Source organism: Noviherbaspirillum sp. (assembly GCF_035627455.1).
GTDB lineage: Bacteria > Pseudomonadota > Gammaproteobacteria > Burkholderiales > Burkholderiaceae_D > Noviherbaspirillum.
The window spans coordinates 1-57671 of sequence record NZ_DASPLS010000084.1 but is presented as its reverse complement, the minus strand read 5'-3'; the positions used below and the strand labels follow the sequence as shown (position 1 = coordinate 57671).

Here is a 57671-nt window from a genome sequence, read left to right as displayed (position 1 = left end):
CGCGCTATCCGGAACTGAACCTCCCGGTAGACATCCTGTTCGGACGCCAGGACCGCATTCTCGACTGGAAGACGCATGGCCAGGGTCTGGCCGACAAGGCCAAGGGCGCGCGACTCAGACTGGTCGACGGCGGCCACATGCTTCCGGTGACGCATCCCGACCTGACCGCACGCTTCATCGGCGATGCCGCGCGCCGCGCGGGCCTTGCACGCCGCGCCAGCGCGCCGGCGCCGGTGGTCCAAAACTGACGCCGCCCGCTGCGCGGCGTCGCGGCCGGTTCCGACGCCCGCGCAGCGCGCTGCTCATGCCCAGGGCCGGCTTTCCAGGGGGCGGATCTCCGGCGTATCCGCCCACGCGCCGCGCTCCTTGTCATACGCCCACTTGCGGATCTCCTGCATCGGAATCAGCTGCTCGATCGCGAGCGTCCGGCTGTGCGAAGCGAAGGACTTCCCTTTCTGCTGCGCCCCGAGCAGGCTCGGCTCCGTTCCAACCGGTTGTCCGTTCAACACAATGACATAAGCGTCCACAATTCCTCCCTCGGCATATCGTTGGCAAAAATTCTACTGCAGTTGCCAACGAGACGCCGCGAACATACGCCTTCCATTGCCTGCTCGGCAAGTCGGCCTCGGCGCGCGCAGCGGCGAGTGCGGAAAACCCTACTTGACACGAATCAATAAGGATTCAAGAATTGTCCGGAATTATTGGACAAAGAATGAATAGCCTCGGTCTGCCTGTCATCTACTCTCGTACGCATGCAGACAAAGTCTTCGCAATATTGCTTGTCGGACTAACTCCGGCAGTCGCCGGTGTGGCATGGCTGACAGCCACCGGCGGTCTTCCTGCCCCGGTCTGCCGCAGCGGTCTGGCCGCGCAGGCAGCGCCCGGCAGCTGGCTGATTGCCTTTGCCCTCGCCGCGCTTGTCGCCCTGGGATCCGCGCTGATCTTGCGGCGCTGGCCGGGACAAGCGGCAGGCGGGATTTATAACGCGGCCGCCTCGGTCGTCATTTCCGCGCTCCTCGTGCATTTCAGCGGCGGCTCGCCGGATGCGCACATCCTGCTGTTCATTCTCACGTCGCTGCTCCTGTACTACCGCGCGCGCTGGCCGGTCGCGCTTGCCGGCGGGATCTTCGTCTCGTACCATCTCGGCTTTTACACCCTGCAGGAAGCCGGCGCGCCGGTGTTCCTGTTCGCCTGTCCCGAATCCCATGTGCTGCTCATTCACCTTGCCGCCGGCATCGGCCAGTACACCCTGCTCGGCTACATCGCGGCGCGCATGGAGCGCAAGGATGCCTACCTGCGCCTCGCCGCCGCGCAGCAGGAGCTTGCGGCAAGCGTGTTCCACAACGCGATCGAGGGCATCGTGATCACCGACGCCAAAGGCAGGATCGTGTCGGTCAACCCCGCGTTCACCGAGATCACCGGCTACACCGCCGAGGAGGCGATCGGCGAGACGCCGCGGCTGCTGAAGTCGAACCGGCACGACGAACAGTTCTACCGGGAGATGTGGGCCACCATCGAATCGGCCGGACAGTGGAAGGGCAAGATCTGGAACCGGCGCAAGTGCGGCGAAGTATTCCTGGAATCGCAGACCATCCGGCGCCTGCGCGGCGAGGACGGCGTGATCCGCTACGTCGCCGTATTCAACGACATCACCGAACAATGGCGCAAGGACCAGCGGATCGAGCACCTCGCGTTCTACGACTCGCTGACCGGACTGGCGAACCGCTCCCTGCTCAACGACCGCATCCAGCACTCGATCGCGCTGGCCGAACGCTCCGGAAGCGGGCTGGCGGTGCTCGTGCTCGATCTCGACCGATTCAAGAACATCAACGATACGCTCGGCCATGACCAGGGCGACAAGCTGCTGCAGATCGTCAGCGAGCGACTGCGCAAGGTCGCGCGCGAAACCGATACCGTCGCCAGGCTCGGCGGCGACGAGTTCGTGCTCCTGCTGGAAAACCCGGGCAGGCCGGAGGAAATCGGCGCCGTCGCGGCCCGCGTGGTCGAATGCATCGCCGAGCCGATGGTGCTGGGCGGCGTGACGCTGTGTGTCGAAGGATCGCTTGGCGTTGCAATCTACCCGATCGACGGAGAGGACGCCGCCAGCCTGATGAAGAATGCGGACACCGCAATGTACGATGCGAAGGCCAGCGGGAAGAACACCTACCGCTTCTTCAGCTCGTCGATGACGGACCGCGCGAAAAAACGGCTCCATCTCGAGATGGACCTGCGCCGCGCGCTGGAGCAGCAAGAGTTCGAACTGCACTATCAGCCCAAGGTATGCCTTGCCACCGGCGCACCGACCGGCGCGGAAGCGCTGATCCGCTGGCGGCACCCGGAGCGCGGGCTGGTTTCGCCGATGGAGTTCATTCCGCTTGCCGAAGAGACCGGGCTGATCGAACCGATGGGCGAGTGGGTGCTGGAGGAGGCATGCAGGCAGCTGTGCGTCTGGCGCACCACCGGAGCCGGCATCGCGAACCTGGCAGTCAACGTGTCGGCCATCCAGATCCAGCGCGGCAGGCTGGCGGAGCATATTCGCGCCCTTCTTGGCAGGTACGGGCTGCCCGGCTCCATGCTGGAGATCGAGCTCACCGAATCGACGCTGATGGACGACCCCGAGCGCGCAATCGAAGTCATGAATGCGGTGCGCAGCGCCGGCGTGAAGATTGCGATCGACGATTTCGGCACCGGCTATTCGAGTCTTGCCTACCTGAGCCGCCTGCCGATCGACACGCTGAAGATCGACCGATCCTTCGTGAACGCGGCCGACAGGAGCGCCAACGGCCGCGTGGTCTGCGACACGATCATCGGGCTGGGCCGCAACCTGCACCTGCAGGTGGTCGCCGAAGGGATCGAAACACCCGAGCAACTGGCCTACCTGCGGCAGCAGGGATGCTATGCGGGGCAAGGCTATCATTTCTGCCGCCCGTTGCCGGAAGACGAATTCAGCCGCTGGCTCGGCGGCTGGCGCGCCAACCTTGATATCGTTGTTCAACCGCCTGCGCCAGCCTTCCCGGCTGCCGCGCATGAGGTCTCACCGCCCGGAGGTATGCAAGGGATTGCCCTCAACTGATTTCTCGAAACCGGTCCGCGCGGACCGGCAGCGCCGCAAAGCCGGCAGCATCTATTCAACATTGCATCACTTTGGAAGTAAGACATGAAATTCTCCTTTCGCACCAAGCTCTTTGCGCCGCTCGCGATCTGCTGGATCAGCCTGTGGGCGATCACGGGAGCAGACATCTACCACAACAAGGTACGCCGCCTGGAAGAGCGGCAGCTGTCGCTGAAATATGCGGCCGAGGTCGGGGTATCGATCACGAAGGACTATGCGGAAATGGCCGCCGCCGGCACGCTGCCGGTGGACGAGGCGAAAAAACAGGCACTGGCGCGGATAAAGGCCATGCGCTTCGGCACGGATGGCTACCTGACGGTCATCTCCTCCGAGCCGCGCATGCTGATGCACCCGATGAAGCCGGAAATGGATGGCAAGGAACTCGGCGACTTCAAGGACGCCGAGGGCAACTACCTGTTCCGCGACATGGCCGCGGTCGGCAAGAGCTCGGGTGAAGGCTGGGTGGAATATGTGTGGCAGAAGCCCGGGCATCCGGACCAGTCCAAGGTATTCCCGAAAGGCTCCTACGTGCTGACCTACAAGCCCTGGGACTGGAACTTCGTGACCGGCGTCTACCTGGACGACCTGACCGATGCGATGATCCGGGACTTCTGGGAGTCGTTCCTTGCGCTGACCGTGGTCGGCATCTTCCTGAATGGCGCGGTACTGCTGGTGATCCGCAGCCTGAACAGGGCCGTCGGCGGCGACCCGGAAGATGCGGCCGAGGTGGCGCGCAGGATCGCTTCCGGCGACCTGTCCGAACCGGTCAAGGTCAAGGCCGGTGACCAGACCAGTCTGCTGTTTGCAATGAAGACGATGCAGGAAAGCCTGCTCGGCATCGTCACCAAGGTGCGCCAGGGCACCGATTCGATCACCGACGCGACGAATGAAATGGCGGCCGGCAACCTTGATCTTTCCGCCCGCACCGAGCAGCAGGCCGCGTCGCTGGAAGAAACAGCATCCTCGATGGACGAGCTGACTTCCACCGTGAAGCAGAACGCCGACAATGCGCGGCAGGCCAACCAGATGGCGGTGGAGGCATCGGAAGTGGCCGGCAAGGGCGGCGCAGTGGTGGCGGAAGTGGTGAAAACCATGGCCGCGATCAACGATTCGTCCAGGAAGATCGTGGATATCATCGGCGTCATTGACGGCATCGCCTTCCAGACCAACATTCTCGCCCTGAATGCAGCCGTCGAGGCGGCACGCGCCGGCGAGCAGGGCCGCGGCTTCGCGGTGGTCGCCGGCGAGGTGCGCACCCTGGCGCAACGTTCGGCTGCGGCCGCCAAGGAAATCAAGGTCCTGATCGGCGACTCGGTGGACAAGGTGCATACCGGCACCGCGCTGGTCGACCAGGCCGGCGCGACCATGCAGGAGGTGGTCACCAGCGTCAAGCGCGTGGCCGACCTGATCGGCGATATCGCCTCGGCCAGCCAGGAGCAGAACAACGGCATCGAGCACGTCAACCAGGCGATTGCGCAGATGGACCAGGTGACGCAGCAGAACGCCGCGCTGGTGGAAGAAGCGGCCGCCGCTGCCGATGCGATGCACAAGCAGGCAGAAGAGCTGCACCAGGCGGTACAGGTATTCAAGCTCGATGCGGGGCAGGCTGCCGCGGCACCGGCACCAGTACCCGCACCGCGCGCGCAGGCCGCGGTCGCGAAAGAAGCGCGCCCCGCCGCCAAGGCAATCGCGACCCGCGCCGCGCGCACCCCGGCCGCCGTACGCCGCCCCAGCGCATTGCCGGCGACGACCAGCGCGGACGGCTGGGAGGAGTTCTGACGCAAGCCGCAATGCGGCACCTGCAATCGCAGGCCGGGTGTCATTCGCCAGCACGACGACACCCGGCACATCCCCGGCGGCCGGCTTCGGCCGCGGCGCTTCACCCCGCAAGCGGACCCCTTGGCGGCCCCTCAGCTACCCCTCAGCTACCCCTCGGCGGCCCGTCCGCGCCTCGAGCACATCCCATCAGGCCCTCGTAACCGCTGCTGCGCCGGGGCGTCGTCTTTCGGGACACGCCTATACCTCTTGCTACGCACTCCACAAGCCGTCCGTGCATCGCCTGCATTGCCGGCAATGAGGCGACGCTTGTTGTGAGCAATCGCAAGGCCCTGCACGATCACGTGGGCAGCATACAAGGCTGCGCCATCGTCGCCCGCTTGCAGCTACATAGGGAGGGCATGGTTCGCAAGGCGCGAACCGGCAGATCCGGTTCCTGGCCCACCACAAAAAGGAGACGACATGTTACGCAAGGCACTGGCCGCCCTCTTCGTTCTCATCCTGTTGCTTGCCGGTTACCTGACCTTCGCGCCGGTGCCGATTGCGCCGCAGGCATGGAACGCGCCGGTTGACGCCGGTTACGCAGGCCCCTTTGCGGTGAACCACCGGCTGGCGGAACTGCGCTACATTTCGCTCGGCGCCGAAAGCGGCCCGGAACATGTGGCCCCCGGTCCAGACGGCTTGCTTTACGCGGCGGTTGCCGGCGGCAAGATCCTGCGGATGCAGGCCGACGGCAGCGCGCTGGAAGTCTGGGCGCAGACCGGCGGCCGTGTCCTCGGCTTCGACTTCGACCGTCGCGGCAATGTCGTGGCCGCCGATTCGATCAAGGGATTGCTGCTGATTGAAGCGCCGGCGGGCGCGGCAACCGCGGCAAGGATTACGGTGCTCGCGGACAAGGTGCGGGTCGACGGCATTGACGATCCGATCCGCTTTGCCGACGCGGTGACGGTCGCGCAGGACGGCCGCATCTATTTCACGGATGCGTCGCGCCGCTTTGGCGCCGCGCAATGGGGCGAATTCGACGCCAGCATTCTCGACATCATGGAGCACTCCGCAACCGGACGGGTGCTGGTATACGACCCGCAGCGGCAGACCGTCGAAGTCGTCGCGCACGGACTGTCGTTCGCCAACGGCATTGCACTGTCGGCCGACGAAAAAGCGCTGTTCGTGGCTGAAACCGGCGCATACCGGATATGGAAAGTGGCAGCGTCGGCGCGCAACCTGGACTTGAAGGCGGGCAGTGGCAATGGCACGCAGGCAAGCGTCCTCCTAGCCAACCTGCCGGGATACCCGGACAACCTGCTGCGCGGCAGGGACGGGCGCATCTGGGCAGGGCTGGCCAAGCCGCGCAGCGCGGTCGCCGACAAGCTGGCCGCGCATCCTTTCCTGCGCAGCATGGCGGCGCGCCTGCCGAAAGCCTTGTGGCCGCTGCCGCCGTCTTACGGCCATGTGTTTGCCTTTGATGAAACCGGGCGGGTGACCGCCGATCTCCAGGACCCGGGCGGCAAGTATCCCGAAACCACAGGCGTCACCGAAACCGCGGACCGCCTGTACATCCAGAGCCTGCACGCGCCGCGGCTCGGCTGGTTGCCGAAAGAGGGCCGCGGACTCTGAGCCCTTGGGCGGTCTCGCCTATTTCATCTGGGGAAACGCGAACTCCGGCCCCGCCGACGCGGTATTCGGCCAGCGCTGCATCACCGCCTTGTGCCGGGTGTAGAAACGCACGCCTTCCGGCCCGTAGACGTGGTGGTCGCCGAACAGGCTGCGCTTCCAGCCGCCGAAGCTGCCGAAGGCCATCGGCACCGGCAGCGGCACATTGACGCCGACCATGCCCGCCTTGATCTGCGCAACGAATTCCCGCGCCACGCCGCCGTCGCGGGTGAACACCGCCACGCCGTTGCCGTACTCATGGTGGTTGATCAGCCTGACCGCGGTCGCCACGTCGGGCGCGCGCAGCACGCACAACACGGGGCCGAAGATTTCTTCCTTGTAGATCGTCATGCCGGGGGTGACATGGTCGAACAGGGTGCCGCCCACGAAGAAGCCCTCTTCCCGTCCCGGCACCACGTAGTTGCGGCCGTCGACCACCAGCGTCGCGCCCTCCTCCACCCCGGTGCCGATGAGGCGTTCGATGCGTTCCTTCGCGGCCTGCGTGACGATTGGCCCCATTTCCGCATCCGGCTCCATCCCGTCATTGATCTTCAGTTCGCGGGTACGCTCGGCGAGCGCGGCAACCAGCTTGTCGCCGGCATCGCCGACCGCGACCGCCACCGAGATCGCCATGCAGCGCTCACCCGCCGAGCCGTAGGCGGCGCCGACGAGCGCGTCGACCGCCATCTGCATGTCGGCGTCCGGCATGACCACCATATGATTCTTCGCGCCGCCAAGGGCCTGCACGCGCTTGCCGTTCGCGCAGCCGCGCCCGTAGATGTATTCCGCGATCGGGGTGGAGCCGACGAAGCTGACGGCCTGCACTTCCGGATGGTCGAGCAAGGCGTCGACTGCAAGCTTGTCGCCCTGCACCACGTTGAACACGCCGGCGGGCAGGCCGGCTTCCTGCAGCAGCTCGGCATGCATCAGCGATACGCTCGGGTCGCGCTCGGACGGCTTGAGCACGAAGGTGTTGCCGCAGGCAAGCGCGATCGGGAACATCCACATCGGCACCATCACCGGGAAATTGAACGGCGTGATGCCGGCGACCACGCCCAGCGGCTGGCGCATCGCCCAGGCATCGATGCCGCGCGCGACGTCGCCGGTGTATTCGCCCTTGAGCAGGTGCGGAATGCCGACCGCGAACTCCACCACTTCGATGCCGCGCGCCACTTCCCCTTTCGCGTCGGCGAAGGTCTTGCCGTGCTCGCGCGTGATCGCGGCGGCGAACGCGTCCGCATGCTTCTGCATCAGGTTCAGGTATTTGAACAGCACGCGGGCGCGCGCCAGCGGCGGCGTGCCGGCCCAGCCCGGGAAAGCGCCGGCGGCGGCTTCGACCGCGGCATTGACTTCGTCCGCGGTGCCGAGCGCGACACGCGCCACCGGCTTGCCGAGCGCCGGGTTGAAGATGTCGGCGTAGCGGCCGCTTTCGGTGTCGATCCGGCGGCCATTGATGTAGTGGGTAACGGTTTCCATGGTGCGTGACTTGTTTTCTTCGGTTGCGTATTCGGGATTGCGGGCGGCACGCGAAAGTGGCGCGCCGCCGGTGTTAATCGAGGGTCTTGAGAATCGCGGCCAGCTTGCCGAACAGCTCGTCGATGTGTTTCTTCTCGAGCACCAGCGGCGGCGACAGCGCGATGATGTCGCCGGTGACGCGGATCAGGATGCCGTCCGCGAACGCGCGCTTGAATGCGGTCATCGCGCGCAGGCCCGGCTTGCCGGGAATCGGTTCGAGTTCGATGCCGGCGATCAGGCCGATATTGCGCAGGTCGATCACATGCGGCAGTCCCTTGATCGAATGCACCGCATCTTCCCAGTAGCCGGTCAGCTTCCGCGCATGCGCCAGCACGTCCTGCTCCGCGAACACGTCGAGGGTTGCCAGCGCGGCGGCGCAGGCCAGCGGATGGCCGGAATAGGTATAACCATGGAACAGCTCGATGCCCGGCGGGCTGGCCATCAGCGTGTCGTGGATCGCCTGCTTGACGAAGACCGCGCCCATCGGCACCACGCCGTTGGTCAGGCCCTTGGCGGTGGTCACCATGTCCGGCTCGACGTCGAAGTAGTCGAAGGCGAACGGCGTGGTCAGGCGGCCGAAGCCGGTGATGACTTCATCGAAGATGAGCAGGATGCCGTGCTTGGTGCAGATCTCGCGCAGCCGCTTCAGGTAGCCCTTGGGCGGGATCAGCACGCCGGTGGAGCCGGCGACCGGCTCGACGATGACGGCGGCGATGGTCGACGCATCGTGGAGCGCGACGATGCGCTCGAGTTCGTCGGCCAGGTGCGCGCCCCAGGCAGGCTCGCCGCGGGTGAATGCGTTTTCCTGCAGGTTGTGGGTATGCGGCAGGTGGTCGACGCCGGACAGCAGCGGGCCGAAGGCCTTGCGGTTGCCGGCGATGCCGCCGACCGACATGCCGCCGAAGCCGACGCCATGATAGCCGCGCTCGCGGCCGATCAGGCGGGTACGGCTGCCCTCGCCGCGCGCGCGGTGGTAGGCCAGCGCGATCTTGAGCGCGGAGTCGACCGACTCGGAACCGGAATTGGTATAGAAACTGTGGCTGAAGCGGCCGCCCGTGTACTGCTTCAGGCGCGCCGCCAGCTCGAACGCCGCCGGATGTCCCATCTGGAACGAGGGCGCGTAATCGAGGGTCGCGACCATGTCCTGCACCGCCTTGATGATCTTCGGCTGCGCATGGCCGAGCGGCACGCACCACAGGCCGGCAGTGCCGTCCAGCACCGCGTTGCCCGCGGCGTCGCGGTAGTACATGCCTTGCGCGGAAACCAGCAGGCGCGGGTTCGCCTTGAAATCGCGGTTCGCGGTAAACGGCATCCAATAGGCGGAAAGATCCTGGTCATGCGGGTTCTGGCTCATCGCGGCATTCCGTTCGGTGGTTGATGGTAGCTTGCATTATTCCAGCTACAATCCGCGTTGTTGGATACACTTTCCATTTACTTGGAAAACTGTACTGCCCAATTTTACGAACTGTATTGGCAGCGATACCTCATCAGGGAGACATCATGGCGCGCGAGCGGCAAGACGCATTCCAGCTGCAGCTGGTGCCGGATTCCGGCCAGAGCCTGGTGGACCAGGTGGCAGCGAAGCTGGCGCAGCGGATCGAGGCGGGCGTACTGCGCGCCGGCGAGCGGCTGCCGTCGGTGCGGCAGTTCGCCGCCATGCACGGCATCAGCGTATCGACCACGGTGGACGCCTATGAGCGGCTGGTGGCGACCGGGCTGCTGTTTGCACGGCGCGGCGCCGGATTCTTCGTGCACCGGCGCGACGGCACCCGCGACAGCGGCCGGCCGCTCATCCCGCACAATCCGGAGATCGATTCCGCCTGGCTGCTGTCGGAAGTGTTTGCCGACGACCGGGTGCCGATCAAGGCGGGCTGCGGCTGGCTGCCGCAGCGCCTGCTGGATGCCGAGGGACTGCACATGGCGGAGCGGCGGGTGTTGCGCGCGCCGGCCGCGCAGCAGGTCGGCTACGGTCACCCTTACGGTTACGTGCCGCTGCGGCAGACGATCGCGCAGTCGCTCGGCCGCTGGTCGCTGGACGTGTCGGTCGACCAGGTGGTGACGACGCACGGCGCGACGCAGGCGCTCGACCTGATCGTGCGCACCATGGTCAAGCGCGGCGATACCGTCTTCATGGAAGATCCCGGCTACTGCAACCTGATGGCGATCCTCAGGCTGGCGGAAGTGCGGGTGGTCGGCGTGCCGCGCACGCCGAACGGCGTCGACCTCGAGGCGCTGGAGCGGCTGGCCAGGGAACACCAGCCCCGGCTGTTCTTCACCAATCCGGTGCTGCAGAACCCGACCGGGACGTCGTACACGCCGGCCTGCGCGATGCGCGTGCTGCAGATTGCCGATCGTTACAACTTCTGGGTGGTGGAAGACGACCTGTACCGGGAACTCGCGCAGCCGACCGATCCGATGCTCGCGGCGCTCGACGGCCTGCAACGCGTGATCTACGTCGGCGGATTCTCCAAGACGATCGCGCCGTCGCTGCGCATGGGCTTTGCCGCCTGCCAGCCGGAACTGGCGCGCGAACTGGCACGGACCAAGATGGCGCTGACGCTGACCAGCTCGGAGATCACGGAACGCCTGGTGCATGCGGTGCTGACCGAGGGCCATCACCGCAAGCACGTGGAACGCCTGTCGGCATCGCTGCTCCATGCGCAGTCCCGCATTGCCGCCCGGCTGGAAGAGGCGGGCCTGATCCCGTTCGCGGCGCCGCGCGGCGGGATGTTCTACTGGGCCCGGCTCGACCGTCCGGGAATGCGCGCGCGCGAGATCGCCGACCGTGCGCTGAAGAAGGGAATCTGGCTCGCGCCCGGCGAATTCTTCCAGCTGTCGCAGTCGGACTGCCCCTGGTTCCGGTTCAACGTAGCGTATTCGGATGCGCCGGAGCTGCTGGAGTTCTTCCGGACAATTTGAGACAGGCGCAGCGCCAGGAATGGCAATAGCGGCCAAGGTTCCCGGTTTTGACGCCGGTCTGCTCTCCGTTCCGATGCAGGCGCGCATTTGAGCCGTCACAAAACGGCACGCAGATCGCGCGGGCAGCATCTCCCCTCATGACTTGCCCCGAGTGTCGTGCAACCTGCGGATGAAGCGGACCACCCTGCCTGTCGCCGTGATCGCGAGGCGTGACACGCCTCGTGCCGCATGCCGCCCTGGTCCGTGGCCGCAGCCCGTCCCGGGGGCCGGCTCCGTGCATTTCACTTCGCGGCGTGCCGCCGGCACCAGGGCCCCGCACCGGATGATCAAGCCGCTGCCCGGGCCGGCCGCACGACTCCCGTCCGGACGGCCCGCTCACTACCGCCACCCGGCCACCGACCGCTCCTGCTTGCTCCGCAGTATAGAAAGCAATGTCGAGGTATTCCCCAACCCAACCTTCGGAGGATGACCGCATGTTCCAGAAAAAGAAATTGCTGCCGCTGATTGCCGTCTCGGCGCTGCTCGCCGCCTGCGGCGGCGGCGACGACACCGCGCCGGTCGCGTCCGGCACCACTGCCACCAACACCACGCCCGCCACGGCGACGCCCTCCGGCACGTCATCGCCGGGTGCAACAGCGCCGGGCACGGCTACGGGCACGACACCTGGCACCACGGCGGGCACCACGCCGGCAGGCAGCGGCAACACGCCCACAGCCGGCGGCACGCCCTCCACACCGAATGCCGGAAGCACGCCCGGGGCATCCGACCCCACTCCCGTTGCTGTCACCGATCAGCGGTTCAACGGCCACATGACGCTGGTGTCGAACCAGATCCTCTACCTGCGCACCAACCGCTACCTCTATCTGCCGGTCACGCTGAACACCTTCGAAAGCCCGACCGGCATCGTCGACCTGGCATCCGGCAGCCCGGTGGCTCATCTGCCCAATCTTGCCGCCGACGCGGCGGCTTCCGGCTGCACGATCGAAATCGACGGCACCTGTGCGATCCAGCCGCCGGCGGTTGCGCCGGCGGCGCCGATCGCAGCCTTCGGTATCCGCATCGGCACCCATCTGCTGCCGTCGGAAACGGGCCAGCAGGTCGGCAACCAGCGGGTGGTCGGCCGCATCGCGTTCGACCTGACCGAGCGCGCCGGCTCCCCCGGCGTCGGCGCCGGCCAGGTCCCCGAAGTCATGCGCTTCGTCATCGACAATGTGGAGATGGCGACCGACCAGAACGGCCGGCTGACTTCGGTCCGCCTGCTCGACACCGCGCGCCTGCATGTCTACGGCCGCAGCGCCGCAGGCGTCGAAGTGCGCGAAAGCCTGCCGGCGCCGGCCGGCACCGTGCGCCTGCTGCCGCTGACACAGGTTCCGGACGGTTACGGCGACACCGGCAGCGTCATCCTGTTCATGGACCTCGAAACCGGCTTCTCGCAGGCCGGCGACCGCCTCGCGGCGCTGCAATCGATCGCCGGCCATTTCACGATGCACGTCACCCTGTCGTCTGTCAGCAAGATCGTGCGTCCCGCGGCCGTGGCGTCGCCCGGTTTCCCGGCGGTACCGCTGAAGGACCTGATCGGCCAGTCGATCACTGTCAACACGCAGCCGCCTGTGACCGGCGGCGGCATCAGCGGCAGCGCCTGGATTCGCATGTATCCGGCGCAATAGGCGTCGCGCCGGCGGCGGGGGTAAACAATCCTCGCCGCTGGTCAGGCTTGGCCGTGCGTGCGGGGGGCCAGGCGCTGCGCAAAGAAGGCGAGAATCTCGTCGCGCGCGGCGATGGTCGGCTGGCCCGCCTCGTCGATCAGGTGCGCCGTCACCACGCTGTGCGGGCAGCCCACCACTTTCTCGAAGAACGGCGACAATTCGCGGCTGGCGGCGCTGTCGGGCAGCACGCGCGCGACAAAACGCTCGCCGAGCGCACGGGAATAGGCGGCGAAGCGCTGCGCGGTGCAGATGCGGTCGCCATCGAAGCGGTAGGCCAGCACCGTCAGGTCCTCCTGGTCCAGGCGCCGCCGCACCGCCGCCAGCTCGTCCGGCGCCATCTCGATCCCGCCCGGGTCGTTGAACGGCAGCGAGGGCTGGGCCAGCACCGGCGCGAGCATCGCCGGGTCCAGCATCATCGTCAGCGCGAAGTTGCCGGTGAAACACATTCCGATTGCGCCGACACCGGGGCCGCCGCACTCCTGGTGCGCCAGGCGTGCGAGCGCACGCAGCCAGACGGTCACAGGGCTCGATGCGTTTGCCGCGAAGGCGCGGAACTCCGCGGAAACGCAGGCGCGCTGCAGCACGGCCCTGCCCTCTTCCACCGTCGGCACCGCACCGTCCCGGCCGAACAGCGACGGCATGTACACCGTGAATCCCGCATCCCGCACCCAGCGGCTGAATCGCGCGACCTGCGGACTGATGCCCGGCATCTCCGTCATCACAATCACTGCCGGCCCGCTGCCGGCCACATACACCCGCTTCGCGGCACCGTCGAAGATGATGTCGCGGCGAATGAAATCCTCCAGCGGGTCGTCTTCATGCATGCTCCGTTTCGACATCGGCTGCTCTCCTTCAGGGTTTGGACCGGCCGGCCCGGCGCGATGCGCGCTCTTGCGGCGGCGCCGGGCAGGACGCGGGTTTATTGGAATGAAGCAGTGCTCAGTCTGGCGCGCGCAGGAAAAACCGGGAATGGATAATCCCGACATCTTTCATGTCAAAATGGACAAATGAAAACGATCCTGATCCTTGCCCTCGACGGCGTGATGGATTCCAGCCTTGCGATCACGCTCGATACGCTGCGGGCGGGACAGTCTTTCCTTTCCCGCGCACGCAAGCCGGGCCAGGTCCGGATTCTCGTTGCCGGATACAGGAAGTCGGTGCGGACCGGCGGCGGCCTGCAGCTGAAGCCGGACATGTCCTTCGCGCAGCTGTCCGCGACAGACAGGTGGCCGGACTGGATCATCGTGCCGGGGCTCGGGCTGGTTTCCGACGGAGCGATCGCGGCGCGCCTCGCGCAGAAGGATGCGGCGGCCGCGATGGCGCTGCTGCGGCAGGCGCCGGCGTCCACGCGGATCGGCGCATCATGCTCCTCGGTATTCCTGCTTGCGCAATCCGGGCTGCTGGCCGGGCGCGATGTCACGATGACCTGGTGGCTGGCACACCTGTTCCGGGACCGCTACCCGGGCATCCGGCTGGACGAGACGAAGATGCTGGTGCGCGACGGCCGCTATCTGACTGCCGGCTCCGCCTACGCGCAGCTCGACCTGGCGCTGGCGGTCGTCGTCGACACGATGGGCACGGCGGCGGCGCACCTGTGCTCGCGCTACCTGCTGATCGACCAGCGCCCGTCGCAGGCGCGTTACATGATGCAGGACCACGTGCAGCATGTGGATCCGACCGTCATCGCGGCGGAGCGCTGGATCGATGCGCACCTGGCGGAGCCGATCAGCATCACGGCGCTCGCCGCGGCGCTGGCGGTGTCGCCCAAAACATTGGCCAGGCGCGTCGGGGCGGCTACGGGCATATCGCCGGTCAAGCTGATTCAGCGCCGGCGGCTGCTGCATGCCGCGCATCTGATCGAGTCGACATCCCTGTCCATTGAAGCCGTTGCGGCAAGGGTGGGATATCAGGACGGCACCGCGCTGCGCAAACTGGTCAGGCGCGAATTCGGCACGACGCCGGCTGCTCTGCGCGGCTAGCAATCCCGCACGCAGCGCAGCGCTACGCGGCCTGTCAGGGAAGGTTCGCGCACAGCATCCGCAACGCATGCTCGAACCCGCGGATGGACACCGTATCGCGGTACAGGATGGCGCGGCGCGCGACGAGCACAGACCGCAGGCGGCGGCGGTAATCCTCGTCGGTCGCGACCCGAACTGCTGTTGCGACATATTCGGCGCTGCCCGAATGAACCAGCTCATCCAGGCCGATGCGCTTCAGGATCGCGCTGGCGAAACGGCCGCGCATGAAGCTGCCCTCCACGGTAACGATCGGCAGCCCGCATTCGACTGCCTGCATCGCGGTATTGAAGCCGGAAAAGCCGATGGTATCGAGGAAAACATGGGCTTGGCGCATGATGCCGTAGAAGCGGGCAGGCGCTTGCCAGGGAATGGCCAGCATGTGCCGTGCCGGGTCGAGGCCGGCGTCGGCGAATGCCGATGCGATGCGGTGCCGGTATTTCTCGCTCAGCGCGGACAGGCGCGGGTTCGTGAAGAACAGGAACTGCGCTCCGGCAACCTTTCTCGCGATATCGACGAACACATGGTCGTGCTCCGGCGTGTACTTGAACGGGCTGCCCGCGCAAATGAACAGCGGTGCGCCCGGCCGCACCCCGAGGGCGGCGATGTCGACCTCCGCTGGCGCAACCTCGGGCGGATCGTAATAGCAGCCGAGGTTGGGCAAGGCGATCAGCCGTTCCGAATAGCATGCCTGCGCGGCATCATGCTCGAACGCCCGGGCGGACAGGTAGGCATCGATGGTCGGCATGCCGCTGGTTTCCGGGTGCCCCCAGGTGGCGACCTGGCGTGGCGCCAGCCGCATCGCCGCAAGTTGCGTCGTGAGCTGGTCCATGCCGAGTTCCGGATAGATCAGCACATCCGGATCGACGGCGATGATGCGTCTGGCCCATTCGAGCGCCGAGCCGGCGCCGCGATGATAGGAATCCGCGCTTTCCTTCGCCATCGCGGTCTGCGCATCTTCCTGCGATCCCAGGTCGAACGCATGCAATTCGAAGCTGTCGCGGTCGAGCGCGCTGAACCAGCCCTTGACGATGGCGGTCCAGACGGGATGGTGGATGAAATGCGCGGAGACCACGCCGACGCGTATCTTCGCCGCGCCGGAGCGGCGGGCGGTCCGGTGTGCGATGCCGTGCTGCGCGCTCCAGGACGCCATCAGCTCGGTGCACAGCCGGCCATAGGGAGCGAGCAGATCGCGGTTGTTCCTTTCCTCGTATGCCAGATAGAAGGGCTGCGCCGTGCCGACCACTTCAAGCGGGTTCACCGCGGGCTGCGCATCGATCCATTGCCGGAATGCCGCCAGCGCACCGGCGAACCGCTCCCTGGTCTTGTCCAGGTCGTCCGCACGTTCGCGCACTGCGGGAATCTGCGCCATCAACTGCTTGAACCGCGCCTCCGCCGACTGCGGGTCGAGCCGGACACACTGCGCGAACGCGTCGAGCGCCGCCTGCTGCTGCCCCATCAGGTAGTGGGTCGACGCCTTGTTGCACCAGGCATCGGCATGGGCGGGCTGCAACTGGAGCGCCTTGTCAAAGCTTTCGAGAGCCGCGTCGAGCAGGAACAGCAGCCTTTGCATGCAGCCGCGCGCGTGATGGAAATCGGCGGTCGGTCGCAGCGCGACCAGCTTGTCGTAGCGTTTCAACGCATCGGCGACGCGGCCGGCGGACTGCAGCAGCAGCGCGCAGTTGACTTGCGCATCCGCGTAGTCCGGCTGCAGCGCGGCCGCCGCTTCATAATCGGCGAGCGCTTCCTGCATCCGGCCGAGCGCGCGCCATGCATTGCCGCGGTTGTTCAGCGCGATCACGAAATGCGGATCGAGCGCCAGCGCCCGGTTGCAGCTGTCGAGCGCCTGCTGATGGCGGCCCGCCGCATGCAGCAGCAGCCCGAGGTTGGCATGCGCTGCCGGCTCGGCGTTGTTGATCGCGATGGCGCGGGTCAGCAGCACGATGCCCTCTTCCGTGCGCCCCTGCTGGTGCCGCAGCAGGCCGAGGAAGTGCACGCACTCGAACTGCGCGGGATGCTTGCTCAACACCCGGGTGTAGATCTCTTCGGCGGCAGCAAGATCGCCTTGCTGGTGCAGTTGGATTGCCTGCCGGATTTGCGCGAGCGGAATCAAAGGCACGACGCCCTTGAACCCGGTCGGTGCGTTGACAATCTGCTCGCGCGGCTGCGCGTGGTAGCGGTGGGCGCTGTACGACATGCTCGTCCTCTCCTGTAATCGCTTGTTCTCCCCCGGACTCGCGATCGAACGCCAGCCCGCGGTGCGCGGTGGCATCAAATGTAGATGTCTGCGAAGAAACGGATTTGATGGAACAGGGGTGAGCACATGTTTAGAAGCAGGCCTCTAATCTTTTGGCGGCGCGTGACGACCCTTGCCCGACGGCGGGGATGGAGAGTGCATCCGGTGGCGCCGAAGCCGGAGGAAAGATATGGCGCGGCGGTGCCGGTTCAGTTTGCCACCGCAGTTCCATTGCAGTCAGGCCGCTTGGCGCAAATCCCTGGAGGAAGTCGCTTCGCCAGCTCGAAACGGGATGCGGCGGTACTGTCAGTACAGGAAGAGGTAAGCGGCGAGCGCCGCGCAGCCGAGCGCCGCATGGGCCAGATGCCAGGCAATGCGCCGTCCGCGCTGCGCCGGCTTGCCGGCTGCCTTGCCAAGCGTGACGATCGCCTCGTCATCGTCGTCATCGTCGAGTTCGGGAATGACCGGCTGCGGCAAGGGCGCCGGCTGTTTTCGCGGCGATGCAGGCGCCGCAACCGCTGCCTGCGGCGGTGCGGGACGCGGCCGCGGCTCGATTGCCGGCGGCGTCGTCGGGGCCGGCCTTTGCCTGATTTCGTTTGCGGCGGCTTTTTTCTCGACTGGCGGCTGCGTCCTGCCGGTCGTCAGCATGCGGTGCAGCTCTTCCACCGTCGGCTTGCGCCGGTACACCCGTTCCCAGGCCTTGATGAGGTGGACATGTCCTTCGCCCAGCAGCGCATCATGCAGCAGATCGCCCATCGCGCGGCCCTTCTCGACGGCGACGCCAAGCTGCTGGTCGTGCGCGAGCACGGCGGTGCGCAGCAGCGCACGCACATGCGCCGGATCGTTGCTGTTGGCGAGCTCACCCTCGACGTCGAGGTACTCGACCTGCCCGTTGATCTGCACCGGGGGCTCGACAATCAGCCGTACATTGACCTGCCGCAGTTCGAGCAGCGCCTGCACCGGGAAATCAAGCGCCGGCATGCCGCTTTCCGCAACGGCGCCCGCCCCTTCGAGAAACAGGCGCGATTGCCGGTAGCCCTTGTAAAAAGAAAGCCAAGGCTCCATGTCGGCCTTGGCCAGCGAGAAGGGCTTGCTCCAGGTTTCCGCGTCGTCGTCGAGCGGCATCAATGCGGAACGCATGTCCGGGATGCGGTACACCTTGTCGATCAACTCTTCGAGCGGAAGCGGCGGCGCGGCCGGCGCGCGTTCCGCCGGGGCGTCGCGGCGCACGGCTTCCAGCCGCATCTGTTTCTTCTTCTGTTCGAGCGCGTCCTGGTGGATGCGGTTCTGCCGTTCGGATTCCCACTGCAGCGCGTTGTCCCGCAGGTCGAGTGCGTGCATGTTATGCAGCCTCCGTCACAGCACGCGGGCACCGCGGTTCTGCTCTTGCAGAACCGCTGCGCGCGGGTGCCGCCGACAACGCCTTGCTCCGCTTGCGGAGGGCGACATGGAAGGTTGCGAAAGACATCACGGCATCAACCGGCTCAGAGAATCGCTTCGGGAGCCTGCGACGCCATGATGATCGACGCGTGCACCGGCGCGGCGATGTTGCCCGCCTTGTCGCGCAACAGGGTCGACAGGATCTCGGTATCGGTGAAACGGAAACGCGAGAGCATCACATTGCAGCTTGCCAGCTTCAGCACCTGCGCGTTGCTCATGCCGGCCAGCAGGTCGGCAATCTCGCCGCTGATGCCCAGGCGGAAAATCGCCTCTGCCCGGTCGTGACGGATCATCTGCTGCGCAATCATCAGGTAGCTGAGATTGACATCGCGGATTTCAGACAAATAGTCATTGGTCATTTGATTCGGTCCTTATCTTAGTAAGCAAAAACTTCCTGTAGAACATCCAGAGCCTTGGCCATCGTTTCTTCTTCGACGGATCCGAGCTTTCTTATCAACCGCGACTTCTCCATCGTACAAATCTGATCCAGCAGGATCAGTCCTTCCTTGCCCATGAACCGCACCGGTATCCGGAACGGCGCGGGCAATTCGTGCGTGCTCATCGGCGCGACGATCAGCGTGCTCAGGTACTCGTCCATCTCCTCGGGCGAGACCACGACACACGGCCGCCGCTGCTGCGTCACGCTGCCGACCGGCTTGTCAAAGTCGATCAGCCAGATATCGGCACGCATCACCATGAAAAATCTGCATCCGCATTGTTGGGAATGAGCGGCCACGCGATCGGCTGCTCGGTTGTCCTTTCCGCAAGCTTCTTGCATGCCTGGGCCCAGCCTTCGCGCGACTTGCGCTTCGGCTTGCGAATCACGATGGCGTCCTCCTCCACCTGGATTTCGACCTCGCCCAGATCAAGACCGGTCTGTAACAAGAACGGCTTGGGGATCAGAACCCCCTGCGAGTTACCCATCTTGCGGATGGCAGTCTTCATAGAAATTCCTTTAACAGAATGTTCGAACATAGTACTACAAAATTGTTTCTTGGAAAATTTTAATTTGAACAATGTTGGAACAATGCATCGTAGGTAATAACGCCGTAAGAACTTTGGTAAAACGTAGTTCATGTAGTGCTGAAAGTAATCTTGAGAGAACACTCGAAGAAGCCGCGCGAAGGAAGCCGGTGGCACGATGCGGCCGCGGCAAATGGCATGACGGGAAAGGAGGGAAGCGCCTGGCGGCGCGGAAGAAAACGCAAAGCGTCCGCCGTATAAATGTCTTTATGACAAGCGATACCGGGCAGGAGGGCGCGGCGAACCGGACGGCGAACGAGACGACGAAAGCGATCGGGGCGGACGCAGCGGCGAAGGACGGGCCCGCTCGCGGCAGACCGGGCCGGACCTGAAGGATGGCGGAAACGGCACCGCGGCTTGGAGGAGGCGGCAGCAAGCCGCGCTGCCTGGAATAACTAAGGTTGCCTCGCCGGGAATGCCTTTGCCGATTGCCGGGCAACGCTCCTGGAGACAGGGGGGCTTAGTGGGAAACGGTCTGCGCCTGATACGACGGGCAGCCATTCGCGCCCCATTTGCCGTTGCACACGCGCCACTTGCAGATTTCCCTTTGAATGAAACTGGATGACTTGCTGCATTGCTGGAGCATGGCGGCGGTCAGCGACGCGCCCGGCCGCGATACCGTCGTCACGACCTGGCGCCCGGCCTGGGTCTTGGTTGCGCCCTGGGTCGCGCTCGCCGTGTTGCCTAGACTGCGTCCGCTGTCAGACTTTTTTTTTAGCTCCTCATCGACCTGTCGGCGGATGCGTTCGATCTCGCGGTCGGTCTGGCGTGCGGGAGTGCGGCGCTTGGTAGCTGCGGTGCTGACTGCCGGCTCGGCCTTGCGTGCAGCCTGCGCGGCGGCCTGCTGCGCCTCGCCGCCCGTTTCGGCCTGCTCGCGCGCATCCTGCGTTGCGGGCTTGTCCTGCCTCGCCTGCACATCCCGGCTGACGGGCGGGTTCACCGGCACGTCCTGCTGCCCCCGCGCGGCAGACAAGGATGCAGGCTCCGCCTCCTGCGCTCGTTGGCGAACCGCCTGGGCCTGCGGCGGGCGTACCGCGTCGTTGGTTTCCGGCTCGGCGGAGCTGTTGCCGGACGAGAGGCTTGCAGTGCTGTCGGGCGCGACGCCGGGGCTGGGCAGCACCGGCGCTTCCGCCTCCTCTACCGGCGGCGCGGCGCCGTCGTAAGGCAATTCACTCGGGCTGATGCCGCGCAGCGGCGTCGGCCGTCCAGCCTCCGAATACTTCGGCAGCTGGCGCGCAGGTGTAAACGATTGCACCGATTCGGGTACGCCGCCGGACCGCGGCGCATGCATCCACCATGCCGCGCCGAGGCCGACGCCTGCGCCGATCGCGAACACGCTCAGCATCATGCCGACATTGCGCCAGAGACTACGGGCTGCGCCGCGGTAGCCGTCATGGCCTGCCTGCAGCCGGTCGTAATAAGCGCCCCCGCCAGGCGGAAGGTATTTGCTGTCGAGCCTGGGCTCGACGCGTTCCTGATCGCGCGATTGCGGCGCCTGCTTTTCCGCGGCGCGCCATGGATTCGGTTCCGTCTGTGCGGCAGCGGGTGCCGGCCTGCCAGTACCGGACGAGTGCGGATGGGCTGAAGTGGAACCAGTCAAGAAGCGTTTCCTCCTCAAGATTTCCCGGTGCGTTCGCATACCTGCCTGCAGATACGAGAGGTTTGCCGGCACGGCACGCTGCGCATTTGCGAAACCGGCGTCCGCAGGTCGCGAACCAGCCGCTGGAAGCGCGTTGTTGCATGTTGCACACTTCATCCCAATCCCCGAGTGGGGCGTACTGCAATATGGGCAATGCATGATGGTATTGCCAGACGATCCAGTTGCCTGCGCAAATAAATGACCTTCGGCAGATGAACTTAGTTCAACAGAATAGGCGCGCGCAGGGCGCTTTCACAACGCCCGCCGCGCAAAAGCCGAACGACGATTGATCCGAATCATGCGCGTGCGCCAGCCTGCGTCCGCCGCAATATTTCCCTCTGGCGGGTATTGCAGCAAGTCAAAAAAAAAGGCTGCCGACAGGGGCAGCCGCTTCAACAGGAAACAGAAGAAAGCTACAGGTTCAGCTCATACACGATCTTCCACTGCGCCCCTTCCCTGGCCCAGTACTGGCGCTTGCGGATCGACGTCTTGCTCTTGCCGAACGTCGACTCCTGGGTGAAGGTGGACACGATCATGTCTTCGCGGCCTGGGTAAAAGAAATGCGTCATGTCGCGCAGGGTGACCGACAGGGACTTCACGCCACTCATGAATTGCTGATGCTTGGCCAGCCAGGTATCCGGCCCTTCGCCGCGGTCCGAGCGGAAGCGGCTCGAGTAGTTCTGCATGACCCGCGCCGGCTCCAGGCTTTCGATATCGCGCCGCCAGCCGTCGACCAGGCGGTTCGCCAGGCCACGGTCGTTGTCCCACTTCGTCTTGTTCACGAAGTCGATGCTCTCCGCAATCAGCACCGGCGTCTTCCCGATCTCGACCGAGGTCGCGAGCTTGTGCAGGTCGGGATTGGTCAACACCACGCAGCCGTCGGAAGACAGCGGCGGACGGGAAAAGCTGTCCGAGGGCGTGCCGTGCAGCCAGATTCCCGAACCGCTGCGGCCGTTGATCTTGTCCCATTCGTTCGGATAGTTGATCGGCAGCGCGCCCGAGCCGTAGAAATCCGGCAGCCGCGCGCCGGGCAGGTGACTCGTGATGTAATACACGCCGACCGGCGTCTTCTGGTCGCCTTCCTTTACCTTGTTGATGCCGAGCTTGCCCTGGCTGATGTAGTAGTCGGTGACGAACTTCAGCTGCCCGCCCTGGTTCGCGTACACATACAGGCGCGAACGGCGGGCATCCACCAGCAGCACATGCTTCTGGTCTTCGCGCAGCTTCAGCACCAGACGCGGAATCAGGTCCGGGTCGGGACGCTCGCGCAGCGACTTCAGGCGCACCATCGCTTCTTCACGCAGGTTGCGCAGCTTTTCCTCGGGGCCGTCGACCGCGCCGAGCGTCTTGACCGGCTGCGTCTGCATCAGCAGCAGGTCGCCGCGAATCAGGTGTCCGAGACGGAAGTTGGGATAGGCCTCGACCAGCTTGTCTGCACGGTCCATCGCCTTGCGCAGGTTGTTGGCGCCGAGCGCCTTGTAGACCTCGATCAGCAGGACTTCGGGATCGGGCTTGTTCTCGACCGCCGGCGCTGCCGGTGCCTCCTGCTGCGCCCGTGCGCCCTGCTTCTTGCCGGCCGCCGCGGCCGGCGCGACCATGCCTGCCGCCGCGACCACGCAGGACAAGCCGAGAAGCAGAACGCGCACGGCACCGGACTTCGTGCGGCCGTCGGTAGAGTCGAACCGGAACATCAGCTACCCGTCATCTCCTGCTTGATCTGCCACCTGCCGCCCTGCTTGGCCAATACCAGCGTCTTGCGGGTGTTGGCGGTCAGGCGGTCGGATACGTACACCTGGCGGAACTTGACCGTGGCGGTATTGCCGTTGACCGAGATCTGCGGCGCCTCGACCTTGACGCTGATGCTGCCCTTGCCGACGATGCGCGCGCGGCGGTCGTCTTCCCAGGCCTTGCGCGGCACGCCGTTCGGGGTCTGGAAGTCGCCGCCGTAGTAATTCAGGTAAGACTTCACGTCCTGCGCGCTCCAGGCGCGGGCCCAGCCGTTGACCGCCTTCAGCACGTCATCCCGTTCGCCGTTGTCTTGTTGCGCCGGCTTCGGCTCGGGCTTGGATTCCTGCTTGGCCACCTGCGGCGCGGGCGCCGGCTTGGCGGCAGGAGCCGCAGCAGCAGGCGCAGGTGCGGCGGCGGCCGGAGCAGGCGCGGGCTTGGCGGGTGCGGGTGCGGGCGCGGGCGCGGGCGCGGGTGCAGGGGCGGCTGCCGGTTCCGGCGCCTTTGCCACCACGGTCGGCGCAGGGGTTGCTGCAGGCGCCTTGGCATTTGCGCCATTCATGCTGCCGACCAGCGAGCGCACCAGCGTCAGCTTGGACTTGGCGGCGGAATTGCCGGAGTCGAGCTGCAGCGCCTTGTCGTATGCCTGGCTGGCAAGTTTGGCATGCACGTCGCCGAGGTTTTCATAGGCAGTCGCATAACTCGGGTTGGTGCGGATCGCGGCGTCCAGTGCCAGGCGTGCCTTCTCGTACTGGCCGGACGCGGCATACAGAACGGCAAGATTGTTGTACGGTTCGGGCAGGCCGGGGTAATCCTCGGTCAGCTTGGTAAAGACCGCGATCGCTTCGGCCGACTTGTTCTGCTCGGTCAGGATCACGCCCTTCAGGAAGCGCATCTGCGCGTCGCGCGGATTCTTGTTCAGGAATGCGTCGGCACGCGCAAGCGCTTCGGCATACTGCCCGGCGCGCATGAATTTGGTGACATCGGTATAGTCGTCCGCGAAAGCGGGCGTGGCGAACAATGCAGCGAGCAGGCTGGACAGCACTGCGGTTCTGCTGAGTGCGGGACGCAAACGGAAATTGATCATGCGGCGCGATGTGTAAGTCAAGGATGTTATTGATTTGTCTTGCAGCAAAACCACTCTGCGGACACGGCTTGCGACAGGCGCCGCGGCGCGCATTTCCGCCGCTGCCGCTGCCCTTCAAAACCAGTGCATTCTAACCTCACTGGCCCAAATACGCCATTTGGCGGCGCCCCGCGTACCGGCCTCGCAACCGGGGTGAATCAAATGGAAACGGCGCCCCGCGCGCAGACAGGATCGCCGTGAAAATGCCGGATCACTCCTTGCCGGATTCCGGCTGCACTGCCTGTCCTGCAGCGGCCGGCACAGCGCTGAGCTGATACGACATTTGCAACCGTGCCGGCGCGGTAGCCGCAGGCGCATGCACGATCGGCATCGACGCCTGCGCGAACGCGGCGGACGGCTGGCCACCCTGCATCGTGAAGCTTGCCGCCACCGCGATGCCGGCCGCGAACGCTGCACCGCCGAGCAGCGCCACGAGCGGACGCTTGATCGCGCTGCCCTTTGCCGCCGGGACCGGCGACTCGGCCAGTACCGCCTGCGCACGCGTGCGCCATTCGCCGACCGTCGCCTGGCGCTGCTTCATGCGCTCCAGCAGGTCTTCCGCGATCGCCTGCGCTTCCGCGTGCTCGCGCTCGCTGTTGGCGCGCAGCGCATCCGCCTGTACCGCGGTGGACGTGGCGTATTCCGTCTGCCTGCGCGCTGCCTCCAGCGCGCGGCGTTCCGCCTCGGCGCGTGCCTGCTCCGCCGCGCGGGCCGCGGTTTCGGCGGCCATGCGCCTGGCCGCGAGCTCGGCCGCCTCGCGTTCGAGGGCGGCGCGCTTCTCGGCCTCGGCAGCCGCGACTTCCTCGGCGTGCACCTTTTCCTTGATCGCGGCAAGCGCTTCCTGTTCGGCCTTGGCGCGCGCGCTTTCCAGGCGCGCCAGCTCGATCGCTTCGCGCGCCTTCGCTTCGGCGGCTTCGGCGGCGATGCGCTGCGACTCGGCGCGCTCGGCCGCCTTTTCCAGGAATTCCTTCTCGGCCTTCGCCCGCGCTTCGCTGGCCGCGCGCGCGGTGCGCTCGGCCTGTTCGCGTGCGCGCGTCACCTGGACCAGCTCGCTGTCGATGCGCGCGCGCGCTTCCGCATCCGCGCAGGCGGCCTTGTCCGCAGCGATCTTCTGTTCCGCCGCGGCGCGCGCCTTTTCTTCGGCCTCGGCCCGCTCGCGCTCGACGCGCATTTTCTCCTGGATCGCAGCCAGCGCCTTCTGTTCGGCATTGGCGCGCTGGCGTTCCGCGGTGGCGAGATCGATGGCTTCGCGCGCCTTCGCGATCGCCAGCTCCGCGGTCTTGCGCTGGAGCGCCGCATGTTCAGCAGCCTTCTCGAGCATTTCCTTTTCGGCCGCGCATGCCGCTTCGGCAGACTCGCGCGCGGCGCGCTCTTCCCGTTCGCGCGCGGCCAGCGTCTTGGCGTGCTCCTGCTCGGCCTTGGTGCGCGCTTCGGCTTCGGCGCGCATCTGCTTCTCGGTAGCGAGCTTCTTCTGGATGGTTTCCAGCGCCTGCTGTTCGGCGACCACGCGCGCCTGTTCCGCCTTGGACAGTTCGATCGCGTCGCGCACCTTGCGCAGCGCCACCAGCGCGGCCTTGCGCTCCAGTTCGGCGCGGGCGGCCGCCTGCTCCATCAGCTGCTTTTCGGTGTTGAGCTGCGCTTCGATCGCCTTGCGCACGATGCGCTCGGCTTCCTCGCGGGCGCGCATGGTTTCGGCCTGCTCGCGCTCCGCGATGCTACGCGCTTCGGCTTCGGTCTGCAGCGCCTTCTCCGCCGCGAGATGCTGCTGCACCGCTTCCAGCGCCTGCTGCTCGGCCAGCGCCCGTTCCTGCTCGACGCGTGCCAGTTCGCTTGCTTCGCGCGCCTTCGCTTCGGCCGCTGCGGCAGCCTGGCGTGCCGCCTCGGCCCGCTTCTCCGCGGATTCGCGCTGCAGCGCTTCTGCTTCCTGCCTGGCCAGCACCGCGTCGCGCTCCGCCTGCTCGGCGAGTTCGCGCGCGCGCATGGTTTCCGCATACTCGGCCTCGATGCGGGCGCGTTCGGCGGCATAGCCGCGGGCCGCCTCTTCCGATGCGCGCTTCTTCTGGATCGCGTCCAGCGCCTGCTGCTCGGCCAGCGCGCGCTCCTGCTGGGTACGCGCCAGCTCGGCCGCTTCACGCGCCTTCGCCTCGGCGGCCTCGGCTGCCTGGCGCTCCATCTCGGCGCGCTTTTCGGCCTGTTCGAGCTGTTCCTTTTCCGCGGCGCACTTTGCTTCGATCGCGCGCCGGATTTCCAGCTCTTCCTGCCGGCGTGCGCGCAGCAGTTCCGCATGGCCTTCCTCGCCGCGCGCGCGTGCTTCGGCTTCACTGCGCGCGGCTTCTTCCGCCTGGCGCCGGTCCTGCTCCGCCAGCAGCGCGTGCTGCTCGGCTTCCGCGCGTTCGCGTTGCGCCCGGGCCAGCTCGGTCGCTTCGCGCGCCTTCAGCAATGCCGCCTGTGCTGCCTTGCGCTGCAGCTCGGCGGCAGCGCGGGTTTGCGCCGCGGCATGCTTTTCCGCGGTGGCTTCCGCTTCACGGGCGGCGCGCAGGGCGCGGTCGGCTTCTTCCCGCTCGCGCAGCGCGGCGGTCTGTTCCTGTTCTGCGCGCAGGCGGGCCTGCGTTTCGGCGTGCGCTGCCTGTTCGGCAGCGAGCTTTTCCTGAGCCGCCTTCAGCGCCTGCTGCGCCACCTCGGCGCGCTGGCGTTCCAGCTGGACCTTCTGCTGCAGCGCTTCCAGCGCCTGCTGTTCATCCTTGGCGCGCTGGCGCTCCAGGCGCGCCAGCTCGACCGCTTCGCGTGCTTTCACCAGCGCGGCCTGCGCGGCTTCGCGCTGCGCATCGGCGCGCTCCATCGCCTTTGCCAGCGCCAGCCTGGCCGCTTCGCATTCCTGTTCCTTGGCGATGCGCGCCACATGCTCTGCCTGCTCCTGTTCGCGCAGCAGGCTGGTGTGCTGCTGCTCCGCGTCGGCGCGCGCCTTCGCTTCGGCGATCGCGGCCTCTTCGGCCCGGATCTTTTCCTGCAGCGCGGCGACGGCCTGCTGTTCGGCCTCCGCGCGCTCGCGCTCGACGCGGGCGGCTTCAGCGGCTTCGCGCGCCTTGGCAGCGGCAAGTTCAGCCGACTGGCGCTGCAGTTCGGCATGTTCGGCGGCGCGCTGATATGCTTCCTGTTCGGCGGCGGCGCGGTCGGCGGCGACCTTGGCGGCGGCGCGTTCGACCTCGACGCGCTTTTCCGCGAGCAGGCGGGCGCGCTCTTCCTCTTCCGCGCGTGCCCTGGCCGTGGCGGCGATGTGCTGCTCGGCTTCGGCGCGCTCGCGTGCTTCCCGGGAGGCGCGTTCTTCGGCGGCGGCGCGGGCGCGCGCCTCGAGGTCGGCCTTGTGCTCGGCTTCGATGCGCGCCAGCGCCATTTCCTGCAGCTCGCGTTCGGTCTTGATGCGCGCTTCGGTGGCGATGCGGATGCGGTCTTCCGCTTCGCGCCGCGCCTGCGCGGCAGCGGCGGCGACGGATTCCGCGTATTCGCGGCGCGTCGCCGCTTCGCGCATGTCCGCTTCCGCCTGCAAACGGATCTGCAACGCCTGCGCGGCCTTGCGCTCCATGTCGATACGCGACTGGGCGGCGGCTTCCTGTTCCTGTTCGGTGACGGCGCGGGCGCGCGCTTCTTCGCGGGCCCGGACTTCGACCGGCGCGCGGCTGAGCGTCGCCTTGAGCGCCATTTCCTCGGCGCGCTCGCGCTCACGCGCAATTTCCAGTGCCTCGGCGCGTGCCTTGGCCAGCATTTCGGCGGACACGCGCGCTTCCTTCTCGCGGCGCTCCTGCTCGCGCGCCAGTTCCGCGATGCGGGCGTCGGCGCGGGCGCGGGCTTCGGCTTCCTGGCGCGCGGCCTCGGTGGCGGCGACGCGTTGCGCGGCCTGCCAGCGTGCCAGTTCGGTTTCCTGCGCGAGCTCTTCGACCGCGGCGGAGGCGCGCGCGGTCAGCTCGGTTTCGGCGGCGATCTGCTCCGCGGCGCGCTGGCGCGCTTCGGCCTCGGTGCGGGCGCGTTCCTCGGCGATGCGGCGGGCTTCCGCTTCCGCTTCGGCGCGGGCGCGCAGTTCGGTGATTTCCTTCTTGACGGCGGCGGCGCGCGCTTCGGCGGCTTCGCGCGCCTGGCGTTCGGCTTCCAGACGGGCGCGGCTGGCTTCGATCGCTTCCTCGGCTGCTCTGGCGCTTTGATACGCCTCGGCGGCGGCGGCCGCCTCGATGCGGGCGCGCTCTTCGGCGAGGGTACGGGCACGGGCTTCCGCATGCGCGCGGTTCTCGGCGGCGACGGTGGCCTTGGCCTCGGCTTCGACGCGAGCGATCGCTTCGCGGATGGCTTTCAGGTCGACGGCGCCGGAACGGCCGGCGGGAGACGGGCTGCCCATGCCGTCGGCATCTTCGTCCTCAAGGGCTGTTGCCTGAAGTCCGAGGTTCTTTTTCATCGCCTGATTTGTTTCCATGTGTGCTCCCGCTGGATGAGCGATTCCGGCTGCTGCGGCGCCGCTGGACGGGCCGGAATTTCTTATCCTGCATTATTGCGGGCCGCGCTGCGGTTCAGCCTCCCGAAAAGAAAGGGATTTGGCAGCTATTTCCTTGAAACATCAGGGAAATTTGCAGGAATCCCATGTTCATGGGGTGGAAGCAAGGCGGGAATTAGCGTTTCATTAACACTCGTCGCGATCCGTTTCGGCGCGCCGGGGCGTCCGGCACGCAAAAACCGTACAACGCATAAGAGTATGCGGCAAAGAGAGAAGGCGGCAGGTATGATCCGCCCAGCGGCGCGGCGCAAGGATTGCCGGAAAAGCAGATCCGAGGGAGAGACTCATGCACATACAAAAAAAGCCGGGTGCGATGGCGCCGGCACAGAATGCCGTCCTCGCGGCCGGTTCCCTGCTGGCCGGCGTCAGCCGCTTGCGGGCGATGGCCGGCGGTACCGGCGGCAGCGGCGGCGCGGGCGGCACGCCCGCCGCGCAACCGCAGGCGGAGCAGGCGCCGCCGTTCGCAGGGCGGCGCATCCTGGTGGCCGACGACAATCCGGTGAACCAGGAAGTCGCCGTCCGCCTTCTCGAGAAGCTTGGGTGCCGCTGCGAGGTCGCGGCAAACGGCGTGCAGGCGGTCGCGCTGCAGACCGCGCGCCCGTGCGAGCTGGTGCTGATGGATTGCGAGATGCCGGAACTGGATGGCTTCGAGGCAACCCGGCGCATCCGCGCTTTCGAAGGCCGGCGAGGGGTCCCGATCATCGCATTGACGGCAAGCACCGGCCAGGGCGAACGGGAACAATGCCTGGCCGCCGGCATGGACGATTTCCTGTCCAAGCCGATCCGGCCCCAGATGCTCGGCGACATGCTGGCGCGCTGGCTTCCCGCCGCGGCGCCGGCCGCGCCCGCAGACGAACCCGCGTCCTGCGAGGATGAGCTCGAAGCGATCCACGAGATGTTCGGCCCCGACTTCGGCGAACTCGCGGCGCTTTACCGGAAAGACGGGCCTCCGCGCCTGGCGGCGCTGCGCGGCGCATGCGCCGCCGGCGATGGCGCGTATGCGGCCAAGGTCGCGCACGCGTTCGGCGGCAGCAGCGCCTCGATCGGCGCAACCGGCTTGTGCGCGTTGTGCAAAGAGCTGGAGTCGCGCGCCAAGGCAGGCATGCTCGACGGCGCCGAGGCACGCCTGGAGGCGATCGAGGCGGAATTCCACCGCATCTGCGGCAAGCTGCAAGCGCTGCTTGGATCCTGAGAGGCGGACATGGGAGCGACCCGGAAGGAACTGACCACCCTCATCGCCGACGACGACGCCACCACCCGCGCCGCCCTGCGCCTGCTGTTGCGCGAACACGGCTGCCAGGTTGTCGCCGAAGCGCAGGACGGCGAACGCGCGGTGGAACTGTGCGCGGCGCACCGTCCGCATATCGCCTTCATCGACATCAATATGCCGCGGCTGGACGGCCATGCGGCAGCCCAGCGCATACGCCTGAACTCGCCCGCCGTCAGCGTGATCATGGTGACCGGGCTGGCGACGATGGACAACGTGCAGCGCGCGCTGCAGGCCGGCGTGAGCGGTTTCGTCGTCAAGCCCTTCAACGCGATGAAGGTGGGCGAGGCGATCGCTCACTGCATGAAGCAGAAGCGCTGACCTCCGCGGGCGCGCGCCGGATCAGCCGTCTTCGCGCACCACCATCAATCCCGCCCGCAGCCCCGGGCGCACGTCCGGATTCGGGAACACCACATACTCGGTCTGCGCGCCGACGCGGTAAGCCAGGTCGCCGTCTTCCGCGATCAGGCTGCCCGGCGCCATAGCCGTGAAATTCTCCGTATCGCGGCCGAAGGCCATGCGGAACGCGTCGCTGCGCTTGACCAGTTCCTGCGCCACCCTGAACACGGCGGGTGCGGTCCCGGCGGGCACGCGCACGGTGCGCAGGAAGGCGTCGATCGCGTGGCGCGCTGCGTCGAACCGGTCCAGGTCGTTGGCGCCGAGCATACCGACCTGTCCCAGCTCCACAGTGGCGCTGGTCGCGCCGAACATCTGTGCGGTATGGGCGCTGTAGGTGCCGGCCGAAGCCGGACTGAGGATGGCGGCCTCGATCCCCGCGCGGCCGAGGAAGCCGAGCAAGGCGTCCCGCCGCGGCCCGGCAACGGCCTCCGGCACGACGGCAAACGCCGGATAGCGCGAGGCGCGGATCGCGGTATGCAGATCGAGATGCCACTTGTCCGCATCCGGCGCCGCAAAGAAGCCGGCGGTCGCGCGCATGATCGTGTCCGCACGCGCTGCTTCGGCCGCCGACTGCAGGTCGCCGCGCGCCTCCCGGAACATGCGGTTCAGGTCGGCATCGATGAAACGCCTGCCCTGCGCGATCGCCGCAATGTTTCCTACCACTACCATCAGGTCCACGGCGAGCGCGTGCGGCTGCGCGGCCAGCGCATCCAGCAGGCCGGCCAGCATCTCGATCGGCGCGGTCTCGTCGCCGTGCACGCCGACCGACAGCAGCAGCGCCGGGCGGCGCAGCATGTGCCCGGAGGATGATAGCTGCAGGATGCCGCGCGCTGGCAGGCGCACCCGGAAGCCGGCATTCGCGAAGCGGTCGGCGATATGCGTGAAGTCGCCTTCGGCCAGCGCACGCACCTGTTCCGATACCCTGGTTTCCATGGCCGCCTGCGTCATGCCGCGTCAGCCGGCGCGGACGCCGCTTCCGACAGGGCCCAGACATCGAGCACCGCCAGTTCCAGGTTCTGCATGCTTGCAGCGCCGGCCATGCGGGCGCCTACCTTCAGCTTGTGGATCAGCGCGTCGACGATGGAGGCCGGATCGAGCGTTGCCTTTGCATTCACCGGTGCTTGCTGCAGCACCCGCATCAGCAGGCGTTGCTGCGCGCGCCGCAGCGCCTGCAGCGCATGGTCGCGCAGCGGTTCCTGCGAAGCGCTGGCGGGCGCATGCATCAGTACCCGCTCCAGGCCATCGATGCCGGCCTGGCGCCGCAGCGCCATGCCAAGCTGCAGGAATTGCGCCAGGCTCATGCCCTCCGGCCGCGGTACCGACAGGCCGGCGAACAGGAAGTCGGCGATGCCTTCGATTGCTTCCACCGTGCTGCAGGCCTGCGCGAACGCCGGCGGCGCATCCTGCACCGGCAGCGTCGACGCCACCGGCACCAGTTCGTGCACCGCTCCCGGCTTGCTGAACACGGCGCCCAGTTCCGCCAGCGCATCCGATTCGCGCGCCTGCTGTTCCGGCACCGACAGCACGCCCTGGATCACCGCCTTCTGCAGCGCGCGGGTACGGCTGTCGACCGCCCTCGATACCTCGCTGCTTATCCGCAGCGCATGCGCGTCGAGCACCTCGAATACCGGTGCCAGGTTCAGCGCCGCCCATGCCTGCGCCCAGGCGCAGATCACGTCGGTCTCCTTAATGCCGCGCGCCTTTGCGATGCCGGCGATCATGACCGGGCCGCAGCGGTTGACCGATTCATTGGCCAGCACGGTGGCCAGGATGGCATTGGCCAACGGATGTTCGAGCGCGTCGCGGCTGGCAACCAGCGCCGGCGGGAAATACGGCACCAGCAGTGCCTTGGCCCAGGGGAACTGGAGCAGGTTGATCTCGGCCAGCAGGCGCTTGTAGCGGTTCTTCACATGCGCGACCACCACCGCCAGCTCCGGCGTCGTCAGGCCCTTGCCTTCGTTCTTGCGGGTGACCAGGTCGGCCGCGCTGGGCAGGTGTTCCAGCTTGCGCGAGATCACGCCTTCGGCTTCCAGGTCGGCAATCAGCGCCGCATAGCTGTCCTGCACGGTATCGTCGAACTGGGCCTGCGCCTCGCGTACCAGCAGGTGCGTCTGCCGCGCATTGTCGCGCAGCACCAGCCGCACGATGTCCGGCGTGATATCCGTCAGCAGGTGGTTGCGCTCGTCCGCGGACAGCTTGCCGGCATTGACTTCGGTGTCGAGCCAGATCTTCACGTTGACTTCATGGTCGGAGCAGTCCACGCCGGCCGAGTTGTCGATCGCATCGGTGAAGATGCGTCCGCCCTTCATCGCGAATTCGATGCGGCCTGCCTGCGTCGCGCCGAGGTTTCCGCCCTCGGCCACCACCTTGCAGCGCAGCTCGCGGCCGTCGACCCGGACCGCATCGTTGGCGCGGTCCTTCACCTGTTCGTGGCTTTCGGTCGATGCCTTGATGTAGGTGCCGATGCCGCCGTTGTAGAACAGGTCCACCGGCGCCTGCAGGATCGCACGCAGCAGTTCTTCGGGCGCCAGGCTGTCGGCGTCGATCCCGAGCGCCGCGCGCGCCTGCGGCGACAGCTCGATGCTGCGCGCGCTGCGCGGCCAGACGCCGCCGCCTTCCGAGATCAGGCTCTTGTCGTAGTCGTCCCACGAGGAACGCGGCAACGCGAACATGCGCGCGCGCTCGCCGAACGCAGCTTCCGGATCCGGGTTCGGGTCGACGAAGATGTGGCGATGGTCGAAGGCGGCCACCAGCTTGAGCTTGCGCGAGAGCAGCATGCCGTTGCCGAACACGTCGCCCGACATGTCGCCGACGCCGACCGCGGTGATCGGCGTGCTCTCGAGGTCATGCCCCATTTCATGGAAGTGGCGCTTGACCGCCTCCCACGCGCCCTTGGCGGTGATGCCGAGCTTCTTGTGGTCGTAGCCGTTGGAGCCGCCGGACGCAAACGCATCGCCCAGCCAGAAGCCGCGCTTGACCGCGATGCTGTTGGCAATGTCGGAGAAGGTCGCGGTGCCCTTGTCGGCAGCCACCACGAGATAGGGGTCGGGTCCGTCGTAGCAGACGGTGTCGGCCGGGTGCGCCACGTCGCCGCGCACCCGGTTGTCGGTCACATCCAGCAGACCGGCGATGAAGAGCCGGTAGACAGCCTCGCCTTCCACCGCCGCCACTTCGCGCGTCGCATCCTTGGGCATCATCTTGCAGACGAAGCCGCCCTTAGCGCCGGCCGGCACGATGACTGCGTTCTTCACCATCTGCGCCTTGACCAGGCCGAGCACTTCGGTGCGGTAATCCTCCATCCGGTCCGACCAGCGCAGGCCGCCGCGCGCTACCGGTCCGCCGCGCAGGTGCACGCCTTCGAAGCGGCGCGCGAACACGAAGATTTCGCGGTAGGGGCGCGGCTGCGGCAGCAGCGCGAGCTGGCTGCTGTCGAACTTGAAGATGATGGTATCGCCGCCGCCGGGCTGGAAATACGAGGTGCGCAGCGTCGCCAGCATCAGGTCGGCGATCGCGCGCAGGATGTTCTCGGTATCGGCGTGATTGACGTCGGCCAGGCGCTGCTTGAAGGTGGACAGCGTGGCGGTGCCGAAGGCGCGCTGCTCGGCCGACAGCGCGGGGTCGAAACGCGCGGTGAAGCTTTCGACCAGCGTGCGCACATGCGCCGGCTGGGTCTTCAGGCGCTCTGCGATGTAGCGCAGGCTGAAACGGCAGCCGGCCTGGCGCCAGTAGCTGGCATAGGCGCGGATCAGCTGCACTTCCTTCATGCGCAGGCCGGCTTCCGCCACCAGCGCGTTCATGCGGCCGTCCTCGGCTTCGTCGTTGAACAGCGATTCGAACAATTCCTGCGCCGCCTGCGCGACCTGCGGCTTGGCCAGCTTGACCGCGCTCTGCGCGTCCACCGACAGGCTGGAAACGAAGTAGCGCGAGCCGTCCGGCGCCGGGATCGCATGGGTGCGTTCGCGCACGATCGCCACGCCGGCGTTCTGCAGCGCCGGCAGGATGGCCGACAGCGGCGGCACGCTGTTGACCGAATGCAGGCGGATCGTCACCACGTCGCCTGCGCCGATCTCGATGCGCACCTTCACCCGCGACGGCTGCGGGTTGCCGAGCAGCGTGCACAGGTCGCGGTAGCCGACCTGGGGCGACACCGCGTTGATGTAATCCGTCGGCAGGCCGGCGCGCAGCTTGCGCAGCGTTCGCCGCAGCTCGCCGTCCTCGGTGGCGTCGGCCAGGTTGTCGAAGCTGTTGTGCCAGCCTTCCAGCACGCCCAGCAGCGGCTGCTGGATGTCGGCATCGAGGTCGAGCGCCATGCTGGCGCCGTTGGCGATCATGTACACCCGCGCCAGCGGGCCGTCGGCCAGCAGCGTCTGCACCCGCACGTCGCGCGCGCCGGAAATGGTGCGCAGCGTCTGTGCCAGTGTCTCCTGGGAGTGCGCGCCGTAGCGTTCGCGCGGCATGTACACCAGCACGTTCAGGTGGCGGCCATAGACGTCGTGCCGCGCGAACACCTTGGCGCGCGGCTGCTTGTACAGCGCGACCACTGCGCCACATACCGCGGCCAGCCACGCCGGGTCGGCTTCCATCACCTCGGTGCGCGGCAGCGATTCCAGGATTTCCAGGAACTTCTCGGCACGAAAACCTTCGGAGCGGACGCCGGCCAGGGTCAGCACCTGCTTGATGCGGCCGCGCGCGAACGGCTGCTGCGGCAGCGTGCTGGCGGTCGCGGCGCGCGAGAACAGGCCCACGAAACAATGCTCGCCGAGGATGCTGCCCTGCGCGTCGCTGTCGCGCACGCCGATGAAGTCGAGCTGCTGGTCGCGGTGCAGCGTGGATTGCACATCCGCCTTCACCACCGACAGCGTCTCCTTGCGCGCGGCCAGGGTGTCGAAATCGCCCGGGATGCCCGCCAGGCAGTTGCCGTACACCGGATGATTCTTGTCGGTGAGCACGCCAAGCGCGCTTCCGGGCTGCCGCACCAGTTCGCGCTGGCCGGAAACCACATGGTAGCGCGCATAGCCGAATACCTCGAAACCCTCGGTCCTTGCCCAGTCGAGGAAAGCGGCGACCTCCTGGCCGCCGGCGTCGCGCGCGGCGGCAGCGGCGCCGACTTCGGACATCCTGGCGCGCAGCGCGGCGGCGTCCTGGCGCACCGCGGCGGCGTCGCCGGCCGCCATGCGGATGCTTGCCACCAGCGCGTCCAGATCCTGCCCGTTCAGCTCCTCGGCCATCAGGCACAGCACATACGATTCCGCCGCGCCGCCGCCGTTGCCGACCTTCTCCGCATGCCGGATGGTGCCGTCGGGATCGCGTTCGACCGACAGCACTGCGTTCAGGATCGCGCGCGACGGGATGCGCATGCGGCGCATTGCCATCACCATGGAATCGACCAGGAAAGGCATGTCCGGGTTGAGAATCAGGAGCGCGGTGGCGCGTCCGCCGCGGCCATCCGCGGCATGCATGGTCTCGATGCGGCAACCCTGTTCCGCCTTCCAGTTCGCCAGGCGCGAGAATCCCTCCCACAGCGGCGACGCGAGCGCATCGGCGCTGATGCCGGCGAGGTCTTCCTCTTCAAGCGAGTTGAGCCAGGCACGAATCAGGGAGGCGGTGGCGGGCGACGCGGTATGCGCTCCGGCCAGCGCGTGCTCGAAGGCGCGGGTGCGGAAGTCTTGCGATTTCTGGGTCATATGCTTCTCCATGGATGTGGATGTAGTATGCGCGGCCGCAGTGTGCCCGTCTTCCAGGCACGCGACACCGATTTACAGGGACACGGCGCACGGCCGCCTTATGGGCGGCCGATCGGATCAAAAGGAAAGGCGCTCGCGGGTGAACGCCCTTTCGTTTGGGCTCGCTTTCCGGGAAGAATCCCGGAATGGAGAGCCGTCTGCGGCAATCATAAATTTTCCGGCGCCGACGAAAATTTGTTATTTGCGCCAACCGCTGAAACATATTTACGCGGCCTTGTTGCGCTTCTTGAAAACCAGAAAGGCTTGAATCCAGTATAGGCGTCGCAGCGACGCTTGTTTAAGGAAAACAAGAATTGTCTTTTCAGCATCAATCCGCTTGCGCCGGGCAAAAAAAATGCCCCGTTTCCGGGGCATCAAGGGAGGCGGGCACGGTGTTTGCGCCGTGCCGCTTTCCTGGGTCTATCAGTTGAAGTTGTACTTCGCGGAGAAGTTGATGCGGCTCATGTCGCCATCCTCGCCGGCCAGCGTGGTGCGGCGGCCGAGGATGTACTCGGTGCCGATGTCGACGCCCTTGACCGGATTCCAGATGAAGCCGAGGTGCGCCTGCCACAGCTTGCGGTTGATGCCGAAGCGGCCGCTGTCGAGACCGTTGGCCACCGCGAAGTCGGTGTACTCGTTCGTGAAGTTCTTCTGGTAGCCGAGCGCGAAGTTGTAGCGCAGCGTGTCCGACGGCTTGTGCTGGTAGCCGAGCACGATGCCGGCTGCCTTTTCCATCAGGATGCGGTTGGTGCCGGCATCGTAAAACGCGCCTTCAATGTAGTTGAAGTAGCGGCCGATGCCGTTGCCGCCGGTGACGGTCCAGGTCAGGAAGTCGTTGCCGACGGTCTTGACCATGCCGCTCGCCGCCACGCCCCAGCCGCGGCGCGACAGGTTCACGCCGGCGCCGTCGTCGATGCGGTGCTCGTGGCTCAGCGCGCGCAGGCTCAGGGTGCCCCAGTCGAAGCCCTTGTCAAAGCGGCCGATCAGGTCAGGCACGCGCGAGAAGCCGGCCGGCGTCGCGGTTGCGGTGTTGTCGAGCACGTAGCTGACTGAGTTTTCCAGCGCAACGGTAAAGTTGCCCACGCCGGCCATCGGATAGGTGTAGCGGACCTGCGGCTGGCGGATGAAGGTGGCGCCGATCGGGCCGTTGAAGTCGACCGTTTCCGGGAGGCTGTCGAGGTCCATGAAGGTCGACCAGGTCTGGCCGGCCAGCAGGCCGCCGAACTGGCCGTAGGCATGGCGCAGGCGGAAGTTGTAGCTGTTGGTCGCCTGCTGGGTGTAGATGTTGCCCGTCGTGCCGTAGACGGCGGAATTGCCGGTGCGCGGATCGTTGTTGAAGTCGCCTTCGATCTTCATGCCGATCGGGCCGTACGGCGACGGCGTGGCGGCTTCGATGCCGATGCGCGAGGTGCGGCCGGTCAGGTAGGTGCGGCCCTTGCGGTTGCCCTGCGGCGTGCCCTCCAGCGGCGCGTACGGCAGGAAGGTGGAGTAGTCCTGGTCGCTGTTGTCGCCCTTGAACTCCTTCACCGCGGTCAGCTCGGCAAAACCGTAGACACGCACCGAGGTGTCGGAATTCGGCAGACGGAACGAGTTCGGGATGTCGCCCAGCACGACCGCATCCTTGGCGCGCAGTTCGACCTGCTCGACCCGGTCGGCCAGCGCGGCGTTGGAGCTTTCCTGCTTCTGGCTCTTCAGCGCGTCGAGTTCGGCGCGCAGCTTGCGCATTTCGGCGCGCAGTTCCTCGAATTCCTTCGCGGTCTGCGCCTGCGCCGGCATCGCGGCGGCGAACATCAGCGCAATGGAAGCGGTCAATGTGGTGAGTTTGCAATTCATTCTGTGGTCCTCCCTTTATAAGGATTGTTGGATTCGTTCTTACCTTGTCGTATAGGCAATCTGTCCCAGGAACGAGCGGATGCGCTCGTTGCGGGCATTGCTGAAAAACTCCATCGGCGGCGCTTCCTCGAGGATCTGCCCCTTCTCGAAGAAGATCACGCGGTCGGCGACCTCGCGCGCGAAGCCCATCTCGTGCGTGACCACGATCATGGTCATGCCGGAACGCGCGAGGTCCTTCATCACGTCCAGCACTTCCTTGATCATTTCCGGGTCAAGCGCCGAGGTCGGCTCGTCGAACAGCATCACCTTCGGCTGCATCGCGAGCGAACGCGCGATCGCCACCCGCTGCTGCTGGCCGCCGGAGAGCTGGTGCGGATACTTGTGCGAGTGCGCCTCCATGCCGACCTTCGCCAGCAGCTTGCGCGCCGCGTCCTCCGCCTGCGCCCGGGTGACGCCGCGCAGGCGCCGCGGCGCCAGCGTGACGTTGTCCATCACCGTCAGGTGCGGGAACAGGTTGAAGCTCTGGAACACCATTCCGACTTCGCGCCGCACCGCGTCGATGTGCTTCATGTCATCGTTGAGCTCGATGCCGTCGATCACGATGCGGCCGCTGTCATGCGTCTCCAGCCGGTTCAGCATGCGCAGGAAGGTCGACTTGCCGGAGCCGGAGGCGCCGATGATGACCGCCACCTCGCCCTGGTAAAACTTCGTCGACACATCCCGGATCACATGGAAGTGGCCGAAATGCTTGTTGATGTTTTCCGCCACGATCAGCGGTTCCTGCGCGCCCGGGCGCCGGGCGCCCTGGGCATTGGCCGGTGCGTCTGCCATGTTCATCCCCCTTCCCCGCTCAATGATGTCGTTCCACGTCCAGCTGCCGTTCGATCGCACCGGAAATCTGCGTGAGCACGGTGGTCAGGATCAGGTAGATGGTCGCGGTGGTGATGAAGACCGGAATCGGCTGGAAGGTGGCGGACTGGATGCGGTTGCCGATGTTCGACAACTCGACCACCCCGATCACGTAGGCCAGGCTCGAATCCTTGAGCAGGGACACGATGTTGTTGACCAGCGGCGGCAGCGAAATGCGGAAGGCCTGCGGGAACACCACGTCGCGGAAGGTCATGAAGGGCGTGAGGCCGAGCGAGCGCGCGGCCTCGGTCTGCCCCTTGTGCACCGCCAGGATGCCGGCGCGGATCGCCTCGGCGTTGTAGGCGCCGACATTCAGCGCCAGCGCGACGACCGCCGAATTGAAGTCCGACAGCTGCAGCCCGGGCACCAGCGCGGGCAGCGCCAGGAACACGAACAGCACCTGCACCAGCAGCGGCGTGCCGCGGATGACCCAGATGTAGAAGTTGGCCAGCCAGCGCAGCGGCAGGAGTTTCGACAGCTTGGCCAGCGCGGCGAGCACGCCGAGCACGATGCCGGCGATGCCGGACACCACGGTCAGCGCAATCGTGGTCTTGGCGCCTTCGGCGAACTGCTCCGCGTTGGAACCGATGGGTTCAGGCATCCAGGAGAGCGGAATGGCCACCATCCACAGGAAGGCGAACAATGCCGCCACGGAGATGGCGATCGAGACCGCGCTGCGCTTCTCGCGCGACCACCCCGCTGGTAATAGACTGATAGCTGCTCTCAAGGCTGCCTCCTCGCTCGATGTCGATGTCCGCCCTTACTGGCAGCGGATGTCTTCCTTCATGTATTTCTCGGAGATCGTCTTGTAGGTGCCGTCGGCCATCACTTCGGCCAGCGCCTTGTCTACCGCGGCCGCCAGCGAGGTGTTGCCCTTCTTGACGGCGGTCGCGACCTTCTCGACGAACAGGTAGCCGCCGGTCTTCAGGCCGATGTTCGGATTGGTCTCGAGGACGTTCTTGACCACGAAGCGGTCGCTGACCCAGGCGTCGACGCGGCCGTTCATCAGCGCGGCGCGGGCATCGGTATCCTGCGGGAAGTTCTTCACTTCCTTCACGTTCGGCAGCTTCTTCACGTTTTCCATGTAGGTGGAACCGGTCTGCACCGCCACCGTCTTGCCGGCCAGCTGGTCCGGCGTTTTAACGGAGCCGTCGCGGGTGACGATCACGCCGCCGCTGCAGTAGTGCGGATTGGTGAAGCTCACCGCCTTGGCGCGCTCTTCGGTGATGCCGAAGGAGGCAATCACCATGTCCCAGCGGTCCTGGCGCAGGCCGGCCAGCAGCGCGTCGAAGGACAGCGCCTTCCATTCGATCTGCAGGCCCATCTTCTTGACCATGGCTTCGGCCAGCTCGACTTCGAAGCCGGTCAGCTTGGAACCCTGGAAGTAGTTGAACGGGGGGTAGGCGCCTTCGGTGGCGACGATGATCTTGCCGCTGGACTTGATCTCGTCGAAGGTACGCGCCTGCGCAGTCATGCCGACCAGCAGACCGGCAATGACGACCAGCAGGGATGTGATTCGCTTCATGGGTGGTTCTCCTCGTGGATGGGTTTTCGAGCCTTCTTTTCAAGACGACAATTCGCCGTCCGGTATTGGACCAGTTAACACACCGTGGTCAAACCAGCATCGCGACCTGCTCTTGAAAAAATGCGACATCGGCTGCGGGTAGGCTTCCGAAATCGAGCGGGCGCGCGATATTACCTCGCGTTGCAGCGAAGAAAGATTGGAAGTAGGCAGGAAGGAAAGAAGATTATTCGGCAAGTACGCCACGCGCGGCCGCAAACCCGCGCCACGCCTGGCGTGCGGTCCAGGCGGCGGCGTCCATGTTGCTTTAGAGGATATCCTCGGTTGCGCTTACTGCTGGGATGCGTAGAGCGCCGGCAGCCCGAGAATCGTTGTCAATTCGTCCAGTGCGGCCTGCACCTCGACCGCCAGCGAGGGATCGGCCAGGTCGTCCGGCGCCAGCCGGTCACGGTAGTGGCGGCCGACCCAGGCGACCAGCTTGCCGTACAAGTCCTCGGTCAACAGCACGCCGCGATGCATCGCCGCCGCCTCGGCATCGGTCAGCGCCACGCGCAGGCGCAGGCAGGCGGGACCGCCGCCATTGCGCATGCTCTGGCGCAGGTCGAAGCTGATCAGTTCGTCGATCGGCCCGCCGCTTGCCGCCAGCCGCTGCAGATAGGCGGCGACCGCCGGGTTTTCCTGGCATTCCTGCGGCACGACCAGCGCCATCCTGCCGTCGGGCTTGCTCAGCAGCTGGCTGTTGAACAGGTAGCTCGACACCGCGTCCGCCACCGACACCTCCGACGCCGCCACCCGCACCGGCCGCAGTTCCGCGTGCACGCCGGCCAGCGCGCGGCGCAGTCGGTCCAGCGTGCCGCTTTCATCGACGAAGGCCTGCTCGTGATAGAACAGTACGTTGCCGTTGCCGACCGCGATCACGTCGTTGTGGAAGACCCCCTGGTCGATGGTGGCCGGGTCCTGCTGCACGAACAGCGCGCGCGCCGGATCGAGGCCGTGCAGGCGCGCGACCGCCTGGCTGGCTTCCAGCGTCTGGCGCGCGGGAAAGCGGACCGGCGCGGGAGCGCCGGGATCGAACTCCACCCGGCCATACACGAACATTTCGACGCCCGGCGCGCCGTGCGCCGCGCACAGCCGGGTATGGTTGGCCGCGCCCTCGTCGCCGAAGGCCGGCGTCGGCGGCAGCGCATCATGCACCGCGAAATGGCGCTCGTCGCCGAAAATCGCGCGCAGCGTGCGCGCCGTCTGCGCATGCTCGTAGGAGCGGTGCAGCTTGTTGTTCAGGTTGGCGACGGTGAAATGCGTGCGGCCGTCGGCAGTATCCGCGGACGGGCTCACGGTCGCGGCATTCGCCGTCCACATCGGTGACGCGGAATAGGCGCTGGCGAGGATCACCGGCGCTTCCCGGTGCGCGCGGGAAATCACTTCGGCATCGCTGCCGGTAAAGCCGAGGCTGCGCAGCAGGCGGAAGTTCGGCCGGTCCTGCGGCGGCAGCAGCGCCTGCGCGAAGCCGCGCTGCGCCAGCGCACGCATTTTTGCCAGTCCCTGCAGCGCCGCCTCCTTCGGGTTCGACACGCTGTTGACGTTATTGGACGAGGCGACGTTGCCGAAGGACAGACCGGCGTAGTTGTGGGACGGTCCGACCAGGCCGTCGAAGTTGTATTCGCGTGCGGTTTGCATGAGTGTTCCTGTAATTTGTATTGCTTGGGACGTATGCCGGCTGCCAGCCATATCAGCGTAGCAAGCTGGTCTTCCCCGTCATTGCCGCGAAGGCGGGAATCCAAAGGCAGCCTCTCCTACCGCCTCCGCATGGATTCCCGCCTTCGCGGCAATGACGGGCGAGTGAGGCACGCTCCGGGGGCCGAGCCCGCGCCAACGCGTGCGTCGCCTTCCTGATCTAAAACGCCAGCCCCGGCGACAACTGTTTCGGCATCTCCAGCACCTCGTTTTCGATCGACGCCACCGGATATGCGCAGTAATCCGCCGCGTAATACGCGCTCGGCCGATGGTTGCCCGACTTGCCGATGCCGCCGAACGGCGCGGTGCTCGCCGCGCCGGTGGTCGGCCGGTTCCAGTTCACGATGCCGGCGCGCGCCTGCACCAGGAATTGCTCCCACAGCGCCGCATCGTCGCTCAGCAGACCCGCGGCCAGGCCATACTCGGTGGCATTCGCGGCCCTGATCGCGTCGTCGAAACGCGCCACGCGCACCACTTGCAGCAAGGGGCCGAACCATTCTTCATCAGGCACCCCGCACGCGTCGGTGACATCGACGATGCCGGGCGACAGGAAACCGGTTCCTTCCCGCAGCCCGCGCATTTCCAGCAAGGCCTTGCCGCCGCGCGCCAGCAGGTCCTGCTGCGCCTGCAGCAGCCGCTGTGCGACCTGCGCGGACACGACCGGCCCCATGAACGGCGCCGGCGCATCGTCGTACCGGCCGACCACGATCTTCGACCCCACCTCGGCCAGCCGTTCGACCAGCGCCTGCCCCTGCGGCGAGTCTTCGACGATCAGGCGGCGCGCGCAGGTGCAGCGCTGGCCGGCGCTGACGAAGGCCGAAAAAATCGCGTGATGGACGGCGGCGTCGCGATCGCCCGCGTTCCATGCCACCAGCGCGTTGTTGCCGCCCATCTCCAGCGCCAGCATCATGCCCGGCCGGCCGGCGTACTGCCGGTGCAGCAGCGCGCCAGTCTGGTAGCTGCCGGTAAACAGGATGCCGTCCAGGCCGGACGCGGCCGCCAGCGCGGCGCCGGTATCGCGGCCGCCGTTGACCAGGTTGAGCACACCCGCCGGCAGGCCCGCCTGCTCCCATAGTGCGACAGTCTTGATCGCGGTCTGCGGCGCGTATTCGCTCGGTTTGAACACGACGGTGTTGCCGGCTATCAGCGCCGGCACGATATGGCCGTTCGGCAGGTGGCCGGGGAAGTTGTACGGGCCGAACACCGCGAACACGCCGTGCGGACGATGGCGCAGCACGGCGTTGCCGTCGGCCACCCTGGTCAGCGATTCCCCGGTGCGCGCATGGAAGGCCTGCACCGAGATGTCGACCTTGTTCGCCATCGTGGTCACTTCGGTGCGCGCTTCCCACAGCGGCTTGCCGACTTCGATCGCGATCTGCAGCGCGAGATCTTCCGCATGCTCCTTCAGCAGGTCGCGAAAGCGCTGGCAGACGGCAACGCGTTCGGCAAGCGGCGTGCGCGCCCAGCGGTCGAACGCTGCGCGCGCGGCCGCGACGCCACTGCTCACTTCATCTGCGGCAGCCGAGCGTCCGCGCCAGGTACAGGTTCCGGTGGAGGGATCATAAGCGGCCAGTTCCGGGCCTTCACCCGCAATCCAGCGGCCATTCAGGTAATGACTATGCATGGTGTTTCTTCGGATTGAGCGGCATCGCGCGCACAGCGTCGCCGGCGCGGCAGCCGAGAAGTTCATGGTGTTGCGCCGTCAGCGCGAGCCGGCCGCGGCGTGCATGGGCGGGCGCCGCGATCACGCGGAAGTCCTGCATGCGGGTGGTCGCCACCAGCGTCGACTGCTCGCCCGCCGCTTCCTCCGCGGCGAGGTCGGCGATCGCCAGCTCGCTCTCGCGCAGCGAGCGCAATTCGGCAACGCGCGCCTGCAGCACCGGTCCGGCGTCGAAGATGTCGACATAACCTTCGTAGTGCATGCCCTCCTGCTCCAGCAGGCGGCGCGCCGGCGCGGTATCCACATGCACCCGGCCGATCACTTCCTGCGCTTCCTGCGGCAGGTAGGCGACATACAGCGGGTGGCGCGGCATCAGTTCGGCGATGAAGGATTTCTTGCCGAGGCTGGTGAGATCGTCGGCGCGGTCGAATTCCATCTTGAAGAAATGCCGGCCGAGGCTGTCCCAGAACGGCGAGCGGCCATCGGCGCGCTGGTAGCCGCGCATCTCGGCGATCAGCTTTTCCGAGAACAGGTGCGGGAACTGCGCGACGAACATGAAGCGGCTCTTGGACAACAGCTTGCCGTTGATGCCTTGCCGGTAATCCGGATGCAGGAACAGCGAGCACAACTCGGCGCAGCCGGTGAGGTCGTTGGACAGGTAGAGCGTGTCCATGCGCGAAAAGACTTTCAGTTCCTTGCTGGAATGCACCAGTGTGCCGATGCGGTAGTTGTAGAACGGTTCGTCGAGGCCGACCGCGCTCTTGATCGCACACACCCCGACCACCTTGCCGAGCGCGGCGTCTTCCATCACGAACACATAGTCGCGCTGCGCCGGCGCGATCTGCTCGGCGAAGGATGCGCAGGCGATTTCGACACGCTGACCGAGCGACTTGCGGTCCGGCTTGAGCGTGGTCATGCCGGAGCCGACGAGCTCGGCCAGCGCCAGCAGTCCGTCGAGGTCCTGTTCCCTGATTGCACGTACGACTAACATGGGCGGCCTCACAGAGTCACACACAAAACGGAATCGCCGGCAACGACGTCCAGCGCGCGCATCGCAGCGCCGTCGAGCGCGACGCTGTCGGACAGCTCCGGGCAGATACAGTCGGCCACGACCGCGCGGAACGCGTTCTCGCGCGCGGTGGCGACCAGGCAGCGCGTGCGCTCGTCGCCGCAAGCGTCCCCGCTGACAGTGCGGCGCGACGAATGAGAGAACGAGCGCAACGCGTTGCGGTGCGCCTGCAGGATCGGGCCGCCGTCGAAAATGTCGATGTATTCGTCCGGTTCGAAGCCTTCGTCCGACAGGATCTGGAACGGCAGTTCGCCCTCCTCGTGCACCTGGCCCATCGCCGCCTGTGCCTCGCCCGGCAGCAGCGGCACATACACCGGGTAATGCGGCATCAGTTCGACGATCAGCGTGCGGTTGCGCGCGCCCTCGATCATGCGCTCGGCTTCCAGGAAGTCCATCTGGAAGAACTTGCGGCCGAGCGCTTCCCAGAATGGCGAACAGCCTTCGTCGTCGGTGATGCCCGACATCGATGCAAAGAATTTCTCGCTGAAGCGGTGCGGCGCGACCGCCGCGTACAGCAGCCGCGCGCGCGACAGCAACGCCGCTTCCGGTCCGGCGCCGCGCCGGTCGCGCATGTAGAAACTCGACAACTGGGAATAGCCGGTCAGGTCCGAGCACAGCGTCAGCGCGTGCACGTTGTGGCTGATGTTGAGGTCGCGCGACACCTGGTTCAGCACATCGTTGCGAAACGCAAAGAAGGTGCCGCTCGAGCCGGCCGTGGCGGCAATCGCGGCGGTGCCGGCAATCGACCTGTCGCCGGCATTTTCCAGCACCAGGAAGTAGGATTCGTCGCTCGGGATGTCGGGCTGCGCGCCGAACGACGCGATCGAGCGCTCCACCGCCCGCTCGATGGTTGCGCGCGAGCGCGGCAGCGTATGCACGCCGGGCGTGACCACCGTCGCGAGTGCTTCCAGCGCGGGAATGTCGGCGGTTTCGACCGGCCTGACGACGAACATGGCGTTCCCCGTATGCGTCATTGCGCCGCCACTACCGTGTCAAGCGCGCGGCGCAGGCGGGCGACGGCTTCGTCGATCTGCACGTCCGTCACCACCAGCGCCGGCAGCAGGCGCACCACGTCCGGGCCGGCGATGAGCAGCATCAGCCCTTCCGCCTCGGCCGCCTTGGTGATTTCCTTGGCCTTGCCGCGCCAGCCCTCGGACAGCACCATGCCCAGCATCAGGCCGCTGCCGCGCACCGTCGCGAACACTTGCGGATATTCCTGCGCGACGCCGTCGAGCTTGTCCTTGAGGTAGCTTGCCGCCGCTCCCACGCGCGCGAGGAAGGCCGGCGCGTTGATGGTGTCCAGCACTTTCAGCGCAACCGCCGCCGCCAGCGGATTGCCGCCGTAGGTGGTGCCGTGCGCGCCGACGGTGAAGGCGGCCGCGACCGCTTCGGTGGTCAGCATCGCGCCGATCGGATAGCCGTTGCCCAGCGCCTTGGCCGAGGTCAGGATATCCGGCGTCACGCCGTAGCCCATGTACGCGAACAGCTTGCCGGTGCGCCCCATGCCGCACTGCACTTCGTCGAAGATCAGCAGCGCGCCCTTCGCGTCGCAGAACTCGCGCAGCGCGCGCAGGTATTCCACGCTGGCCGGCAGCACGCCGCCCTCGCCCTGCACCGGCTCGACCACCACCGCGCACACGTCGTCGGTGATGGCCGCGCGCGCCGCGTCGATGTCGTTGAAAGGAATGTGGTGCAGATCCGGCGGCAGCGGCTCGAAGCCTTCGGTGTACTTCGGCTGGCCGCCGACGGACACGGTAAACAAGGTACGGCCGTGGAAGGAATTGACGCAGGACACGATGCGCGACTTGTGCGGCCCGAACTTGCCGTGCGCGTACTTGCGCGCCAGCTTGAACGCGGCCTCGTTTGCTTCCGCGCCTGAATTGCAGAAGAAGGCACGCTCGGCAAAGGTGGCCGCGGTCAGCGCCTTCGCCAGCCGCAGCACAGGCTCATTGGTGAAGCCGTTCCCGACATGCCACAGCGTATCGGCCTGCGCGCGCAGCGCGGCGACCACGGCCGGATTCGCGTGCCCGAGGCTGGTGACGCCGATGCCGGCGGTGAAGTCGAGGTATTGCCTGCCCGCCTGGTCCCACAGGTCGAGGCCGGAGGCGCGCACCGGCACCATCGCGCTCGGCGCGTAGGTCGGCACCATGACCTGGTCGAAGGTCTGGCGACCGACCGCTTCCTGTGCTGCAACTGCAGCGTCGTCAAATCGCTGAATCGAATGCATTCCTTGCTCCATCTGGGTTGGATGATGGGATTATAGGGACGGACGCGGCAAAACTCTTTTCAATCTGCGACGCGGAATTTCAGAAAATCGCGGCTTATGGATTGCAGGAAATGCAAGACGCCTCAGACCGTCAGGCCGGGCCGCCCGCGTCCGGGGATGGACGCAGCCGGCGCTGGCGTTCTTCGCGCGGCGTGATGCCGAACAGCGCGCCGTAGGCGGTGGAAAAGTGCGATCCCGAGGAAAAGCCGCACATCAGTCCGACCTGCACGATCGACTGACTGGTGTCCAGCAGCAGCTGCCGCGCGCGCTGCAGCCGCAGTTCCAGGTAATAGCGCGAGGGCACGCTGCCCAGGTATTGCTTGAACTGCCGCTCCAGCTGGCGGCGCGAGATGCCGACCAGGCTGGCAATGTCATCAGTGGCGAGCGGCTCCTCGATATTTGCTTCCATCAGCGCAACCGCCTCGGACAGCTTCGGCTGCAGCGCGCCGAAGCGGGCTTGCAGCGCGACCCGCTGGCGGTCGGAATGCGGACGGATACGGTCGATGCACAGCGCTTCCTTGATCCGTGCCTGCAGTTCGCTGCCGAATGCGGCGCCGATCAGGGTCAGCGAAAAGTCGATGGCGGCCGCGCCGCCGCAGCAGGACAGGCGGTCGCCGTCGAGTTCGAACAGGTTGGGCGCGAGGATGGCGCGTTCCGCGCTGCCGCCGGCTTCCGCGTACAGCGACCAGGGCAAGGCGGTGCGCACGCCGTCCATCGCGCCGGCCTGCACCAGCCACAGCACGGCGGCGCCGACGCCGCCCCATAGCGCCGCGCGCTGGCAGCATTCGACCAGCGCGCGCAACTGCGGCTGCGGCAGCGGGCGGTACTCCTCATCGGCCAGCGCCAGCGCCAGGTGCGGCCGCGCCGATTGCCCCGGCCCCCCGTCGAGCACCCTCTGCAGGGGCAGCACCTCGACCTGCAGGCGCTGCGGACCGAGCAGCCGGGCCGCCAGCCGCCATGGTTGTACGACGCCGGCGGCCGCGACCGACAAGCCGCTCCCCGCATCCACGAGGAGGATGCGCAGCGGCGCTTCCTGTCCGAGGCGGGAGAGGCTGGAAAATGGCATGGGCGGTCGTCAGTTCTTGTCAGTCAGCGCATTGTCTTCCAACATCATCCCGGCACCAAGCCCCCTGCCGGAAATTTCAAAGAGCGCGTCGCCTTTTTGGTAATCATGCGCGTGCCGGCCGCGCTCCCGGCGTCCACTGGCTGACGATCATGCCGGAGATCAGCAACAAGCCGCCGAGAACACTGCGCGTGGTCATCGTTTCCGCCAGCCAGAAATAGGCGGCGATCGCCGCGCAGGCCGGCTCGAATGCGTAGACGATCGCAGCCTCGTTGGCGCTGCTGTGGCGCTGCCCCCAGGTCTGCAGCGCAATGATGGCGGCGGTGGCGACCACGCCGAGGTAGAGCAGGTTGTAGAAGTTGTCGCCAATCCCCTGCGCGATGCCGGGCCAGTTCACCGGTTCCGCCGTCACCAGCGCAATCCAGAGGCCGGCGCAGACCGCGACGGTGAGGATCTGCACCGCGGTCAGCGCCATCAGGTCGGACGCGCGCCGGGTCAGGATTTCCATCAGCTTCACATAAACGCCGAAGCAGATCGCCCCCCACAGCGCCAGCGTGTCGCCCGCGCTCCAGACGCCGCCGTCCCAGCACATCGCAAACAGGCCGGCGATCGCCAGCGCCACCGCAAGCAGGATGCGGTTTTCCGGCATGCGCCCGGCCATGACGCCGAGCAGCGGCACGATCAGCACATTGAGGCCGGTGATGAACGCATTGCGGTTGGCGCTCATCTGCCCGAGCGCCTCGACCTGGAACAGGAAGGCCGCAAACAGCATGGCGCCCAGCCCGGCGCCCGCCAGCCAGTCCGTGCGCCGCGCGCGCAGCAGGAAGGGCGACAGCAGCGCGCCGCCCAGCACGAAGCGCAGGAAGGCGATCCAGACCGCGGAAAAATCGCTCGACAGGTCTTTCATCGCAGGAAAGGTGGTGCCCCAGACGACGGTGACGATCAGCAGGGCAAGGATGCCTCGGAGATGGAGTTGCATGAAAAACGGAAATGAGGATGAGGGCGCTTATTATCGGTCGAAACGCCTTGTCTTGCTCCGCGGCAGTAAAAAAACGGCCGGCGCGGCACCGTCACCAGGTGCCGCGCCGGCCAGTCCGCCTGTCTCAGAAATCGAAGCTGATGCCCTGCGCCAGCGGCAGCGCGTGGCTGTAGTTGACCGTGTTCGTCGCGCGCCGCATGTAGGCCTTCCACGCATCGGAACCCGATTCGCGCCCGCCGCCGGTCTCCTTCTCGCCGCCGAACGCGCCGCCGATCTCGGCGCCGCTCGGCCCGATGTTGACGTTGGCGATGCCGCAGTCGCTGCCGGTTGCCGACATGAACAGTTCCGCCTCGCGTACATCGGTGGTGAAAATGCTCGACGACAGCCCCTGCGGCACCGCGTTGTTCCACGCGATCGCCTCTTCCAGCGTGCGGTAGCGTACGACGTACAGGATGGGCGCAAAGGTTTCATGATGCATGACCGCCGTCTGCGCCGGCATCTCGACCAGCGCCGGGCGCACATAGTGGCCGTCGTCGCATCCTTGCACCACCGTGCGCTCGCCGCCGCTGGCGCGGCCGCCTTCGGCGCGCGCCCGCGCCAGCGCGTTTTGCATCGCATCGAATGCGGCGCCGTCGATCAGCGGGCCGACCAGCGTGCCCTTCTGCAGCGGATTGCCGACCGGCAGGGAGGCGTACACCTTCTTCAGGCGCGGCAGCAGCGCGTCGTACACGCTGTCGTGCACGAACAGGCGGCGCAGCGTGGTGCAGCGCTGGCCGGCGGTGCCGACCGCGGAGAACACGATGGCGCGCGTGGCAAGGTCGAGATCGGCGCTGGGCGCCACGATCATCGCGTTGTTGCCGCCCAGTTCGAGAATGCTGCGCGCCAGCCGTTGCGCGCAGGCCTGCGCGACCGCCCGCCCCATGCGCGTGCTGCCGGTGGCGCTGATGAGCGGCACGCGCGCGTCGCTGACCAGTGCCTGCCCGCGTTCATGGCCGCCGATGATCAGTTGCGACAATCCCGGCGGCGCGTCGCTGCCGAAACGCGCGCAGGCCTGCTCGAACAGCGCCTGCACCGCGATCGCGGTGAGCGGCGTTTTTTCCGACGGCTTCCACACCACGCTGTTGCCGCAAACGAAAGCCAGCGCGGCGTTCCAGGACCAGACCGCGACCGGGAAGTTGAATGCCGAGATCACACCCACCACGCCCAGCGGATGCCAGGTTTCCATCATCCGGTGGCCGGGCCGCTCGGAAGCGATGGTCAGGCCGTACAGCTGACGCGACAGCCCGACCGCGAAGTCGCAGATGTCGATCATTTCCTGCACCTCGCCCAATCCTTCCTGCAGGATCTTGCCGGCTTCCATCGTGACCAGCCGGCCGAGCGGTTCCTTGTGCGCCCGCAAGGCCTCGCCGAACAGGCGGATCAGCTCGCCGCGGCGCGGCGCCGGCACCATGCGCCACTGGCGGAACGCCGCATCGGCTTGCGCGATCTTCTCGCCGGTCTCGTGCGGCGTATCGGCGCGCAGCGATGCCAGGGTGGCGCCGGTGATCGGGGTCCTGCTATGGATGTCCTGGCCATGGTAGCGCGACAGGTCGGCGCCCATCATGGACAGCAATGTATTGATCGTCTCCATTCCGGTTTTCCTTTCAGTCGGCGTAGAAGCGGCCGAAACGGTTTGCCAGGAAGTCGCCCAGCGCAGCCTGCTCCTGGCGCACCAGTCCGCGCCGCGGCAGCTTGCCCTGCAGGACCAGGTCGACCATGGTGCAGATGCCGGCCGCGGTGGTGAGCTGGATCGCCGACAGCAGCTGGCCGTTCACTTTCTGGCTGTATATCTTTTTCGCGTAGGTTTCCTGCTCCAGCCTGCCTTCGCGCATGCCGCACACGCTGGCGAACACCAGCACCACGTCCTGCCGGGTGATCGGGATCGAGGATTCCAGCACATCCTTCAGGATCGGCCGGCGGTCGAGCATGCCGAGCTGCAGGTCGCGCACCAGCATCTTGATGATATCGCGGTGGCCGGGATAGCGTACCGTCTTGTAGTTCAGGTTCTGCACCCTGCCGGCCAGGGTGTCGCACAGCGTGCCGAGGCCGCCGGAGGTGTTGAAGGCTTCATAGTCGATGCCGTCGAGCGAGAAATGCTCGACCTCCTCCAGCGGCGACACTTCGCGCAGCTGGCCGTCGACGATCGCCTCGCAGGGATTGCAGTATTCGTTGATCAGGCCGTCGGTGCTCCAGGTCAGGTTGTATTTCAGCGCATTGCTCGGAAAGGTCGGCAATGCGCCGACCCGCATGTTCACGTCGCGCAGCCGGTCGAAGCGGCGCGCCACGTCGTTGGTGACGATGGAGATGAAGCCCGGCGCCAGGCCGCACTGCGGCACGAAGGCGGTGGCCGCGCCCTCCGACAACTGCTTCACCACGCGCGTGCTTTCCACGTCTTCGGTGAGGTCGAAGTAATGCGCGCCGGCCTTTTTCGCGGCGCCGGCGATCACCGGCGTCAGGAAATACGGGCAGGCCGACAGCGCGACGTCGTGGCCGTCGATCAGGCCGGCGACAGCGGCGGCGTCCGACAGGTCGGCATGGGCGACGGACACGTCGGGGAATGCGGCAGCGCTCACATGCGCCAGCCGCTGCGGATCGCGGTCGGCGACGGTGATCCTGAAATCGCCGGTATGGGACAGCAGGTTCAGGATGGCGTCGCCGATCTTGCCGGCGCCCAGGAGGATCAGTCTGGTTTTCATGTTCTTTGCTTTCTCTTGTTGTTGTACCGATGTCAAAAGTCTAAGTTCAACCGGTGTCAGAAAACAGAGAGCAAAGCGTCGTCATATTGTATGATTGCAATACAATTTGACGAAATATCGAGACAAAACGTACATATGAAGCCGCTCGACGAGATCGACAACAAGATCCTGGCCCTGCTGATGGACGATGCGCGCATGCCGGTGGCGACCATCGCCAAGCGGGTCGACATCGCCCGCACGACGGCGATCGCGCGCATCGCGAACCTCGAAAAGCGCGGCATCATCGCCGGCTACGGCGTGCGCCTGAACCAGGAGCTGTACCAGCCGGCGGTGCGCGCCTATGTCGGGATCGCGGTCGACCCGCGCAAGGCGGCATCGCTGGTCAGGCTGCTGCAGAAAACCCCGGCAGTGGAAACGCTGTGCGCGGTCAGCGGCCCGGTCGACTACATGCTGACGCTGCGCTGCCAGTCGACCGGCGAACTTGACCGCCTGCTCGACCAGATCGGTGCGATCGACGGGGTGCGCCAGACCTCCACCTCGATCATCCTGACCAAGAGGATTGACCGGAGTCCGGTCTGAGCGTGGCCAGGACCATTAAGCTGATAAAAATTTCAGGAGAATTCCGATGCATTCCATCCCCGAAACGAAGAAAAACCACCTGTGGCGCAAGGTGATCTGGCATACCGACCCGGAAGTGCATCCGCTTGGTCCCTTTCACTCGATCGAGGTGTACTGCTGCGAAGAGTCGAACGGCTTTGCGGTCTGGTACGTGCGCAAGCTGGCGCGCGACGATTCCCGCGGCAAGCCGGGCATGGAGAACGGCGACTACCTGCTCAACTTCTATTCCAAGACCGCACGCGATGCGGCGATCGAGCGCGCGGTGCTGCTCGCCAATGGCGGACCGTCGGCGGACAAGGTGATCGCCGCGCTGGACGAACTGGCGGCCGCCGCGCAGAAGGTGTAAGCGCGGCTAAGCGGACGGGTGCGCGCGGCCCGTCCTGCCGCTTGTCCGCCCCTGCTACGCCGGCCACAACGGCGGCTCGTCCATCAGCGCGATCTGCTCGCGCAGTTCCAGGATGCGGTCCTGCCAGTAACGCTGGGTATTGAACCAGGGGAAAGCCGCGGGAAACGCCGGGTCGTCCCAGCGCCGCGCGAGCCACGCGGAATAATGGATCAGGCGCAGCGTGCGCAAGGCCTCGATCAGGTGCAGTTCACGCGCATCGAAAGCGCAAAAGTCTTCGTAACCGGCCAACAGGTCGGACAACTGGCGCACCATGTCGGCGCGCTCCCCCGACAGCAGCATCCACAGGTCCTGGATCGCCGGCCCCGTGCGGCTGTCGTCGAAGTCGACGAAATGCGGGCCGCTGTCGGTCCAGAGCACATTGCCACAATGGCAGTCGCCATGCAGGCGCAGCAGCGCGACATCGCCGGCGCGTTCATAACAGCGGCGCACGCCGTCGAGGGCCTGCTGCACCACGCTGCGGTAAGCCTGCACCAGGTCGTCCGGCAGGAAGCCGTTCGCAAGCAGCCAGGACGCCGGTTCGTCGCCGAAGCTCGCCGCATCGAGCACCGGCCGCGCATCGAACGGCCGCAGCGCGCCGATCGCATGGATGCGCCCGATGAAGCGCCCCATCCATTCCAGCGTCGCGGGATCGTCGAGCTCCGGCGCGCGCCCGCCCTGCTTCGGATAGACCGCGAAACGGTACCCGTTGAAGCTGTGCAGCGTGTCGCTGTCCCGCAGCGGGAGCGGGGCCACGACCGGAATCTCCCGCTCCGCGAGTTCCTGCACGAACACATGCTCCTCGAGGATGGCAGCGTCGGTCCAGCGCGCCGGCCGGTAAAACTTTGCCACCAGCGGCGGGCCGTCTTCGATGCCGACCTGGTAGACACGATTTTCGTAACTGTTCAGCGCGAGCAGGCGGCCGTCGCAGACCAGGCCGACGCTGTCGAGCGCGTCGAGCACGCAGTCCGGGGAAAGATCGGAAAAAGGGGGGGAGGCGGAAGTCATTCCGTGATTGTACGTCGCCTGGTGGCGCCAGGAGGAAGCGGCCTGCGTTCAGGTTGGCAACATGGCAATGAAAGCCATCCGCCGTTTATTCCCGGAAACCCGCCAGTCGTCCGGCAGACATTGCCGCTTTGTACCGAAAGTATATGATTTCCTCAATACATTGCCGGTCGGCAAACCAAACCAATCCGTAAGAAAGAAGGATCCAATGCGCACTTGCCTTTCGAACAACAAGCATGCCGCCGGCTTTTCGTTGATCGAACTGATGATCTCGGTCGCGATCGTCGCCATCCTCGTCGCCGTCGCGCTGCCGAGCTACCAGTCCTACATCGTGCGAGGCGCCCGTGCGGCCGCGCAGGCGCAGATGATGGAAATCGCCAACCGCGAGCAGCAATACTTCCTTGCCAACCGGACCTACGCAACCAAGGCCGAGCTCGAGGCGAACGGTTTCCGGCTGCCGACCGACGTCAGCTCGAAGTACAGCTACGACATCGCGCTGGGCACGGCGACGCTGCCGTCCTACACCATCACCTTTACCCCGACCGGCTCGCAGGCCAGCGACGGCACGCTCAGCCTGAACAGCGAGGGTGTGAAGCTGCCGGCCAACAAGTGGTGAAAAATCATGTCCGCGTCCAACCTGCAACGGCAGCATGGCACCTCGATGATCGAGGTGCTGGTGACCATCGTCATCCTGACCATCGGCCTGATGGGCCTGATCGGCCTGCAGGCACGCATGCAGTTGTCCGAGATGGAATCCTACCAGCGCGCACAGGCGCTGATCCTGCTCGAGGACATGGCCAACCGCATCACCAACAACCGCAGCAACGCGGCCAGCTACGTCACCTCGACGCCGCTGGGCACCGGCAATACCTGCACGGCCAGCAGCGCCTCCTCGCTGCAGGTGCGGGATTCGTGCGAATGGAATGACGCGCTGCAGGGCGCTGCCGAAATGTCGGGCAGCAACCGGGTCGGCACGCTGATCGGCGGACGCGGCTGCGTGGACAGCCTGGGCAACGGCGAATACATGGTCACAGTCGCGTGGCAGGGCCTGACCCCGGTATCGGCGCCGCCGTCCAGCGTCGCCTGCGGACAGAACCTGTATAACGGCAGCGCCAATTCCACCTGCACCAACGACCGCTGCCGCCGCACCCTGACCACCATCGTACGAATCGCGACGCTGACGACATCATGAACCGCCTCTCACACCCCAGCCCTTGCCGGCAGCCGCGCCGGCGGCAGGACGGCTTCACCCTGGTGGAGCTGATGATTTCCGTGGCCGTCAGCTTCGCGCTGCTGCTGGCGATGATCAGCTTCCTGGTGAACGCGTCGCAGACCAACCGCGAACTGGCAAAGGCAAACAGCCAGGTCGAGAGTGGCCGCTTCGCGATCCAGGCACTGCAGAACGACATCTTGCAAGCGGGCTACTGGGGCAATTTCATGCCGCAGTTCGACGACCTCACGCTCAGCAGCGTGCCCACCGACGTCCCCGCCGCGGTGCCCGATCCCTGCCTGGCGTACGACGCGGCCAACTGGACCAGCGCGTACAAGACCAACCTGGTCGGCATTCCGCTCCAGGTCTACGACGCGGTACCTGGCAGCTGCGGCTCGGTCGTCACCAGCAGGAAAGCCAACACCGACGTGCTCGTCGTACGCCATGCCCACACCTGCGTGCCCGGCGAAACCAACTGCGAAGCCAGCGTCTCCGGAAAACTCTATTTCCAGGCGTCCGGCTGCGAAAGCGAAATCAGCGCAGGCCAGCGCTGGGTGCTGGACACCACCGGGTTCACGCTCAAGCAGCGCGGCTGCACCGGCACGCCGCCGACGACCACCGGGGCGCTCGCGCCGGTGCGCAAGTTCGTCTCCAACCTGTATTACATCCGGGATTATGCGAACAGTGCGGGTGACGGCATCCCGACACTGGTGCGCTCGGAATTCGACCTTGCCTCCGGCACGCTCGCGCACCAGACCGCGCAACCGCTGGTGGAAGGCATCGAAGGCTTCAAGCTCGAGCTGGGCATCGACAACGTCAGCGACGCCGGTCTGCCGGTGGACTTCACCCAGGCAATCAACTGGAGCGACACGACCACCAAGACCTCGCCGACCAACCGCGGCGACGGCGCGCCGGATGGCAGCTTCATCCGCTGCACCGGCACTTGCACCGCCGCCCAGTTGATGAATACCGTCGCGGTCAAGCTGCATCTGCTGGTGCGCAGCAGCGAAGCAACGCACGGCTACACCGACACCAAGACCTACACCCTGGCCGGCACCACCTTCGGCCCTTACAACGACGGTTTCAAGCGGCACGTCTTCACCACCACCGTGCGCCTGATGAACGTCGCAGGCAGGAGGGAGACGCCATGAACATGCCATACACCCCGGGCAGCCAGCGCGGCGCCACGCTGATTGCCGGCCTGATCATGCTGGCGGTGATCATGCTCACTGTTACCACTGCCTTCACGCTCAGCAGCACCAACGTCAAGGCGGTCGGCAACATGCAGTTCCGCAACGAGGCGGTGGCGGCGGCAAACAAGGCGATCGAACAGGTGATCAGTTCCCCGTTCACCAACTCGCCGGCAGCGGAAGAGATCAATGTCGACCTCAACAACGACGGCAATACCGACTACGTCGTGCAGATCACGCGCCCGACCTGCGTGCGCGCTTCCCAGCTGACCAACACCAATCAGCGCCGCAGCAGCCTCACCCTCCGCGGCCTGTCGGGCGGCATGGCGTACTACAACACGATGTGGGAAATCGAGGCAGTCGTCAACGACGCCATCAGCGGCACGGCGGTGCGCGTGCACCAGGGCGTGCGCGTGGTGCTGGACCAGACCAAACTGAACGAAGTGTGCGCATGACCGCACGGAACAAAAACAGGAGAGGAAAATGAAACGTCATTTCGCCAGGAGCCTGATTGCGGCCGCCGCGCTGGGTACGCCCCTGCTCGCCGGCGCCGCCGATACCGACCTGTTCGTCGGCGCCACCGCCGCTTCGGCCAGCGAGGTGCCCAATGTGCTGCTCCTCGTCGACAATACCGCGAACTGGAATACCGCGTTCACCAATGAAATGGCGGCGCTCGCGTCCACCCTCAATGGCCTGGCTGACGGCAAGTTCCGGGTCGGCATCATGATGTTTACCGAAACCGGCGGCGGCAATTCCGGCAACGACGGCGGCTATGTGCGCGCCGCGGTGCGCCTGATGGACGCGACCAACAAGCCGAAGTACCAGACGCTGGTGAACAGCTTCGACGTCGGCGACGACAAGAGCAACGGCGGCAAGGCGGCGCTGATGATGGCCGAGGCGTACCGCTATTTTGCCGGCGGCACACCCTATGCGGGCAACAACAAGAACAAGACCGATTACTCCGGCAGCACCTATGGCACGGCGCAGTCGAAGGCTGTGTACGCGCTTGGCGGCAATGCGCTCGCATCGAAAGGCGCCACCACCTACAACAGCCCGGTGACCGCAGGCTGCCAGAAGAACTACATCATCTACATCAGCAACGGCCCGGCGCAGGAAAACACCAGCGATACCAACACCGCGACCTCGATGCTGTCGGCAGCGGGCGGCAATACCACCGCGATCCCGATCTCGCCCAGCGGTTCGCAGTCGAGCGTGGCCGACGAATGGGCGCGCTGGATGAAGCAAAGCAGCCTGGGCATCGTCACCTACACGCTCGACGTCGATCCCGGCACCAACGGCCAGGGGCCGGGCTGGACCGCGCTCTTGAAGAGCATGGCCAGCGTCGGCGGCGGCAAATATTTTTCGGTCACGTCCGGCAACGGCGGCGCCAACATCAGCTCGGCGCTGGGCAAGGCCTTTTCCGAGATCCAGGCGGTCAACAGCGTGTTCGCCGCGGTCAGCCTTCCGGTGTCGGTCAACACCCAGGGCACCTACCTGAACCAGGTGTATGTCGGCATGTTCCGGCCCGACCCGGACAGCTATCCGCGCTGGGCCGGCAACCTGAAACAGTACAAGATGGGCAAGCTGAACGGCGCGCTGAAACTGCTCGACGCCGACAGCGCCAGCGCGATCAACAGCCAGACCGGCTTCGTCACCGAATGCGCGCGCAGCTTCTGGACGCCGTCCAC

Annotated in this window: 44 protein-coding genes and 1 pseudogene (1 of these 45 running past the window's edge); 16 read left to right on the top strand and 29 right to left on the bottom strand. The window is 66.3% G+C overall.

The annotated features are described in order from the left end of the window. A protein-coding gene (locus VEC01_RS16110) for an alpha/beta fold hydrolase (RefSeq protein WP_324901924.1) crosses the window boundary here: on the top strand, window positions 1-248 show its end. It extends 754 nt beyond the left edge of the window; 248 of the gene's 1002 nt are visible here — the last part of the coding sequence; the start codon falls outside the window, past its left edge; the stop codon is at window positions 246-248. A gap of 54 nt (window positions 249-302) precedes the next feature. On the opposite strand, the gene VEC01_RS16105 is transcribed toward VEC01_RS16110, so the two are convergent. Next, window positions 303-527, bottom strand: coding sequence for a hypothetical protein (locus VEC01_RS16105; protein ID WP_324901923.1), 225 nt, complete (start codon window positions 525-527; stop codon window positions 303-305). A gap of 281 nt (window positions 528-808) precedes the next feature. On the opposite strand from VEC01_RS16105, the gene VEC01_RS16100 reads away from it, so the two are divergent. From VEC01_RS16100 to VEC01_RS16090, 3 genes are all read left to right on the top strand, one after another. Then, window positions 809-3073 (top strand): putative bifunctional diguanylate cyclase/phosphodiesterase, encoded by a 2265-nt coding sequence (locus tag VEC01_RS16100; protein ID WP_324901922.1) that lies wholly within the window; start codon window positions 809-811, stop codon window positions 3071-3073. 84 nt (window positions 3074-3157) lie between these two features. Continuing rightward, window positions 3158-4891 carry a methyl-accepting chemotaxis protein gene (locus VEC01_RS16095; protein ID WP_324901921.1) on the top strand — a complete coding sequence of 578 codons (1734 nt, stop codon included), beginning with the start codon at window positions 3158-3160 and terminating at the stop codon, window positions 4889-4891. A 459-nt stretch (window positions 4892-5350) separates the two neighbouring features. Then, entirely contained in the window at window positions 5351-6502 is a 1152-nt protein-coding gene (locus tag VEC01_RS16090) for an SMP-30/gluconolactonase/LRE family protein (protein ID WP_324901920.1), read from the top strand. An 18-nt stretch (window positions 6503-6520) separates the two neighbouring features. Here VEC01_RS16090 and VEC01_RS16085 read toward each other — a convergent pair whose 3' ends face one another. Continuing rightward, window positions 6521-8014 carry a CoA-acylating methylmalonate-semialdehyde dehydrogenase gene (locus tag VEC01_RS16085; protein ID WP_324901919.1) on the bottom strand — a complete coding sequence of 498 codons (1494 nt, stop codon included), beginning with the start codon at window positions 8012-8014 and terminating at the stop codon, window positions 6521-6523. Between the two features lie 73 nt (window positions 8015-8087). After that, the gene (locus tag VEC01_RS16080; protein WP_324901918.1) at window positions 8088-9407 is read right to left on the bottom strand and encodes an aspartate aminotransferase family protein; all 1320 of its coding nucleotides are present in this window, start codon (window positions 9405-9407) and stop codon (window positions 8088-8090) included. A 146-nt stretch (window positions 9408-9553) separates the two neighbouring features. Here VEC01_RS16080 and VEC01_RS16075 point away from each other — a divergent pair, with 146 nt between their 5' ends. Then, window positions 9554-10972 (top strand): PLP-dependent aminotransferase family protein, encoded by a 1419-nt coding sequence (locus tag VEC01_RS16075; RefSeq protein WP_324901930.1) that lies wholly within the window; start codon window positions 9554-9556, stop codon window positions 10970-10972. 473 nt (window positions 10973-11445) lie between these two features. Further along, the gene (locus VEC01_RS16070; protein ID WP_324901917.1) at window positions 11446-12639 is read left to right on the top strand and encodes a hypothetical protein; all 1194 of its coding nucleotides are present in this window, start codon (window positions 11446-11448) and stop codon (window positions 12637-12639) included. 41 nt (window positions 12640-12680) lie between these two features. Here the strand turns inward: VEC01_RS16070 and VEC01_RS16065 are convergent, their stop codons facing one another. Further along, on the bottom strand, window positions 12681-13517 hold the full coding sequence (locus tag VEC01_RS16065; RefSeq protein ID WP_324901916.1) for a dienelactone hydrolase family protein: 837 nt from the start codon (window positions 13515-13517) through the stop codon (window positions 12681-12683). Between the two features lie 168 nt (window positions 13518-13685). Between VEC01_RS16065 and VEC01_RS16060 the strand changes: the two genes are divergently transcribed. After that, complete coding sequence (locus tag VEC01_RS16060; RefSeq protein WP_324901915.1) at window positions 13686-14657, top strand: GlxA family transcriptional regulator; 972 nt, start codon at window positions 13686-13688, stop codon at window positions 14655-14657. Window positions 14658-14691: 34 nt separating this feature from the next. Here VEC01_RS16060 and VEC01_RS16055 read toward each other — a convergent pair whose 3' ends face one another. The 9 genes from VEC01_RS16055 to VEC01_RS16015 all read right to left on the bottom strand — a co-directional run bounded on the left by VEC01_RS16055 (window position 14692) and on the right by VEC01_RS16015 (window position 28341). Beyond that, on the bottom strand, window positions 14692-16890 hold the full coding sequence (locus VEC01_RS16055; protein WP_324901914.1) for a tetratricopeptide repeat protein: 2199 nt from the start codon (window positions 16888-16890) through the stop codon (window positions 14692-14694). A gap of 345 nt (window positions 16891-17235) precedes the next feature. Then, complete coding sequence (locus VEC01_RS16050; protein WP_324901913.1) at window positions 17236-18270, bottom strand: hypothetical protein; 1035 nt, start codon at window positions 18268-18270, stop codon at window positions 17236-17238. A 143-nt stretch (window positions 18271-18413) separates the two neighbouring features. Beyond that, window positions 18414-18728 (bottom strand): flagellar transcriptional regulator FlhD, encoded by a 315-nt coding sequence (flhD, locus tag VEC01_RS16045; RefSeq protein WP_324901912.1) that lies wholly within the window; start codon window positions 18726-18728, stop codon window positions 18414-18416. 17 nt (window positions 18729-18745) lie between these two features. Beyond that, window positions 18746-19066, bottom strand: a complete 321-nt coding sequence (locus VEC01_RS16040) for a type II toxin-antitoxin system PemK/MazF family toxin (RefSeq protein ID WP_324901911.1) — start codon at window positions 19064-19066, stop codon at window positions 18746-18748. Beyond that, window positions 19060-19314, bottom strand: a complete 255-nt coding sequence (locus tag VEC01_RS16035) for an AbrB/MazE/SpoVT family DNA-binding domain-containing protein (RefSeq protein ID WP_324901910.1) — start codon at window positions 19312-19314, stop codon at window positions 19060-19062. Before VEC01_RS16035 ends, VEC01_RS16040 begins: the two co-directional genes overlap by 7 nt. Window positions 19315-19852: 538 nt before the next feature. Further along, the gene (locus VEC01_RS16030) at window positions 19853-20992 is read right to left on the bottom strand and encodes a hypothetical protein (protein WP_324901909.1); all 1140 of its coding nucleotides are present in this window, start codon (window positions 20990-20992) and stop codon (window positions 19853-19855) included. A gap of 452 nt (window positions 20993-21444) precedes the next feature. Then, entirely contained in the window at window positions 21445-22722 is a 1278-nt protein-coding gene (locus VEC01_RS16025; protein WP_324901908.1) for a L,D-transpeptidase family protein, read from the bottom strand. Further along, window positions 22722-23864, bottom strand: a complete 1143-nt coding sequence (locus VEC01_RS16020) for a tetratricopeptide repeat protein (protein ID WP_414691463.1) — start codon at window positions 23862-23864, stop codon at window positions 22722-22724. Before VEC01_RS16020 ends, VEC01_RS16025 begins: the two co-directional genes overlap by 1 nt. Before the next feature lie 229 nt (window positions 23865-24093). After that, window positions 24094-28341: a hypothetical protein gene (locus tag VEC01_RS16015; protein ID WP_324901906.1), complete on the bottom strand. Its 4248-nt coding sequence runs from the start codon at window positions 28339-28341 to the stop codon at window positions 24094-24096. Window positions 28342-28705: 364 nt separating this feature from the next. Between VEC01_RS16015 and VEC01_RS16010 the strand changes: the two genes are divergently transcribed. Further along, complete coding sequence (locus tag VEC01_RS16010) at window positions 28706-29611, top strand: response regulator (RefSeq protein ID WP_324901905.1); 906 nt, start codon at window positions 28706-28708, stop codon at window positions 29609-29611. Window positions 29612-29620: 9 nt separating this feature from the next. Continuing rightward, window positions 29621-30007 (top strand): response regulator, encoded by a 387-nt coding sequence (locus tag VEC01_RS16005; RefSeq protein WP_324901904.1) that lies wholly within the window; start codon window positions 29621-29623, stop codon window positions 30005-30007. A gap of 21 nt (window positions 30008-30028) precedes the next feature. Here VEC01_RS16005 and VEC01_RS16000 read toward each other — a convergent pair whose 3' ends face one another. From VEC01_RS16000 to VEC01_RS15930, 15 genes are all read right to left on the bottom strand, one after another. Continuing rightward, window positions 30029-31018, bottom strand: a complete 990-nt coding sequence (locus VEC01_RS16000; protein WP_324901903.1) for a succinylglutamate desuccinylase — start codon at window positions 31016-31018, stop codon at window positions 30029-30031. 11 nt (window positions 31019-31029) lie between these two features. Then, the gene (locus VEC01_RS15995; protein WP_324901902.1) at window positions 31030-35769 is read right to left on the bottom strand and encodes an NAD-glutamate dehydrogenase domain-containing protein; all 4740 of its coding nucleotides are present in this window, start codon (window positions 35767-35769) and stop codon (window positions 31030-31032) included. Between the two features lie 462 nt (window positions 35770-36231). After that, on the bottom strand, window positions 36232-37641 hold the full coding sequence (locus VEC01_RS15990) for a DcaP family trimeric outer membrane transporter (protein ID WP_324901901.1): 1410 nt from the start codon (window positions 37639-37641) through the stop codon (window positions 36232-36234). Between the two features lie 39 nt (window positions 37642-37680). Next, window positions 37681-38478 (bottom strand): amino acid ABC transporter ATP-binding protein, encoded by a 798-nt coding sequence (locus tag VEC01_RS15985; RefSeq protein ID WP_324901900.1) that lies wholly within the window; start codon window positions 38476-38478, stop codon window positions 37681-37683. Between the two features lie 13 nt (window positions 38479-38491). Beyond that, entirely contained in the window at window positions 38492-39277 is a 786-nt protein-coding gene (locus VEC01_RS15980; protein WP_324901899.1) for an amino acid ABC transporter permease, read from the bottom strand. 33 nt (window positions 39278-39310) lie between these two features. Beyond that, window positions 39311-40075: an ABC transporter substrate-binding protein gene (locus VEC01_RS15975; RefSeq protein WP_324901898.1), complete on the bottom strand. Its 765-nt coding sequence runs from the start codon at window positions 40073-40075 to the stop codon at window positions 39311-39313. 327 nt (window positions 40076-40402) lie between these two features. Further along, complete coding sequence (astB, locus tag VEC01_RS15970) at window positions 40403-41749, bottom strand: N-succinylarginine dihydrolase (RefSeq protein WP_324901897.1); 1347 nt, start codon at window positions 41747-41749, stop codon at window positions 40403-40405. A 217-nt stretch (window positions 41750-41966) separates the two neighbouring features. Then, window positions 41967-43430, bottom strand: coding sequence for a succinylglutamate-semialdehyde dehydrogenase (gene astD / locus VEC01_RS15965; protein ID WP_324901896.1), 1464 nt, complete (start codon window positions 43428-43430; stop codon window positions 41967-41969). Then, complete coding sequence (astA, locus tag VEC01_RS15960) at window positions 43423-44457, bottom strand: arginine N-succinyltransferase (RefSeq protein WP_324901895.1); 1035 nt, start codon at window positions 44455-44457, stop codon at window positions 43423-43425. The genes astD and astA overlap by 8 nt, the downstream gene beginning before the upstream one ends. Before the next feature lie 8 nt (window positions 44458-44465). After that, the gene (locus VEC01_RS15955) at window positions 44466-45488 is read right to left on the bottom strand and encodes an arginine N-succinyltransferase (protein WP_324901894.1); all 1023 of its coding nucleotides are present in this window, start codon (window positions 45486-45488) and stop codon (window positions 44466-44468) included. Window positions 45489-45505: 17 nt separating this feature from the next. After that, window positions 45506-46762: an acetylornithine/succinylornithine family transaminase gene (gene astC / locus VEC01_RS15950; RefSeq protein WP_324901893.1), complete on the bottom strand. Its 1257-nt coding sequence runs from the start codon at window positions 46760-46762 to the stop codon at window positions 45506-45508. 130 nt (window positions 46763-46892) lie between these two features. Next, the gene (locus VEC01_RS15945) at window positions 46893-47867 is read right to left on the bottom strand and encodes a GlxA family transcriptional regulator (RefSeq protein WP_324901892.1); all 975 of its coding nucleotides are present in this window, start codon (window positions 47865-47867) and stop codon (window positions 46893-46895) included. Window positions 47868-47970: 103 nt separating this feature from the next. After that, complete coding sequence (locus tag VEC01_RS15940) at window positions 47971-48843, bottom strand: DMT family transporter (RefSeq protein ID WP_324901891.1); 873 nt, start codon at window positions 48841-48843, stop codon at window positions 47971-47973. A gap of 124 nt (window positions 48844-48967) precedes the next feature. Next, window positions 48968-50473 carry an aldehyde dehydrogenase family protein gene (locus VEC01_RS15935; protein WP_324901890.1) on the bottom strand — a complete coding sequence of 502 codons (1506 nt, stop codon included), beginning with the start codon at window positions 50471-50473 and terminating at the stop codon, window positions 48968-48970. A 13-nt stretch (window positions 50474-50486) separates the two neighbouring features. Beyond that, window positions 50487-51578: a saccharopine dehydrogenase family protein gene (locus VEC01_RS15930; RefSeq protein ID WP_324901889.1), complete on the bottom strand. Its 1092-nt coding sequence runs from the start codon at window positions 51576-51578 to the stop codon at window positions 50487-50489. A 135-nt stretch (window positions 51579-51713) separates the two neighbouring features. Between VEC01_RS15930 and VEC01_RS15925 the strand changes: the two genes are divergently transcribed. Together VEC01_RS15925 and VEC01_RS15920 are read left to right on the top strand one after the other, a co-directional pair. After that, entirely contained in the window at window positions 51714-52157 is a 444-nt protein-coding gene (locus tag VEC01_RS15925; protein WP_324901888.1) for an Lrp/AsnC family transcriptional regulator, read from the top strand. 46 nt (window positions 52158-52203) lie between these two features. Next, window positions 52204-52542 (top strand): hypothetical protein, encoded by a 339-nt coding sequence (locus VEC01_RS15920; RefSeq protein ID WP_324901887.1) that lies wholly within the window; start codon window positions 52204-52206, stop codon window positions 52540-52542. Window positions 52543-52596: 54 nt separating this feature from the next. Here the strand turns inward: VEC01_RS15920 and VEC01_RS15915 are convergent, their stop codons facing one another. After that, window positions 52597-53586 (bottom strand): serine/threonine protein kinase, encoded by a 990-nt coding sequence (locus VEC01_RS15915; protein ID WP_324901886.1) that lies wholly within the window; start codon window positions 53584-53586, stop codon window positions 52597-52599. A 205-nt stretch (window positions 53587-53791) separates the two neighbouring features. On the opposite strand from VEC01_RS15915, the gene VEC01_RS15910 reads away from it, so the two are divergent. The 5 genes and pseudogenes from VEC01_RS15910 to VEC01_RS15890 form a co-directional block, all read left to right on the top strand. Continuing rightward, window positions 53792-54199, top strand: a complete 408-nt coding sequence (locus VEC01_RS15910; RefSeq protein WP_324901885.1) for a type IV pilin protein — start codon at window positions 53792-53794, stop codon at window positions 54197-54199. Window positions 54200-54205: 6 nt separating this feature from the next. Beyond that, window positions 54206-54775, top strand: coding sequence for a type IV pilus modification protein PilV (gene pilV / locus VEC01_RS15905; protein ID WP_324901884.1), 570 nt, complete (start codon window positions 54206-54208; stop codon window positions 54773-54775). Next, window positions 54772-55944 carry a PilW family protein gene (locus VEC01_RS15900; protein WP_324901883.1) on the top strand — a complete coding sequence of 391 codons (1173 nt, stop codon included), beginning with the start codon at window positions 54772-54774 and terminating at the stop codon, window positions 55942-55944. Before pilV ends, VEC01_RS15900 begins: the two co-directional genes overlap by 4 nt. Then, the gene (locus tag VEC01_RS15895; RefSeq protein WP_324901882.1) at window positions 55941-56438 is read left to right on the top strand and encodes a hypothetical protein; all 498 of its coding nucleotides are present in this window, start codon (window positions 55941-55943) and stop codon (window positions 56436-56438) included. Before VEC01_RS15900 ends, VEC01_RS15895 begins: the two co-directional genes overlap by 4 nt. Before the next feature lie 28 nt (window positions 56439-56466). Further along, window positions 56467-57671, top strand: a pseudogene (locus VEC01_RS15890) (pilus assembly protein PilY); the annotation flags it as partial.

Bases quoted from the DNA above. Each gene is read 5' to 3' on its own strand.
- VEC01_RS16055 (WP_324901914.1), bottom strand. From the start codon at position 16,890: ATGTCGTACAGCGCCCACCGCTACCACGCGCAGCCGCGCGAGCAGATT.
- VEC01_RS15910 (WP_324901885.1), top strand. From the start codon at position 53,792: ATGCGCACTTGCCTTTCGAACAACAAGCATGCCGCCGGCTTTTCGTTG.
- VEC01_RS15920 (WP_324901887.1), top strand. From the start codon at position 52,204: ATGCATTCCATCCCCGAAACGAAGAAAAACCACCTGTGGCGCAAGGTG.
- VEC01_RS15995 (WP_324901902.1), bottom strand. From the start codon at position 35,769: ATGACCCAGAAATCGCAAGACTTCCGCACCCGCGCCTTCGAGCACGCG.
- VEC01_RS16090 (WP_324901920.1), top strand. From the start codon at position 5,351: ATGTTACGCAAGGCACTGGCCGCCCTCTTCGTTCTCATCCTGTTGCTT.
- VEC01_RS15990 (WP_324901901.1), bottom strand. From the start codon at position 37,641: ATGAATTGCAAACTCACCACATTGACCGCTTCCATTGCGCTGATGTTC.
- VEC01_RS15940 (WP_324901891.1), bottom strand. From the start codon at position 48,843: ATGCAACTCCATCTCCGAGGCATCCTTGCCCTGCTGATCGTCACCGTC.
- VEC01_RS16085 (WP_324901919.1), bottom strand. From the start codon at position 8,014: ATGGAAACCGTTACCCACTACATCAATGGCCGCCGGATCGACACCGAA.
- VEC01_RS15895 (WP_324901882.1), top strand. From the start codon at position 55,941: ATGAACATGCCATACACCCCGGGCAGCCAGCGCGGCGCCACGCTGATT.
- VEC01_RS15915 (WP_324901886.1), bottom strand. From the start codon at position 53,586: ATGACTTCCGCCTCCCCCCCTTTTTCCGATCTTTCCCCGGACTGCGTG.
- flhD (WP_324901912.1), bottom strand. From the start codon at position 18,728: ATGACCAATGACTATTTGTCTGAAATCCGCGATGTCAATCTCAGCTAC.
- VEC01_RS16065 (WP_324901916.1), bottom strand. From the start codon at position 13,517: ATGTCGAAACGGAGCATGCATGAAGACGACCCGCTGGAGGATTTCATT.
- VEC01_RS16010 (WP_324901905.1), top strand. From the start codon at position 28,706: ATGCACATACAAAAAAAGCCGGGTGCGATGGCGCCGGCACAGAATGCC.
- VEC01_RS16070 (WP_324901917.1), top strand. From the start codon at position 11,446: ATGTTCCAGAAAAAGAAATTGCTGCCGCTGATTGCCGTCTCGGCGCTG.
- astD (WP_324901896.1), bottom strand. From the start codon at position 43,430: ATGCATAGTCATTACCTGAATGGCCGCTGGATTGCGGGTGAAGGCCCG.
- VEC01_RS16060 (WP_324901915.1), top strand. From the start codon at position 13,686: ATGAAAACGATCCTGATCCTTGCCCTCGACGGCGTGATGGATTCCAGC.
- VEC01_RS16080 (WP_324901918.1), bottom strand. From the start codon at position 9,407: ATGAGCCAGAACCCGCATGACCAGGATCTTTCCGCCTATTGGATGCCG.
- VEC01_RS15985 (WP_324901900.1), bottom strand. From the start codon at position 38,478: ATGAACATGGCAGACGCACCGGCCAATGCCCAGGGCGCCCGGCGCCCG.
- astB (WP_324901897.1), bottom strand. From the start codon at position 41,749: ATGCAAACCGCACGCGAATACAACTTCGACGGCCTGGTCGGACCGTCC.
- VEC01_RS16015 (WP_324901906.1), bottom strand. From the start codon at position 28,341: ATGGAAACAAATCAGGCGATGAAAAAGAACCTCGGACTTCAGGCAACA.
- VEC01_RS15925 (WP_324901888.1), top strand. From the start codon at position 51,714: ATGAAGCCGCTCGACGAGATCGACAACAAGATCCTGGCCCTGCTGATG.
- VEC01_RS16035 (WP_324901910.1), bottom strand. From the start codon at position 19,314: ATGAAGACTGCCATCCGCAAGATGGGTAACTCGCAGGGGGTTCTGATC.
- VEC01_RS15945 (WP_324901892.1), bottom strand. From the start codon at position 47,867: ATGCCATTTTCCAGCCTCTCCCGCCTCGGACAGGAAGCGCCGCTGCGC.
- VEC01_RS15935 (WP_324901890.1), bottom strand. From the start codon at position 50,473: ATGGAGACGATCAATACATTGCTGTCCATGATGGGCGCCGACCTGTCG.
- VEC01_RS16005 (WP_324901904.1), top strand. From the start codon at position 29,621: ATGGGAGCGACCCGGAAGGAACTGACCACCCTCATCGCCGACGACGAC.
- VEC01_RS16000 (WP_324901903.1), bottom strand. From the start codon at position 31,018: ATGGAAACCAGGGTATCGGAACAGGTGCGTGCGCTGGCCGAAGGCGAC.
- VEC01_RS15930 (WP_324901889.1), bottom strand. From the start codon at position 51,578: ATGAAAACCAGACTGATCCTCCTGGGCGCCGGCAAGATCGGCGACGCC.
- VEC01_RS15975 (WP_324901898.1), bottom strand. From the start codon at position 40,075: ATGAAGCGAATCACATCCCTGCTGGTCGTCATTGCCGGTCTGCTGGTC.
- VEC01_RS15955 (WP_324901894.1), bottom strand. From the start codon at position 45,488: ATGTTCGTCGTCAGGCCGGTCGAAACCGCCGACATTCCCGCGCTGGAA.
- astA (WP_324901895.1), bottom strand. From the start codon at position 44,457: ATGTTAGTCGTACGTGCAATCAGGGAACAGGACCTCGACGGACTGCTG.
- VEC01_RS16040 (WP_324901911.1), bottom strand. From the start codon at position 19,066: ATGGTGATGCGTGCCGATATCTGGCTGATCGACTTTGACAAGCCGGTC.
- VEC01_RS15900 (WP_324901883.1), top strand. From the start codon at position 54,772: ATGAACCGCCTCTCACACCCCAGCCCTTGCCGGCAGCCGCGCCGGCGG.
- VEC01_RS16075 (WP_324901930.1), top strand. From the start codon at position 9,554: ATGGCGCGCGAGCGGCAAGACGCATTCCAGCTGCAGCTGGTGCCGGAT.
- VEC01_RS16025 (WP_324901908.1), bottom strand. From the start codon at position 22,722: ATGTTCCGGTTCGACTCTACCGACGGCCGCACGAAGTCCGGTGCCGTG.
- astC (WP_324901893.1), bottom strand. From the start codon at position 46,762: ATGCATTCGATTCAGCGATTTGACGACGCTGCAGTTGCAGCACAGGAA.
- VEC01_RS16095 (WP_324901921.1), top strand. From the start codon at position 3,158: ATGAAATTCTCCTTTCGCACCAAGCTCTTTGCGCCGCTCGCGATCTGC.
- pilV (WP_324901884.1), top strand. From the start codon at position 54,206: ATGTCCGCGTCCAACCTGCAACGGCAGCATGGCACCTCGATGATCGAG.
- VEC01_RS16050 (WP_324901913.1), bottom strand. From the start codon at position 18,270: ATGCACGCACTCGACCTGCGGGACAACGCGCTGCAGTGGGAATCCGAA.